Below are 52294 nucleotides of genomic sequence, written 5' to 3'. Positions count from 1 at the left end.
CAAAAGATTTTACAGTCTCTTCGTTTACAAACAGAAAGCAATTAAGAAATCTGTCTAGTTTGGTGTTGACAGTCCATCTTGAGCCTTAAAATCGATGCCTACCTTAGACATGACTTCCTTCACATCAGTTCCTGTTATCTCGATCACATCTACATTGCCACTGACCTGTATGAATAGCTGCTGTCCATTTTGCATCATGAAGAAAGAAACACTATCCTCATCCTTTGTCGGCTGAAAGCCTTTGACATGATAGTACGTGATGACGTGATCTTGCTCGTTATACTTCACTACCAGGAACTCTCTGCTTGTTCCGCATCCTGATAAAAGTATCAATAGAATAAAAAGCAACAGGAATTTCTTTATCATGTGATTATATCCTCTACCTTTAAATCCTGTATGATTATTGGTCTGTTCAACATTGTATTTGCCTCTATTTGTGCAAGAGCTAATAGCCCTGTGGACTTAGCTTGCATTAACTGACCGTATGACTCCCATGTCACATGATCTCTACCATTCCCCTTTCTCTTGATTGCTGCAATGCTGTTATCTAGTTCTTCAATATGATTCATGATCTGTTTGATCGGTTCTATCACTCTCAACCATTCCTTTCTCTCAAATAAAAAAATCACTCTATTACGAGTGACAGTGTCGCGAGTATATTTCTTTAATATTTTCTTTAAAGATTTTCTTTAGGCTTCGCGCTCTAATGAAGGAAAAACTTTGACTGTACTCTACGTGGAGTACGGTTCTGTACCCTACGTGGAGTACGGTCGTGACTGTCCTCTACGTGGAGTACGATCGCTGTATAAGCCTTATGTTTCAAGGGCTGGCGCTTCTGTCCGTACTCTACGTGGAGTACAGTCGTTTTAGGTAAAAGAAAAAGCACCTCGTGGGTGCTACTTCTCCAGTACTCCTATTAGTAAATGAAATTCTTGAATGGGCGCATCTGTTTCAGTTGCAGCAATGACATCATCATTGCCAGAGAATCCCCATTTGCCCTGATTTATATCGGGCCAGTGTTTATCAAGGTAACGCTTATATGATTCCCAAGCCTTGTGTAATTGAACAGCTTCATCATCAGAAAAATACGTTGCAATTTCCTCTAGCGAAAAGCCAGTCTCTTTTGGTGCACTCATTATCCACTCATAATTAACTTTTGGATTTTGGTTAACAAGTGAAATATAAACCTTTCGCGCATCCTGTAGCGCCTTATATCTGTATTGCTTTTTTACTGCGCGCTCTTTATTTACTGACTGTTCCAGTAGTAGCCTACTTAACTCATTGCTAGCCTTGGCTGCATTGGCACTCTCTATGGCTGCATTAGCGCTTGCACTTGCGGCATTGGCACTTTCTTTTGTAGCTCGCCAAACCTTGTAACTAAAAAAACCAGTAACTACCACCCCTATGACTGCAATCCACTCTGACGTTTCCATCTACTCATCCCCCTCTATATTCAAAATCAATTTTGAAAGAATAGGAAAGATTTGTCTACCCCACTTCCTTCGGCGTGAGGCAGCCGCCACGATCATATCCGTTGTGGTCACTGTTATCCAAGTAGTCTTGTAATAGCCAATTATGTTTGCGTACAGCATCCGAGAAAATGAGATCAAATTAAAAAGCACCGTGTAGGTGCCTCATACCTTATGCTCCATCTCTAATCTTCTCACGTTCTTCTTGTAATTCTTTTATTGAAGAGATTACGATATCAATGATCGATATATGGTTATCTAATATTTCTAAGTAATTTTTTGCATTTAATTCGTTCCAAATCAATTTTTTAGCTTGTTTGGCTTTTTCTATTTCTATCTCCAATTCTATTATTTGGGCATCATTAGGATGATTTATTTCTATATACAAATTAGTAACTTGTTCAGTCATTTTATTAATATCTGTATTTAAAGCTGCTTGGATATCTATATAAAGATTTTTTAATTCAATTAAGTCTGCATGGAAATCCGCATTAGTTACACTATACATATTTGCCCAGTTTTCATCTCTTAATTGATACAACTTAATAGTCGAATAATATAATAGTTCATGAACATCTTTCGAACTGTCCTCAGTTTCAAACAGTCTGTTTCTATATTTATACGCATAAGAAATTGAATTCTTCATTTTTACTAACTCATATTTAATACTAATCAAAGCAGGCATTTGATTAATGAATTTATTTTCTTCTTCATTTTTTATTTGTCTGTTAATCTGATCATTAACCTGCATCTTTGCTACTAAAACTGCTACTATTCCACCTATAATCCCTCCAGAGTAATTCCCAAAAAAACCAACCCATGAAGACTCATCTCCAATTGTCAGAAATCCTGTTGGTATGTTGAGGATAAGACCAAGTATTATTGGCGTAAATATAATTAATAAGCAAATTAAAAAAGTTCTTTTTTTCATATAATCCCCCTCTGTTACATTTTGAAGCAGTAGGAGATAGATGTCTATATTAAACCCACTTAATACGGCCACCACAATCCAATCCGTGGTTACGGTCGTTATTAGAGGTGGTGCAGAACAATCAGCCCCTACATATCGGCGGTTAAAAGAAAAAGCACCGCGTGGGTGCTACTTATGCAATCCTAATCTTGGCATACTCTTCGAAAATCTATTCGCTGAACTTCGTTGTAAAAATCAAACACTTTATCTATCAAAGCTTGAAGTTCCTCAGCCGAATAGTCAAAATCACTCATACCATAACACTGAATCACTTTCTTTACTGAAATCTCGAACCTACCTACTGCTCTTTCCAGATCTTCTATGTCTTCTCTTACCAGAGGATAAGTTTTATCGTACATCTTGATCTTAGTAGCGACAGTGTTTTCAGCAATTTCCACTTCCTTCTTGGAGTTTATTTTAGCAAAAATAGAATGATCTCCAAAAAAGTGTCTGTTCGAGTACTTCTTAATATCTTGATTATACTGGTGTTTATCAATGATCGCTTTAACTGCGTTAGACAAAATTCACACCCCCTCTCACCAACATAATTCGGCAAAAGGAAGTCATTCCCTGTTAAGAGTTCAAAAGACCAGTCCTCGGGAGTGTCAGACGATTAAAAGACTTATTAATCTCTGTCCATGTAATGACTCCAACAACCGTCACATAAATAATTATCGTATGCTACGCTTATACCTTCCCAGTCCGCGTCAAACGGGTAACTACAATTTCCGCAAAATGCTACATTATGCTCTGTCCCGCAAAAAGCGCACTTTCCTACTGAACATAGGTCATCGTCCAAAGAGATACCCTCTTCTCCACATTCATTACATGGCCATTCAGCGACAACCGGAGCTCCACACCCATCGGCTACACTGCAATGATTCATCACCCAAATTTTGTCTCTAATAATTTCTATTCGAGCAGCTTCTTTTCGTTCATACAAGACATCACCGTATTCTGTACCTTCAATGATCTCCAGAAATAACGCATACTCCTCTCCAGAGAACATACTTTCAAGTTCCTCATCTAGATCATCACTAATAAATCTTGCGATGTAATGAAGAAGGAATATGATATTTTCCTTACGTTCGTCACCAAATGAAAAGCGAGAATGGTTAGCTGAGTTCCGAAGTATTTTTAAGATCTGGTACGCATCCCACTCAGGCCCTTCAATTGGTTTGTTTAGATGTTTTCTAATCATCTTGTATGCTTGATCCACATGTATAGTAGCTCTATAGCCAATTCCGAAGGTGTCCTCACCAATGATGTAAATAGCATCTTTATCAATTCGTTGCAACATTTCAAGCACCAGTAGATCAATAGCATTAACCAGATTCATGACTGATTGTTTGGCATCGCTTAGGGTTAACTCATTTTTAAAATCAGCAAGGTGAGTTATACCGTGCTGAAGCGAATCTACTGCATTTTCAAACAGGTCAAGACTACCTTTATCCATTGAATCCCCCTAATAACAAAACGCCGCTTCACCGTTCGTCAAGCGACGTTAACTACTGATATTAGCTCTGGCGTTCAAGTACCTTCTCTATAATTTGACGTTCTAAGATTAAGTTGAACAACTTTCTCTTCCGCATTTTCAAGTTCAATTAATTTACCTTTTGGTAGATTTAGGAGTGTTTCAGCTTTACTTTGTGTAAGCCTAAGCTTCGCTAATATATCCTTGGCTTTCAAGACATTATTTATTAGAAGCATGTCTACGGCTCTCCTGAGTAAAGTAGGCTCTGGAACTGTTATTACATCATCAAGAGGTTCCTTTGTTCTCCATCCTTTTGTACTTATCTGCCTCATTAAGTATTGATATTGGTTATAACTAATTACTTCAAGGTGGAATGCCCGAACAATCATGGCTCCAATGGACACCTTCCATTTTTTCTTTAACTCGACATAAAAATCAAGTTTACTTGGGTATACCAAGTCTTTAATAAAGGCTGTCCTTGGTAATAGAAAAGAAGCTGCAAATGAATCTGCTTGTCTTTCCATTTCTTTGTATTCATCTTTTGATATCTCATCTAAGCTGATTGAACCATTATGCATCACTAAATGAGCCAACTCGTGAGCCGCATCGAATTGTCTTCGAACAGCAGACTTTTTGTCATTGCCCAAAATGATGAAGCATCTCTCTTGGCCGTTTACTGTTTGTGAATGACTGAATGCATCAACCTTGTTAGAAGCTGTTTCTAATGCTGAAATAATGATGCCATTCTTCTCCAGTAATGAGACTACATTGTTAATTGGCTCTTGTCCTAAGCCCCAATATTCCCTTGTCTCTTCGGCATATCTTTCTATGTCAATTCGCTCTAACCCAGAAATATTTATTTGGGGCAAGTTTAGTTTAGGAAAATCTATATACGCCTCAAGCATCGAGTATCCTTCAGATAATCCTTTTAGTTTTTCGATCTGCGAATCCTTGATCAATTTATTCGCAGTTACAGATGATCGAAAAAATGTAGGTCCGATAAAAACTGAGTCGTTGTCTGGGAGATAAAAATACTCCCTCGGAAATCCCAATACCCCCATAATCCTCATTAATGTCTCTAAGCCTGGGACCGACTTGCCATTTTCATACTGGGAAATCATCTGTTTAGAAACACCCGTTTGAGTGGCTAATTCCACAAGAGTCAGCCCCTCATAAAGACGAGCTGACCTTAATCTGTTTGGATTGAATCGATTAATACGATCCACTTTTATTCCTCCTCATGGGGAAGAAAGTTGTTAATTATCTTCCTCTTTTTCATCTTGTTGTTTAAAACCTAATTGTTCGTTATTATTCAACATATCCTTAACAGACTGGTTGAATTCTAGAGGAATTTCGTCCGAATCACTTGGAGCGCTTTCGGCTTCTTGATCAAAGAAGCTGCTGTAGTCAACAACTATCCACTTACTCCAGTCCTCTTCACAGAGAAATGGTCTTTCCAAATCAATGTCTGGTACACGTGCGAACACTTCCTTAACCTTTTGATTGCGATCCAAGGAAAAGGTAATTATTGTACACATATTGATTTTTTTATCGCCGATCATTTTTCGAGATAGCTCAACCAAATCCAGATATTTTGCATTAACCTGATGATTTTCGGGCATTTCTAGGTCGTACCCTAATTGTCCAGGGCGTTCATCCCAACTTACAGACTTAGAAAGATGACCGTTGTCAATTGCATATGCCTCAATGTAATGCAAAGACTCCAAACTAACACTGTCTCTAACAGCTTGAAAACGCGTCTCTGCCATCACTACATAAAGATTTCCACTTTGTTTTTCATAAATCTGAATATGCTCAAATCTTCCGCGTTTTACCTTCTCAATAGCAAAGTCATCAACGGGTAGATGCTCGATTAGCTTAGTATTTATGTAATCCATCCTACAAAATACATTCCCATTGTTAGTTTCCGTTTTTTTATTTTCAACGAATTCCCGATAATCGTCATCGTTACCCCTGACGATACCTTCAACAATCATTGCCTTGATCTTGTCAAACAATGGAATGTTCAGTTGCATGATCGAATCACACTCACTTTCTGCAATCTGATGAATTTCGTAATATGATTTTTACATTTTCATTCAATTTCGTCAAGTGGTTTTCGCTCTTTATCTAAATTCAATCAACTGGATTGACATCAAATTACTTCCGTACACCTCCAATACAACACAATTATGCAGCGATCGAAATCCGACCTTCTTCTTATAAATACAGCCGCCAAAGGCGGCTGTATTTCTTAATTGCTGTTGATTAAATTCTTCCTGCGCGGTTTATTAATGCTTTTATCTTGATTCTTATGTGGCACTCTCCAACCGCCTCGCTTGCACATGTTCTTAGCTTTCCACTGTGTGAAACACATACGTTCAAGGGACTTTTGCTCTAATGTTCTTGCCATTACTTTCACCCCGTTCTGTATTTTTAGACGAAATGGCAATACAATGCTCAGAGTATTTATTTTCCTTTTGCTTTACAATCTTCTCCCACGGCTCTTCATTAACTTTTCTATCTCCGCGACAATAGCATCCCCTTCACTAAGGTGGTACTCACATCTAACACGATCTACGTCAATATATTCAGCATTCCTTAATTCTTTAATCGCAGCTTTGACAATGTGGTTCAGTGGAACTCCAAGCCTTTCTAACTCTTTGACTCTCTTTTGATTTTCTACCCATCTATTCATATTTTTTCACTCCCATAGCTCATTGTCGATTCGGTGTTGTTCACTGTTATGTTAGGCCCTGTGTATTGCTTTTCCTGTGATTTTCTGAAGTACTTTTCAATTGACTCTCCATCGATCCAAGTACGTAACAAAGACTCCTTTTCTGAATGAGACAACGTGCGTGCTCTCCCGTCAATGTAAGATGCAAGGTTAATCAAACTCATTTCAACATTCGTGTAATAAGCAACTTGCCAATCCAAAGTGGCTTGATCTCTTTTTTTATTCAGTTCTTCCATTTGCTGTTCCAATTCCTTTTTTTGTTTCTCAAGACTGGTCATTTTCTCAGACCGTGCCTTTTTAGCTTGAATTGCAGCAGCTTTCACTTTATCCAAGCTCTTTTCATATTGTTGGGTTTTTCCAAACTGGGCCTGATATTCTTGAATACGATACTTGATTTCTTCAATTTGTAATTGCATCTGCCGATTACTTTTTAGAATCTTTGCAGCACCCGTATCATCACCCGCAATTTCCAATTCAACCATGGCTGAAGTCTGCTCGTTAACTTTAGCCATGAGAGACTCCAGTTGCGATTCCAGTTCCTCGATTTTTGATTGGATCTTTCCTTCCCTCTCACTCACTTTTTCCAAAAACTCATCAACATGTTGCTGTAACGTTTTGTTTCCAAACATCTGTATCTCTCCTTTGTTTTGATTTGATTGACACATGATTGAAAATTTATATAGCACTCATAGTCTGTAGTGTTATAAAATTTGTTCCGTGAGACATAGCCTAGATTCATGCTATGTTAATGTTTTTGATAACCTCACTATTCGCGGTAGTGGGGTTATTATTTCTTCCCGCCTTTATTTCTTCTATTAGCGCCTCAACCTTACTTGCATCTATGCCCCGATCTTTTATGACGGTGATCAGTTTCCCTAAGTCAACTGTTTTTCTGTTGTCCACCCTCGTCCTCACCCTCCTGAAACTGTTTCAGTATGCTTTCGCGCTCCCGGCGTAGCTGTTCGATACGTGCCTTGTAAATCTCCACCTCCTCCTCCGACAATCGATAGCGATCTATGATTAACTCTCGGGCAAGTCTGGTATGTTCTTGTGTGATTTCTACTAGGTGATCGCCATGTCCAGAATTAACAGCTAACCATATTGCACGCTTGCTGTGGTTCATGAGCCCATACCTCCTTTTCCTTCTTGCTAATCACAACACGGGTATTTCCAGCAGCGCAAAAGACTGTTTCTTTAATCTCCCACCCCTCGTTTAAGTTGTGAAACAAATTTTCCACAACGTGTGCCAAATCTGGTGTTTCCTCGTTGAAGATAAACTCCCGATCTGCCTCCTTTAGCGCATTCTGTTTCGCCTTCAGCCGGTTCCAAGCAAATCTGATCGACTCTGCTAACCCAATAAATATAGCTTTGTCATCCTCTTGAATGGCTTCTAGTAGGACTTCCCTTACAATCGGCACAAAATAATCGCAGACCTCGTGCCACTCAACATCCCCAGTAGTTGCAACACTTATTAGTTCGCCAATGTACCCTTCATAAATTTCGCCGCTGCCTGACATTTGAATCAAGAAATCATCAAACGAGATGTTTTCACCTTCGCAAGTGATCCCTGTAACCATATCTATCAGATTAGCTTTTTCCATGTTCAATCATCCTTTTCATAGTTTTATTGGTTATTGGTACTCTGTAATTCCTAGTAGGACTGACAAACTGTACATAGCTCTCCACCTGATCTTGGTATAAGTACCCTCGCTGATCGGTGGATCGAAACTATCGCGATACACTCGATAGTCGGTGATATAATCGGTATTGATACCTAGATACCTTTCTTTGATCAAAAATTGTTCACGATCCGGTAGCTGGCTGACAGCCTGTTCAATCTTTCTACAGAATGTACGATGCTTTTCCAGTGATTCGATATCATGATTTGATCTAATGGATTGGCCGTCTTCTGGAATTAGGTATTTGAAAAGCCTGTACTTCTCAAGAAGGGATTCAACAGATTGAAGTATTGCTTTTCGTTCCCCCTTATGTAAAGTATCAGCCCCTTTCACTGATAACACCTCGATTGCAAAGTGGGCACCAATGAGAATCTGGAACTTCCGAGCTAATGCCTAGAATCTCAGCCAGCTTTTCCATTGCTCTACTTTTATATTTGTAGTACGTGAACTCGCTGATCTGCATAGCCTCATACACTTCATAATCTTTGACATAATTCCCGTCCTGAGATAGGTAACGCTCGGTTATCAACCGAATTTCTTTCGGAGCAAGTAGTGCAACTGCTTTTTCAATCCGTGCAACAAATTGTTTTCGCTGTTTGACGATTTCATTATCTAGTTGCTTGTCCTCTGTAACGCCAACTAGATTGATGAATTTTAAAAACTGTGCTTGCTTGAGCATTCCGTCAACGGTTTTGATGGTGACTTTATCTACTCGTGCCCTCACATCACATCCTCCGTTCTAAGAATCTCCCCAGTTGAATTCTTCTGGGCTTCTCCCTTGCTGCAACCATTGCTGGAACTGGATCTCTTTGTCCCTTGGGTCTGCCTTCTTTGCTTTATAATTCGAGAGCTTGTCTAACAACAAATGATCTTTCCAACGGTCGTTTTTGAGAAAAGTAGCTGCATGCTTGATGAATTGCACCTCCTTACCATGGCATTCATCTGTATAGTTCCTTGTTGCTGTCATGATTTCGTCTATGCTTGCTCCTGACTTGATTAGTGCATTCCATGCTTTTGCTGCATCAGCTTTTGATAACTTTCTTGGATACACACTCCAAAATTCATCGAATTGAGGAGTATATATTTCTTTCTTAGTTTCTTTATCATTCTTGTTTGTGGACTTTCGTGTCTCTTCCGTGTCCTCTACGTGTCCTTCTTCTGTCTTTTCGCTGTCCTCACCAGCTTGATAAAACCCATATTTACCAATGGTTATGACTGTCTTTTTTGTGTCACTAAAATAGACAATCATTTCGTCAGACTCGAGCATTTTTAAAAATTGCGTTACTTTTGTCTTTGACCATCCCCACTTCTCGCATAATTTTCTGATTGAAGTAATGAATTGACCACGTTGAACATCCAAGAATTCGTTCCCCAGTACGACTCTATTATCTTTGTGATTAGCCATCATTAGCATGTCTAACCACGCCTCGTATCGACTGAATACTCTCCTTTCCTGATAAAGCCAGTGAGTTTGTATCGACCGATGAAGCTTTATCCACCCTTTCATATCACCACCTCTCTTTCATGATTGAAGCAGATTACACACATACCCTCTGATAGCTATACTCCTGAGTCTGCTTTATTTTCTTGATCTGCTGCACGTTGAGTTGCGAGTCCATTACTTGAAGCAAAGCTTGTAAATCTGTCAAAATTGGTCTTTTATCTCCTCTCACCTTAGTGTTTCGGGCAATATACGCTGTCATTTCTCTTTCATCAGTGATGCCAAGTTGTGAAAATCTAGCTGCAATTTCAAAACGTACTTTCCTTATGTCATTACCTGACCTAACCGTCTGAATCATGAGCCAGCTCCCTGCTCCTGCTGCCGCATCCATCCCTCTAACGTATCCCGGCGTAGAAGGTACTTGGCCCCAATTTTCACATGCGGTATCGTCCCAGCTCGTAGCATTGCGTACAGCTTGTACTCCGAAATGGAGTTTTCGAAGACTTCCTCAAGGGCTTCTTTCACCGTGAGCGTGTTTCGTCTATTTTGGTCGGGCTGTATTTGCTGCTGTTGGATTAACGCTTGTGCCATTTGCTGGGCCAATTGCTGAATGAGTTGGTTTGGATCTGAACTTTGTTGAACAGGCTGTGCGGTATGAACAATAACCGCTGGGCTAATGGAGCGATTTGTTTTCCTGCGTGTTGAAGTACGCATTGGTTATCCCCCTTGTATTTGTTGTTTTCTCACGCTTTAGAGGTCATAAATCAAGTTTTAGGTGTAAACATACTCACCACCGAAAAACCGACTCCGTAAACCCGCGCTACTAAAGGCTTTTTTAGTGCCTAAATCGTGAGGATTTTGCCCTTGTCTTCCCAGTATTTTTTGCGTTGTCGTTCGCGGTTAACTTTTCGGGTTCGTTGTTCACGGCAATTCAAGCAAAACTCTTGCCTGTTCGACCGTTTAGTAAATGAATTTCCGCAGTACACACACCTTCCGATTGCCTGACCTTGTTCACCATCAGGATGTTTTCCCCAATACGCTATTTCCATTGCTGGATCAACAGGCAGTACATGCGTTTCAAAATACTGGCATCGAACCTTCCCTGCCTTAAGCTGTTCTGGATATTGTCCATCGTCTCGATAGAATACACACTGGGGAATCATGTTAGAGCTTAAATAGCAGCAGTTGGAATGTCCGTTACTATCAGGACTGAATGATGCACATGTAGAGCGAACCAGCTTTCGGATCGGGCGGAGAATATCTTTTCTCGTCTTCAAGAGAATGACCACCTCCTTTCTGTCGCGAATTTCAAGACGGTTGACACATGTTTAATGAGTAGATGAATTACGACAAGGTATTTACCTTCCTAGCATCACCCTCGCATATAACCCTGCGTATAAAGCCAATCCCTCAACCGTCTTAGCTTTCAATGCTTCCCTAGTTGTAACAGGATGGTATTCGTCACCGTTTCGAACCTCGATGTGATCTCTTTCGCCCAGGTAAATTTCTTCCCCGTTGGAACACTGGATACCAACAGTTCCGTTTTCAACGAACAAACTGCCAGTTAAATAGTCGGTCCTGATGTCAGGCGTTTCTTTCGTGTGTTCTGACAGGAAGATCATTGCTTACCGACCTCCAATTCCTCAAACAGCTTTTCGATGTCAGCTAAGAACCCAAGAGGTAGTAAATTGCCTTTTGGTGTCCGCATGTAGAGCTTCCCCCATACCTTCACGCCGTAATATCGCATGATGCCCCTCCTTTATGTGTTTTCTATTCAGTTTTCAAAGAACAGATAGTTAGAGTGGCTGATTTACCTCGCTATAGTTTGTGGCTTGATTCCTGGCTGTGTGGATTTTACAATCTCAAAAATTTCATCCCATTCACATTCCAGTGTTTCAACAATTCTCCGGGCCGTCTTCGGGCTGGGAGACCGGTCGCCATTTGTAATCTGAATCGTCATTGGTTGGGACAGCTGAATCTCTTTTGCAAAGTCTGTTTTGTTAAAACCCTTCATGATGATTAATTCATTCAGACGATCCGTGTTCTTCACCTTAATTTTCAATCCCTCTCACCCCTCTTTTGCGAAACTATAGAAACATGTTTCTGTTGTCATTTACGATACTCTAGTTTCGTATATCTTGCAAGCATTATTTATTACAAGTTGTAACTACAGCAACACATATATATAATTAATTTAATTCTGTTAAGGGGTGGTAACATGACTAAGCAAGAAGTTGGAGCGGAATTAAAACGGTTAAGGAAAGAGAGAGGTCTTAGCATATACAAGTTAGCTATTGAGTCTGGAATATCTCACTCGTACATCTCACAATTGGAAAGAGGAATTAAAGAGAAACCTTCTCCAGAGATATTAGAAAAATTAGCAACACCCCTAAACGTCCCATACATGCAGCTAATGAGAATAGCTGGCTATAGTAATCAAGGAGATTTAGATTTCCAAGCAATGCTTGATGGGCTTTTAAAGGGGATATTAGAGGTTACGGATATGGGAGATAGTTTTCCTGATTCTCTATTAGACAAGTTAAATAAATTAATTCCAAAGTATGATTCGGCTTTCGAAGATGATTTCGAATTTTCCCCTGAAAGCCTCAGAAAATTAATTTCGAATAGTACCTGGCAGCAAGAATGGAAGTATGATTTATTAATTGACGTGGCTGTTCAAACTAAAATATGGAGAAATGAGCAAATCCAAAGAGAAGCTGACATAGCACTTGATTTAGTGAAGGTTCTGGAACAGAAAAACATCACCTACTGTGGCCATCAGCTCACCGATCAGGACAAGCAACTCATCACAGCTTACTTGGACGCTCTTTTCAGCGGTCGTATTTCTGAGAAATAAAAAAATGCCACTCTTGATACGAGTGACATGTCGCGAGTTTTAATTGATTAGGCATGATTGATATAAATGCTTATTAAAGTCATTAATCCAGGAGGAACCAGATGAAATTGTCTGCTGCTAAACAATTACTTGCGGAACTACAGCACTATATCCAGCTAGTAGAGAACTACCAAGCTAATACTTTTGAATCCAAAGTAATCTATGAGTACGCTCTCCACGAAAATGTCAGCGAAGTGGCGAAAATAATGAACGAGTTGGAATTTCGTGTAGATGACCGCAAAGTTACCAGTTCGGATGTTTCTGCGGTGTTAAAACAAAAACCAATTGATGAGCTGCATCAAATTGTTTCTAAGAACTTTAAAAGAAACAAAAAGCTAGTGCAGAAATTCACCTAAAGAAAGTCCCGAACTTAGTGCCCTCTTACCAACATCGACAATCAAGGCATCTTGGACATGCTTGCCGTGCTGTTCCTAGAACGAAAGTAATCGCCTTAACATTGGTTTGTTAGGCAGCAACATAGATGACCTCTCGGAACACTAGGGCACCCTCTCTAAATTTGGTGACTCCGAAGCTTTCAGGTGTCCCCAAGTCGGTGATTACCTTCTCGGGCATGAGTGGACAAACCGTCCAGTCATTTGTCCGTGGATGACTCCGCCGACTACGGAGTCACTCTGGATAAACGCTCAAATTATAATCACTCTCCTCAAAGTTAAGGACAGTAAAGGAGCGGGTTCAATGCCAGGAAAGTCTAAAAGAAAACAAGAAACTGTCTTCACCTATTCAGAGAAAAACGGTGATTTACCAATCGAAGAATGGCTAATCCCAGAACTAAAGGAATTTGCAAAACAGAAATATGGTATAAGCTTAAATGTCTGGATTAAAGAAGGAGGAATGAAAGATGGCAGTAACTAAGGACAAAAATGTTCAAAAGAATCCCTGGTACTTCACTATTGAAATTGATGAGAATGGAAAACGGAAAAGGATCAAGCGCAGAGGATTCAAAACGAAGAAAGACGCTGAAGCGGCCCAACGTGACCTTTTGAATGAATTGGGACAAGGGTTGAACCTCAATGCCTCCAAAACGATTTATCGTGACTTTATGACTGACTGGCTTCGAGACAAAAAAACAAAAGTGAAGTCGCGCACCCTTGAAACTTACGCAGGATTAGTGAACAACCACATACTGCCGACATTGGGAGACTTAGCCCTTGCCGACATCACTCCTCGGCACATCCAAAATCTATATAATGAGCTGCACGAGTCTGAGAGGCTTTCTGGGGAGAACATCCAAAAAGTCCACACCATCATCAACGAATCACTGAATAAAGCTGCGAGTTGGGACATGATTATTAAAAATCCTGCTGCTGTTGTCGATCGTCCCAAAGCCGAAACTAAAGAAATGATGTATTGGACAGATGAAGAGGCACACCGCCTTCTTGGAGTTGCCAAAGATGATCGCTATTACTGCGCTCTGTTGATGGCAGTAACAACCGGAATGAGGCAAGGGGAAATACTAGGTCTACGGTGGCAGGATCTTGATTTGAAGAACCGGACATTATCCGTTAGACAGATTCTTAACCATGACGGAAAGACTCTTGAGCCTGGAGCAAAAACAGCATCAGGTATTCGCGCCATTGGCATCGATAAAGTAACAGCAATTGAACTGGAAAAACTGCGGCACCGTACCAAGGAAGAAAAGATGGCAAATCGTGATATTTACGAGGACAACGACCTTGTGATATGTACTCAGCTAGGTACACCTGTTTCACCACGAAACATCAATCGCACATTCTATCGCCTAACTGAAAAAGCGGGATTGAAAAGAATTCGTTTCCACGATTTACGTCATACTCATGTTGTTATGCTTTTAAAAATGAGAGAGAACAACAAGCGAATTGCTGAGCGTATGGGATGGTCGAGCGTGAAGATGCTGGATCGCTACTCGCACATTACACCACACATGCAAAAGGAAACAGCGGATGCTTTCGGGGAAATGTTCTTTTCGGCACCAAATGGCACCAAGAAATCTTTAGTTGAATAAAGGGCACCATTTCGGCACCAATTTGCTCTTGTTCGCACAAAAGGGGAACAAGCGGGGTTGCTACAAAAATAAGAAAAACCCTTGATTACCAAGGGTTTCAACATTCATCATATGGTGATCCGGACTGGGTTCGAACCAGCGACCCCCACCCTGTCAAGATGGTGCTCTCCCAACTGAGCTACCGGATCATGGGATATGTGTGTGATCGTTTAATGGTGGGCCCTGTAGGACTCGAACCTACGACCAATCGGTTATGAGCCGACCGCTCTGACCAACTGAGCTAAGGGCCCGAATCGTATCGGACGTCGATCACATTTATTACTATACAGTATCGTAAAATGGATTTCAAGAGGAAATGAATAATTTCTTGTAAAAATTTTCACTCGTACCAAAAGAACACTAAGAAACCCAGCGAAATCAGGCTTGCTTTTACCTTTAAAAAGGCCTAGACCATCTCAATTCACCTATGTGTAGTTACCCTTTCCCCCAACAAAAAAGCCATTCCCCACCGTTGCTGCCCACATCCCCCTTACAAAGCATGGGGATTACCCACATGATGGCCTCACAATCATACATGACGCATCAAGCACATGAGCTACACCGGTGAAGAATTGGCTCCTAACAGACTTAAGGCGATCCAATAAAGCTTACAACATCAAACAAGATAATTAGGTAACGATCGAAACAAACTCCCTCATCGCACCCCTAACCTACCCCGCCTGCTCCGTCCCTTTCCCTTTCTCCTCGACACGCAGCTCGGCTTCCTGTTGCTTCAACGCCTCACTTCGTGTCAATTCCGCCTCCTGCTCATCTCTCATCCGATGGGCCATCCGGCTAGATGCATTGGCTGCCACGCTCGCCACGAGGTCGTCCAAAAATGTGTGAACACGTCCCTCTCCCGACTTGGTATCCAGCCTTTTAATCACCCCGACCTTGTGCTTATCCAAATGGCCAAAGGTGGTCACCGCGATACTTCCATATCCAAATACGGAGCCTAGCGCCAATGTTTCGTCGCATCCGAACAGTCCTTCATCTGACGCGATGATAGATTGGAGCGGCTCGGACAAGAGGCCCTTCTCTGCTAACGTATCCAACTCAACGCCAACCAGGATGGCGTGCTGCATTTCCCTTTTTTCCAAAACCGCTTTCACGCTCTCGATGCACTGCGCCATCGTGAGATCTGGATGGTAAGGCGATTGCATGAGATAGACGATCTCTGCGATATCATCCATCGTCACTCCGCGTTCTGCCAAACGTGCGAGAGCAGCGTTTCTGACTTCGATGCTGTGTACTTGCTTCTTCATATAAGAGACAACCCCTTCCACAAATCGAGTGAAGTCGTTTCCTACCATAGTATCACACGCTGACCAAATTGCGACAATCTTTCGCCCACAGCCTGACTGACCCTGCACTCAAACTGTTGGGCATGCCCTCTCACTCCTGTATAATAATGAACAGAAGATCCCAATAAGGAGGACACCGCAGTGGCCCTTGAGGAAATCATCTTGGAAAGCCGGCATTTGGGGACGCCGGAAAAGCTGATTATCTACACACCCCAACGCTACTCGCCGCTCTACTCGTATCCAGTCCTTTATGTGCAGGACGGAGAAGATTACTTGGCAATGGGCAGGATGGCTTCTTTGTTAGATCAATTGAATCGGGACAAAGAATTGCCTGATATCATCGCTGTCTTTCTCCCAGTCGAGAAAAGCAAACGGAACGACCGCTATCATCCGGATGGCAAGGAGCATATGGCCTACCGTCGCTTCCTCGCCGATGAAGTCGTGAGCTATGTCGATACGCATTACTCCACACATCCTTTGGGGAACGCACGAACACTTCTTGGCGAATCTTTGGGCGGGGTTGTCTCTCTGTTCACTGCTCTTCACTATCCACATACGTTTGGACAAGTTGCCTGCCAGTCGATTGCCATGGACGCAAAGTTAAATCGTCTGATAGCTGACGCTGAATTTTCCGTGCCGCAGACCATTTATTTGGAGATCGGGACGGAGGAAACGGCAGTAAGCACAGGCCGCGGTACATTGAATCTTCTAGCGGCCAATGAAGAGTTGCGCGAGATTTTGGGCACGAAAAAAGCCACCCTCGTTTATGAAACGTTTGAGGGTGACCATACGTGGGGCCACTGGCAGCGCAATCTGCCGCGTATGCTTAAGACGCTTTACGGGTAAACTTACCGTGGCTGTTCTTCTTGTGGACCTTCATCCTTGATAGTCGATACGAGTGCTTCTTCGAATTCTCCTTTTCGTATCGCAGTCAAGATCGTGAAGGTCAGCACAGACAGTAGAAGCAGAACCAGAAAAATGAATGTGATCATCATAGCCGTATACATGCAGTGCGGCACCTCCTTGCACTACACAGTCTTTCCTTTGACACAAGGAATATACAGACCCACGCTTAACATTACACAAATGAAGAATTTTCTGTTAAAATAATATCTTGTAGAGCATGATAGATAGTAAGGAGGAGTGGTTCTGATGATGTACAGTATCGTAATATTCCCATCTAGCAAGGTGCAAGAAGTAGCCAATTCTTACCGGAAACGTTATGACCCGGGCTATGCTTTGGTTCCTCCGTATATCCGTTTGAAGGAAGCCTTTGAGCTGGACGAAGCCAAGCTTCCTGAGCTGGTGAGCCATCTGGAGCAGGTTGCCTCCTCTACCGACAGCTTTTCGGCTCATTTCCATCGGGTATCTTCTTTCCACCCTACGAACAACGTGATCTATTTGGCTGTGCAAAACAAAGAACCATTTAACGAGCTGCATCAAAAGATTGCCAATCAGTGTGTGAATGAAAAAGAAACTTACGCATACGTACCGCATCTGACTATCGGGCGCGACCTGTCCGACGATGAGCTGCGGGATGTAACCGGCCAACTGAGCATGGCAAAAATTGACCTGAACAGCGAGATTGATCGCTTCCACTTGGTTTATCAACTCGAGGATGGCATCTGGAGCGTTTACCAGACTTTCCTTCTCAAAAAATAAACACCCTTTCCTCAATCATCACCCCTCCCTGCGTATCCGTCGTAGGGAGGGATATTTTCTAACAAAGGACGAATACCGATGAACCTGCAAACCTACCAGATCCAAAGAGTCACCAATGAACAAGAATTGGCGGATGCCCTGTCCGTACGCCGAGTCGTTTTCATCGAGGAACAGGAAGTACCAGAAGACTTGGAGATAGATGAGCACGACACACTGGATGGCGGGACGATTCATTTTGTGGCCTACCGCGATGGAAAGCCAGTGGGTGCAAGCCGTATCCGTACCTACGCACCTGGGGTAGGAAAAATTGAACGGGTAGCGGTTGCCAAAACAGAACGCGGTACCGGACTGGGCCGCCAAATCATGCTCGCGATAGAAGAGCTGGCCAAACAACACGGGTATGACAGCCTGAAGCTGAACGCGCAGACGCAAGCCCAACGGTTTTATGAAAAGCTCGGCTATGAACCTTTCGGCGACTTGTTTGATGATGCGGGTATCGAGCATATTGCGATGGTCAAATCCATTCGCGAATAACAGAAGCTACGTGCAGCCCCATCCCTCAGATAGAAAAACAACCTCGTTTTCGCTTCAATACAAAAGCCAATGCTTCTTGACACTTCACACCCGGTGGAATAACATGGAACCATAAACATACGATACCGTATCTTTCGAGGTGAACCATGCAATACGTACGTGAAGATTGGATTCGGGCAGGGCTCGATATGTTGGCTGAAGCAGGCATTGACGCTGTTCGTGTGGAACCTCTCGCCAGAAAACTGAAGATCAGCAAGGGGAGCTTTTATCATCACTTTCCAGATCGTCAAGCGCTACTGGACTCCATGATCGATTATTGGGAGGAGCATGCGACGGAGCGGATCATTCGAGCGCCACATGCGGACAGCATGTCGTTGGAGCAGCTGTTGTCGAGTGTTTTTAACAGCGAGCGAAAAATCGAAGCCGCTATGTACAACTGGGCGAAACAAAATCCTGCCCTTTGCAAACGTCTCGTGGAAATCGAGAAGCGTAGGATCGACTTCGTCGCTTTTTTGTATGAGAAAAAAGGGCTGACTCCAGCTGATGCAATAGCACGCGCTCAACTCGCATACCTCCTCTATATCGGTTGGCTCGTGCGCAGAGAGCTAGAAGCGCCTTTTGATATGTCCGAGCCCTTGCATCATTTTATGACTTGGATTTGATTCCCCTCTCTGCCTGATAAACTAAACTGTGCAGGGATTTTTTTACCCAAAACATACGGATGCGTATCTTTCACAAAAATCATTACGAATCAGTAGGAGGCATTCCCATGACGCATGTTTTTTCTATCTCATCTGCTTTCTTCTTAGTCTCCGTATCCTTGCTCCATTTTTATTGGGCCTTCGGAGGAAAATGGGGGACCGATTCCGTCATTCCCACAACAGCCGATCATTCTCGTCGGACCTTTTCCCCTCGGAAAGGCGGAACGATCGTCGTTGCCTGCTTGTTGACTTGTGCCGCTTACCTTTTGCTTGCCCAGAGCGGTTATCTCCCGCCCGTAATAGCCGCTTCTTTCATTCAATGGGGATGCATTGTCTGTGCCGCTGTATTTGTCCTACGGGCTGTGGGAGACTTCAACTACATTGGCTTTTTTAAAAAAGTAAAAAATACGAAGTTTGCCCGTCAAGATACGGCATTGTTCACCCCTCTATGCTTGTGGTTAGGGATATCATTTCTGCTCGCATTGTTTTAAGTTCACAAAAAACCCTCTTCCCTTGTTCTGAGTAATTAAAGTTGTGGACTGAAAAATAAAGTGTTAGACGGGCAGCGCGTTGAGCTAACGGGCAGTTTTGCTTAATCTCTAAAGTCCCAATAGTGGAATAAACATTTTGGGACTTTCCGAAGAAATCACTTTAGGGTGACTTATTGTTGGCTAAAACCCAGAAGGTACTTGTTCTATAACGAAGAATAATAATTATTATCGAATGCACCCTCCCACAAAAATAATGATGAAGGAGAGGATCGGATGGAAAAGTTGATCGAGGAGTATAGCCAAGACTATGCGCTGCTGCGAGAAGCCGTCGAAGGATTGTCTGAGGAAGAGCTGCGTTTCCAACCTGCACAGGACAAATGGAGCATCCATCAGATTGTGATCCATGTGACCGATAGCGAAGTCCTGTCGACACATCGGCTGAGAAAAGTCTTGGCGGAGGAAGCACCGCTACTACTATCATTTGATCAGGAAGCCTGGGCGGATAACCTAGGATATGAACGGTTGGACTGCGAGCAGCATCTGCTCCTGTTCCAAATGCTGCGGGCCAGCATGCTGCCGCTTCTGGCAAATCTGACTCCCGAGCAGCTTGTGCGCGTCGGGCAATATCCCGATGGAGCGCGGTTCACGTTCAAAGAGCTGCTGGAATTTCGCGTCCGGCATGTCCGTGACCACCTCGCCCAGATTGAGCGGGTAAGGCAGGCATATCGGGAGGATAGGGTATAACACTAAATGCTAGTTGTGATTAAGCTAACGGGTTCGATACTTCAACAACACCGCAGGGCTGCCCACATAAATGGATTTTGCGGCCTTTGCTGCGCTAATGTGGGGAATAACAGAATAAAGTTGTTTGTTGTACGGTCGAAGGCAATGATTAGCCAACCTTAGTGTTAGCGCAAAATAAGAAGCCTCAGACTAAGACTTTATTTTTCAAGTCATAGTCTGAGGCTTTTTAAATTTACGCCTTCCGCTTCGCCGCAATCGCACGTATCTGTTCAACAGCATCCATCGCTGCGGTATGAGAGCCGAGCATCGCATGAAACGGCTCCTCTCCACGCCAGCCATGAAAATCAGAACCGCCTGTTACAACAAGTCCGTATTGTGCTGCCCACTTGCTGTAGCGCATTTTTTGTACCTCATCGTTGTCCGGGTGATTGACTTCAATTCCGTCCAAGCCGAATACAATCAACTCCTGGACCAGCTCATCATCGTCATACAGCCCTGGATGAGCCAGCACCGCCACTCCGCCAGCCTCTTTGATCAGCGTGATTGCTTCCTGCGGGGTAATTCGTGGAGGATTGACATAAGCCGCTCCCCCTTTGCCCAAGTACTTATCAAAGGCCTCCGCGATCGTTGAAACGACCCCCAGCTCAATCAGTTCTTCTGCAATATGCGGTCGCCCGATGTTTTTGTCCGTGCCCTGCTTGCGGCGGTATACCTTTTCCAATGAAATGTCGATACCGAGCTCCTGCAGCCGTGCTATCAGCAGTTGGTTACGCTCATGTCTTGTCTCTCGCAAACGGAAGAGACGCTCTTCAAAAGCTGGGTCTTCATACGGGACAAAATAGCCGAGAACGTGAATATCCTGCCCCTTCCCTACGGAGCTCACTTCGACTCCCGGAATGATTTCCACGTCGAGTGCGCGGGCAGCCTCCATTGCTTCTGGAATCCCTGCTACCGTGTCGTGATCCGTGATCGCCAGTGCAGCAAGTCCAGCCTCCTTCGCCAAACGTACGTTTTCCGCAGGCTCGCAGGTACCGTCTGAAGCCTTTGTATGTGTATGCAAATCTGCTATAAGTTCCATCCTCGTCCACTCCTTCTTTTCTTTTTCTACAAGTCTGAATTGATATTGCCGTACATAGTATGAGAATAAGTTCGATTTCTCAATGGTTGAACCGAGGAGGATGTCCATGCGGTTAAAAAACAAGACCCTTACCGGTGTCGTTCAGCCACTCTCTTATGTTGACAAAATGCTGCGGCAACAAGGCTTTCATCGATCAGGCGGCGACAGTATGCCAACGTACGATGTCGTCATGTACGACTCCGCCAGCAGCAGCGCGTATTTTTTGCGCATCCCGACGAATTACACTAGCACAACGACCGGAAAAGGGGAACTGAATGTCAAACTGGGTCATCCGTATTTGGAAGCAAAGTTTTATATGAACACCGCATCCGAAGAAGTTTTTTTCATTCCCAAGGCCGTCCGCGAAGCTGCAGAGCATAAGCTAGCAGAAATCGCCGATTACCTTTCTGCTCCCTCCGCTCCATCCTGAACAGTTCTCCACAACCACCGATTATGTTCAAACCGGTATGCCACCCTCTTTGTTTTTTGAAGCCCGACCAAGTAACCCATAAACGCCGTCCGAAACAGGACGTAGCTCGAAGCATTTTCTATGGAAATGTGTAAACGCTCACACAGGAGAGTTAATGCTTCTTCTGGTGTTCTCTCCTCTACTAAAATGTCGCAGATCACCGAGAAAATCCGCTCATGCCAAGCAATATTTTTGTTCACGGCATCATGAGAGGTGGTGGTATATGCTCCGTGCCCAGGCAAGTATCCCCTGTAGTTGGTTGCAAGCAGTTTATGAAGACTGAGTAGAGTCTCATGCGCATCCACAAGAAACGGCAGCTTGTGCTTTTCCAAAACCTCTTCGCCTAAATAACTGTCGGCAGCGAAGCAAATCTCGTCACAGACGACGCCAACCTGTTGCCAGCTATGCCCCGGCAGAGAAAGGATAAAGAAAGGTACGCCATCTATCTCGATCCCTTCATCCAGTGGAAGGAGGTGGTCCACCCGAGAAGGTTGCGCCAGCAAAAACTTGTTTTTGAGATCCTCAAGTGGTGCTGCACCCACGTTCAAGTAAATGGGCTCAAGTATCGGATTCCGAATGATCGCCTCTTCCAGCGGTGGCGCATAGACCCTTGCTTCAGGCCAGCATCCGAGCAAGTAGGCGTTTCCACCGAAATGGTCGGCATGAGAGTGTGTCTGAATGATTGCACACAAGGGCTGGGCGATAGCGTCCAGTCCTTTTTTGATTTTTTTTGCGCTTTGGGTATCCAGACCAGAATCAATCAGGATTGCTCCATGCTCACCAATGACGAGGCCTATGTTAACATGACCGGGAAAATAGCCGACACGCTCCGTTATCATTTGAAATGCTTGTCCAGACACAACACTCCCTCATTTCATCCTTTTCCTATTTATTTTCTCCAAAATATCGCCTTCCCCTTCCCCGTTCCTATTTCTCTTGTTCGTGTTTACATAGAGTCGCGACGAGCGACCATCCATTTTGCGCGAAAGAAGCGGGCCAATGATCGTATACGGTGGTAAAGGTCGTCCGAGTCCACTGAACATATGCGTAGTCGCTGCCACTGCGACGATCGTCAGCAAAGAGAAAATCATTCTCTCCATCCCGATCGTCTGAATCGAGCCGAGTACGATCAGCCCATCGATTAGAAAAATCAGCAAGGCAATGCGCAGTTTGTATCGTCTGGCAAGAAATTGCGCGAGCAGGTCTGTCCCGCCCGTATTCGTCTCGTAGGCAAGCATCAAACCGATCCCCATGCCAATTAACACGCCGCCAGTAATTGCGGAAAAGGATGTTGACCATAGATTCCAACCACGCATATCCGAGAGAATATCTATAAAGAAAGCAGAAATCAGCATGCCGTGAAAGCTGTGAAAAAACAATCTGCGATCATAAAAAAAGACGATGACATACACAGGAATACTTACCAAAATCATCACGAGACCCGGAGGCATCTGCATGTAATACGTCGCCAACAAACCGATCCCAATCATGCCCCCGTCCATCAGGCGGTGCGGAACCAAAAACAGATTGACTCCTATGCCTAGAAGCACGCTTCCTGTGAGAATCGCTACACTTTTTTGCAGCCAGTACACGTTGCTCCCCTCCTTGGACCGTGCTCGTTTATATTTATGATCAGAAAGAAGCAGGTATGTCCAAGCATTGCCTAAGAATGGGCTCATTCAAATCGGAACGTTTTGACTGTTCGGTTGACCTATTGGTATACTTACGAGTAACAAGAAAACCTGAGGCATGGCTCATGAAAAGCATATCCATTGCAGGTTTTAGATCGAATATTTATCCGTTTTTGGTCGTACATGTAAAATACCATTATCGTATCGGAGGTGAATTCTCCACCTTTCGCACTGCGGGAGGCGGAGGTGTGCTTGGAGAGTCCGATAGGAGAGATTACGCTGAATCTGCTGCTCGTGGTATTTTTGGTTCTTCTGAACGGCTTCTTCGTCGCAGCAGAATTCTCGTTGGTAAAAGTTCGCCAAACACGTCTGACCCAGCTCGTCAGTGAAGGCAATAACAAAAGTGCCCGCTACGCGCAAAAAGTCACGCGAGAGCTCGACGCCTATCTGTCCGCCTGCCAGCTCGGAATAACGCTGGCTTCATTGGGGTTAGGCTGGGTAGGTGAACCTGCCGTCGCCCATTACGTCGCGCCCGTCATGGCATTATTTCATTTCCCAACTTATTTGGTCGGTCCGACCTCACTTGCAATCTCCTTTGCTATTATCACATTTTTACATATCGTCTTCGGAGAGCTTGCGCCCAAGTCTTTGGCGATCCAAAAAGCGGAGGCCACTTCCCTATGGACTGCTGCACCACTCATGTTTTTCTACAAGCTGAGCTATCCGCTCATCTGGTTTTTAAACGGAGCAGCCAATTTACTGATCAGACGCCTTGGAATCGAGCCTGCCACCGAAAACGAATCTGCTCATACAGAAGAAGAAATCCGCCTTCTCATGAATCAGAGTCATAAAAGTGGTCACATTGACCAGACCGAGATGGCGTTGGTCGACAATGTCTTCGTGTTTTCCGAACGTCTTGCCCGGGAAATTATGATCCCACGGATTGATATGATTTGCCTTTACGACGACAACACGTTTGACGAAAACCTCGAAATCATGAGAGAGTCTCGCCATTCACGCTTTCCCGTCGCCCATGAGGATAAGGACAGGCTGATTGGCTTTGTGCACACCTCAGATTTTTACCTCTCTGCGTTGACGACAGGAAAGGCTGAGCTAAATGATTTTCTCCGCCCTCTATTGACGGTTCCGGAGTCTATGGAAATTAGCCATGTCTTGCGCTTAATGCAAAAACGCCGCTCCCAGCTCGCCATCGTGATTGACGAATACGGAGGTACAGCAGGGCTGTTAACGATGGAGGACATTTTGGAGGAAATCGTCGGTGATATTCAGGATGAGTTCGATGAAAATGAGCGCCCTGAAATTGAAGAAAGCTCCAGCAATACGCTCTCGGTTTCCGGCAAAACTCTCTTGACAGAACTGAATGATTACATATCGATTGAAGTCGTTTCCGACGAAGTCGATACCATTGCCGGATGGCTCTACAGCCAGTTAAATGAAGAGGTCGCGAAAGGCAAAACCGTCACATTCCAAGGCTATCTTTTTGCGATCAGTGAACTGGAAAACCATCGCATCACACGGGTGAGCATCACGTATTTGGGAGCAGAAGATTCGTCCGCTGTCCCGGAGGACATCGTGTCGCTGCACTCCTAATCGAAAAGAACAACCATAATGGCAAGTGTCCCCTGCCGACAGGGGGCACTTCTTGTTTCCGAGGTGTCATGATGAACTACGCTTTACTAGACAACAAACCCATCCTGTTGCTACCAGAGAACTACAACCGCATACCGTTTTGGCGCATGGCTGCCCGGCAGGACAAGGTACGCTGTCCAGCCTGTGCATCAGCGCTTCGTCTTCATGCTGGCATCAGCTTTGAGCCGCATTTCTTCCATCCTGAAGGAGCAGAGTGCCCGCTTCTGACGGAAAATGGTCCTGCTCCTCTCGATTCGCTACAAGCGATTAACGAGACGGCTGCCACTGCCTTTCAGGCTGTCTTGACTGCTACGGCCGAAAAGGATCACAGCGACAGCGACGACAACACGAAAGAACCACTCGCTTTCTCAACCAAGGAACACAGCGCATCCATAGACGAAGTAGATACAACGACCATCGGCTCCTTTCGCCTTCCGAAAAAGAGAACGATTGGCACGAGCACGACGCCTCCCCCGCCAGCTCCGAAGCCACCGGTTTTCCGCAAACGCTTGATGCCGAAGAAGACGATCTCTCACATGGCTGAGCAAATGCGTGATCAACCGCTGCATCCGGGACAACAGCAAGCGGTGCACGCTACCGAGGGACCTTTTCTCATCCTCGCCGGAGCCGGAAGTGGCAAGACGCGCGTTATGACGGCTCGCACGACTCACTTGATCTGTGAGTTGGGCGTAAAGCCGAATCAAATCATGGTCGTGACCTTTACGACCAAAGCCGCCGATGAAATCCGTCAGCGCATTGCCCGGCAGCTACCCGCTGGACAAGCACGTGAGCTGATTGCCGGTACGTTCCACAGCATCTTTTACCGAATGCTCCTGCATCACCAGCCAGAACGCTGGGATCAGCAGCGCCTCTTGAAAAAGGATTGGCAAAAATGGCGATTGATGCGCGAGACTGGCGCACTGCTCGGTCATGATGACCTTGCCACGTTAAAAGAAACAGAGATCACCGAAGCACTCGGCATTATCAGCCGTTGGAAAAACGAATACATCCTCCCCCATGAGGTCGCGTATCGGGAAGCAACGAACGATGCAGAAAAACGGGCGATCCAGCTATATCCTCTGTACGAGGCCACGAAGAAAAAGCATCATTGGTTTGACTTTGACGACATGCTCATTGGCTGCTACGAAATGCTGCGCGATGATCCAGGACTCCTGCGCCGTTATCAGGAACGTATCACCTATGTGATGGTCGATGAGTTTCAGGATATCAATCGCATTCAGTATGAGACAGTCAAGCTGCTAGCCGCTCCACAAAACAATTTGTGTGTCATCGGGGATGACGATCAGTCCATTTACGGCTTTCGCGGCAGTGACCCCCAGTACATCTTGGGCTTCACCAAAGACTTCCCGAAGGCATCGACATTTACACTCGAGGTCAACTACCGTTCCCATTCCTCGATTGTCAGTCTTGGCTATTCGCTGATCGGTCACAACCGGGAGCGTTGGGCAAAGGAATGTCAGTCCTTTCATCGCGAGGAAGGCGACACGTATTTATTCGAGCCGGAAGACGAAGAAGAACAAGCTTCCCGGATCGTCGATGAAATTATCCATCGTCGTGAGCAAGGAGCCATTTTGGGTGAATGCGCGATCTTGTACCGCACCAATGAATCTGCACGCCCCATTTTAGAGCGTCTGAGCGAAGCAGGGATTCCTTTTCATTACACCCAAGAGGAGGATTCCTTTTACCAACGCCAGACGGTTCGCTGGACGCTGAATTACTTACGGCTCGCGTTAAACCCGGATGACACCGATGCGCTTAAAGAAATATTGTCGACTCTCTATATCTCAGCCGAAATGTGGAATGCCTTGCGCAGCCAAGCAATCATCGAGGACAAGCCGATTCTGCACGTTCTTCCGCATTTGACACAGCTCAAACCGTATCAGCGTAAGCACATGCAGCAAATCAATGAGATTCTCACCGCGTGCAAGGACGTTCCACCCGCTCAGGCATTGGAGCTCATCTTTGAGGATGGCAAGCTGCGCGACTATCTAAAAAAACGGGCGAAAGACCGGGAAGATGGCCGGGAACGTTGGAGCGATGAGCTGCAGCAAATACTGGCAGCCTCCAAGCGTCATGCGACAATCAGCGATTTTTTGGCTTATATCGATCAAATGGCCCGACAAGAAAAAGAGTGGCGCACGATGCGACCACTCCCGGACGAAGCTGTTCATGTTTTAAGTATCCATCGGGCAAAAGGTCTCGAATACGACCACGTTTTCTTGCCCGATCTGGTAGAAGGTGCCCTTCCTCATGAGTACACATTGGATGAGCTGCGAAAAGGCGGCTCCGGTGCTCTTGAAGAAGAACGTCGTCTCCTATACGTCGCGATTACCCGTGCCCGTCACAGCTTGTGTATCGGTATCCCCCGGGAGCGATTCGGACGAAAGACCCGCACCTCCCGCTTCATCGCCGAGATGGGCAGGTAAGTACTGAAAACCGCCACCCATATAAATCAAGAATTCTTCCATGTTCGTAATTAATGGAAACATAAAAAACAGGCCCCCTTTCACGCATTTTGGGTATAGTATGCGAGAAACAGGGGCCTGTTATTCTTTTTCGGGAAATTTGCTTCTGGTTAGCCGCCCATAATGCTGTAGCCAGCATCGACGTGCAGAATTTCACCCGTGATTCCTCTGGAGAGATTGCTGAACAAGAAGAGAGCGGTGTCGCCTACTTCCGATTGGTCAATCGTGCGGCGCAATGGCGCTTTTTCCTCAATTTCCTTCAGCACGGCGTTGAAATTGCGGATGCCTTTTGCAGCAAGCGTACGGATTGGACCAGCAGAGATCGCATTGATACGAATGTTCTCTTTGCCCAAGTCGTTTGCCAAGTAACGAACAGATGCATCAAGCGCAGCTTTGGCTACACCCATTACGTTGTAGTTTTGAATCACGCGCTCACCGCCAAGGTACGTCAAAGTCACGATGCTTCCGCCCTCGGTCATCAAAGGACGAGCAGCACGAGCAACTGCTACCAGGGAGAATGCGCTAATGTCTTGTGCCAGTGCGTATCCTTCACGGGATGTGTTGACATATTCACCTTCGAGCTCTTCGGTTTTCGCAAACGCGATGCAGTGCGCTAGACCGTGAATAACGCCCACTTTTTCTTTGATCACAGCAAAAGCCGCTTCGACATCCTCATCCTTCGTGACATCGCAATTTACCAACAGCGACTCTACTCCCAATTTTTCCGTGAGTGCCGCCACGTTTTCACGCAGACGCTCCCCTTGGTACGTAAAAATCAGATTCGCTCCAGCATTATGTAAGGATTGCGCAATTCCCCAGGCAATGCTGCGGTGGTTTGCTACGCCCATGATGACGATGTTCTTTCCTTGCAACAATGTATTCATTATGTATCTGCCCCTTTCCCAACTTATTCCCCTGCATTATAACCGATCTTGTCCATGGATACGAGGGGATAAACGAGAGGGGCCGTACAAAAACATTTAATCGGTACTTCCGGCCTGATCGGTTAGCGCAGTTAGAGCTTCAGAGGAAGCCCACGATTCCTGCAATGGATTCAACGATGTCCCCATGACCGGGAATTCAGTCAGTGACTGCAAGAGATCGTCTGTTTGCAATTGCTCTTGATGGTTCATACTGTCAGTCCACACTCCCTTCCTCCAGACTAGACTGGCTAGGAATGGGACCTTTTATGCATGCAAGTGGTTCGCGTGTAAAAAGGCAGACAAAATCAAATACACGGCCATGGCACCAACAAAATAAACTCCGTACTGTGCCTTTTTGGTTTGTCCGATATAAGGGACGAGATGGCTAGCGGATACATACAAAAAGATACCAGTCGTCATGGCCAACATAATGCCAGACCAATTCGAAGGAAACATTTGCTCGGCAAAGCCAAAACTGAGAGCTCCTGCGATCGTCGCGATTCCAAGGGATGTCGCCCCCCAAAATGCTTTCTTTCTCGAGTTGGTCGCTGCCAGCAAAAGAGAGGCAATGGTCACCCCATCCGGAATTTTGTGCAGCAGCATCGCCACCAACACCGATACCCCTACTTCTGAATCCATTTGCAAGCTAGCGACTAATGAGACCCCTTCGACAAATGCATGCAATAAAAAACCTGTCATGACCCCAATGATTCCCGTGGAGCCAAATTCTCCGCTAGACTTGCTGATTAGTTCCAGAGCAAAAAGCATCACAAAGCCAACGAGCACAAATGGCATCAACCACAAGCTCTTGTCAGAAAAGACATGTGGCATCAAATCTAGCAGCGTAATTGCCAGCAGTAGCCCAGCCCCCGCACTGATCATCGCAAACAATGCCTCGGATGACCAGGCACGCAAACACAACAGCAGTCCCCCGATACTGCTCGCCAAGGCAGCAGTCAAAAGGACAATCCAGAAAACAGATTGCATCATCCGGTCCTCTCCTCACCCAACGAGCAAAAACATGGTTTCTCCTTCCATATGTACGCGCCTGTCCCGGTCATTATGAGCAGTCAACCAAATTTGACAAAATACGACGATCTGTCCGAATCGGACGAAAGATCACTAGTTTTTAGAACCTTTGTCGATTCTCTCTTACCCGGAAAATTTTGGTGCTATAATGAGTCCACCGGGAATACCGAGAGGAAAAAAAGGAGTGATTCTGGATGGATGTACAAGTTTGGATGGCTTCAAAAGAGGTAGCTGATCGCCTTGATGTGCATGTTCGTACACTGCGTAACTGGCTGGACTTGTTCGTACCTGCACAGGAACGTCTGAAAAATCCGCAGGGTCACTATTTGATCAGCGAAGCAGGCTTTGAACTGCTCAAGGAAGTAAAGGAAAGAAAAGACAGCGGCAACAGCTCGTTAAAAGATATTCAGCGCCAACTGATAGAAGAAGGACGTCTGTCCGAGGAAATGCTCCTGGAAGAAGAACTCACAGGTGCAGAAGAAACCGCCGTTACGATTAGCGCCACAAACAAGCTGGGAACAGGCATGCGAGAAGTGGAAGTGACTGTCCACGAGACACTCGTCCAATTTCAGCAGGAGCTCACACAGCTCTCCTCTATGAATCATATGCAATCGACCATTCTGCAAAAAATTGCGGATATAGAAGAAATGCAAGAGTCCCTTCGCTTGGAAATGCGTCGTGTTACTTTTGAACTGGATCTCATGCAGCAGCGCTTGACTCGTCGCAAGGAGCGCTATGCCCGCTACGAACCTCGCTGGTCACTCAACCCTTTCCGCTGGTTTACACGTTCAGATCGCGCAGCCGAGCAATAATCGTGTTTTTTATACGGAAAAAAATGACAATTAAGAGAATAACCTCAACAGCGGTAGTCTCCCCATGTTCTACTGTGATAAAATGGTACTATATGAACTGACTGAAAATCAGGACTATTTACATTCCACCATAAAAGGACTGGGGCTTTCGTTGTGAGAAAATTGCATATTACTTCGGTAAAGCCTGGCGATGTCATCGCCAAGAGCGTGTTCCAGGAAAATGGGAACGTTTTGTTGGGGATCGGGGTACAACTAACCCCTCGATATATTGAACGGCTTGTTCAATTGGGAATTGATACCCTTTACATTCAAGACAAGCACACAGAAGATATCATGCCGGAAGATGTAATCCGCGATGAGACGCGTAAAGAAGCCGTGGATGCCGTGTACAAAACGATGACCACCCTCATGGATCAGCCGCAGATCAAGCGCCGTACGTCCGTACCTGATTTCGGGAGCAGTTTTCAAAAGGTTTTTCGGGAAATCTTTCAAGATTTGAGCAGTCGTAAAGATATCTTGGTCAACCTATCCAGTCTTCACGTATTGGATGGTTACCTTTTTCACCACGCAGTCAATGTCGCCGTTCTGTCTGGTGTGGTAGGGATGGCCAAAGGCTACAACCAACAACAGATGATGGAGTTGGGCATTGGTGCGCTTTTGTTCGACATCGGCATGACACAGGTTCCTAAGGAGCTCTGGACCATGCGTACAGAGTTAAGCGCAGAAGAACGACAACGTGTCCAATACCATACCGAAGAAGGCTTCAATATTTTGCGGAATCAACATAATATCTCGGTCGTCTCCGCACACTGTGCGTTGCAGCACCACGAGAGATACAACGGAACAGGATATCCCCGTCAGCTCTGTGAGAAAAACATTCACGAGTATGCACGAATCGTGGCAATCGCTGATGTTTACGATGCCTTGGTTTCCCCGCGCCCATTTCGGAAAAGCTACTCGCCGAGTGATGCTACCGAGTATTTGTTCGCTACAGGAAACACCTATTTTGACCTCGACCTGCTCAAGCTATTCCTGCAGCACGTCGCTATTTATCCAATTGCTTCAACTGTAATGCTGAGTACAGGGCATACCGGGGTCGTTTCCAAAGTGAATCCATTGGCAGTGAATCGACCGACGATCCGTATTCTTACCAATGAAGATGGATCTGAAGTAGCCTCCACCTATGAAGTCGATCTCTACGATAAAGAATGGATGAGCGTGACGATCGTCAAAACCTTATAGGCCCGCGACAAAGCTGAGATTTATTATTCATCTCAGTTTTTTCATGCGTGGGTACGTGGTGTTTTCGTACGTTGCAAATATCCCGCAACTAACACGAGAGCGACCAATCCAATTTTGATCGCATATTCGAGCCAAGCCCTCCCCGCGATCCACTCATGCATCGTATCATCCATTAGAATCATATTCACCGCTGTTACAGCCAGGACACCTGAACCAATATAAACAAGCCATACAAGGCGCTCCATTGCTTTTAGAATGAGCTGGCTGCCAAAAATCATGAGAGGCACACTGATCAAAAGGCCCAGCACGATGAGGACGATATCTCCTTTCGCTGCCCCTGCAATGGCGAGTACGTTATCCAGTCCCATCATCACATCTGCCACCACAATCGTCTTGACCGCTTGAACCAAGTCTTCACTCGAGCTGATTGCTTCCTCTCGCTCGTCCTCGCGTAACAGGTTGTAGCTGATCCATAGCAGGATAATTCCGCCGATCATGTACAGATACGGGATTTTCAGCAAATAAACAGCAAGAATCGTAGCGATCACGCGTACGATGATAGCAAGAAACGTCCCCCACAATATGGCTCGTTTTCGTTGTTCGATAGGAAGCTTCCGACAAGCGATGGCAATGACCACGGCATTATCTCCACTTAATACGAGGTTGATGGTAATGATGAGTAGCAGCGACGAAAAAAAGGCAGATTCAAACAAAGGATGCACCCTCCCAGAACTTTTTGAGCCCTACTCGCCACCCTTGTACGGTGCCCCTGATTTTTTGTATGATGGTAACGAGGAGGGTTGTCGAAATGTCGAAACAATTCGTTATAGAAGCGATCATGTTGGCTATCTACGGGGAGTTGATGGTCCCATCGCAACCAGTAGAATATCTGATACCCGCGTCGACAATCTATGAATTGGACGAATTTATCCAGAGTCCTGAACCTATCATGCCCTACTCTGCTGATGATCAGTATGTCCGGCGGATTATGAAAGAAATGAGCCAATTTTTTGCCGATCCATTCAATCGCAAGCGAATGGAAAAAGGACTGATAGCCCCATGGTCCAAGGTTCCCTTTTCTTTTCCGAACGGTGTGAAACTGACGGTCGTAAAAGTGGAGGACAACGCCATGTGGGGGGAGATATTTGATCCCGTAGAGACACAGCTATTATTGACGGCCATGAAGTTTGAGGTCCCACTTCTCACAGACCAGCCTGATTATCAGGATCGGATATTGGAATATATCGTGCCTGTTCAATTTTACGATGTGGATGATTTTGATTTCGCGCTTGAGCAAGGAATCTCATTGAACGACCTTCGTGAACCATAATCAAGAAAACAGACCGACGAGCCTGACGCTTGTCGGTCTGTTTTTTTTGTTACTTTGGAGTCAGCATGACCATTGTTGTTCTCGCATCCTTGCAGATCATCCCCTGAAACTAGTTCATAAGTCTTTGCCTGTCACAAAAAAACGTCCTGAATAGGTTTGTCCATGGTACAATATGGGTAAAGACATGGAAAGCGGTTCGGGGAGGAATAGTGCACATGGAATTGACGAAAAGAAGCAATGATTTGGAGGCAGAAGTAGCTGTTGACCAACAGATTTTGTTTAAAATGGGGAATGAATATTACGGACTGTCGATTTCACTCGTACGTGAGATTATCAAACCACTTCCCATTACACGTTTTCCAAAATCTCCACCTTATGTCGAAGGAGTCATTGATCTGCGTGGGCGGATCTTACCGATAATCAACTTGCGGAAAATGTTTGATTTGGAACCTTTGGAGCAAACGGATGATACTCGCTTTGTCGATTTGCAGATGGATGGGTTGAACATCGGGATTATCGTAGATGCGGTCTCGGAGGTCATGAATATTCCGCAGAACTTGATCGAGCCTGCACCACCGATTATCGCTGGTGTAGAGGGCAAGTATTTGCACGGCATTGCCCGTTTGAACGACAAGCTGATCATGCTGCTCGATGTGGATGAAATTTTTGGACAGTGGAAAAAGAAGTAAGCGGCAGTGTAAAGCCCAGTGCGATGATGCACTGGGCTTTTGTTCTCTTTATTCGTTACTCCCTACTCTCTGCCTCCGCTTGCTAAATACGCATAGTTCACCCATACCATCTCTTCGATTCCCAAAATTTCTTTGAACAGGTCAACCGAGTCGTACAACAGTGAAGCTCCTGTGTCGTCATCGACGTTCGTCAACAACTGCAGATCAAAAAGGGAACGTAACTGCTGAATCTGCTTCGGACCCACGATCCGACCAAATGACTGCGGCTTGATACGTGTGATCCCTTTACCTACCTCGCGCCGATACAACTCCGAACGCACTACCCTCTCCAGTATGTCTTCATACTTCTGCCGAACGTCCTCGCTTTCTACGATTCCTTCCTGCAGGTCAATCTCTGGATAAAGCCTGCCAAACTCGGCTTCCGCCATTTCTACATCGAGCGAGTAGCTGATTGTCGCTGACGCAACCTCGTAGCCTGCATCGAACAAACGAAAGCCCCAGCCGTTGTCCTCAGCGTCATGAAACCAGAGGAGGGGTACGAATTGCTTGGACAGTCTCAGCAAAAAATCAAGCGTCGTGGAGGTTTCCAGCCACTCATCCTGCAGGAAAAATGCATTCCAGTCGATGTTGACGTTTCTGTGGAAGTATGGCTGCTCTGTCTTGGATAAGGCAATCAGTACTTTCGGTTCGTATTTGCGTGGATAAAGAATGCCGGTCGTGAACTCACCCATCCGTTTTCCACCGCTTTCTGGAAGGCTTCCCTGATCCTTTCTTCTTAGTCTATTCAGGCAACGCTTGTTTTTTGCTGTGATCTTTATCAAACGTGCTCGTGTGGATCATCGTATGTACCGCACCCTCCGGCAACAGCTCGGAACGATATAAATGGAAATGCCGTGCCTTCCATTGTGGCGGCTCCTGCGCTAAATAACGTTCATTCCAATCCAAGAGGGCAAGCTCATCCCCACTGCGATGCGGACCGCGCGCCATCGTAATATGCGGCCGATACCGCTTCCGATCGTAGGACAAGCCTTCGTGCAATTCGAACCGTCTACCCAACAATAAATGCAGCTGGTTGAGTGGAGAAAGTTGGCCGCGTAGTCCCAGCCAGAGCACACGAGGATGCAGGGCATTCGGAAAAACCCCGAAGTTACCAACACGCAGGGTAAATGGCTGGATAATCGCGCCGACGATATCCATATCCTCACAGATAGCGGGTACGAGTGACTCATCCACCTCTCCAAGAAAATGCAGAGTCAAATGCAAATTAGCGAGAGACTGCCACCTGTCCGCAGTCACATCTTGCTTCAACCGTTTTTGAACATCGGCAATATAAGCAGCAGCCTCAGCTGGAATATCCAACGCTATGAATAAGCGCATTTCTGTCCTCCTTCGAAAAAAATAGCCCTCCTGTGACGGAGAGCCATTTATCTTTCCTGCCGCGTTAGGCAGCCATCATCTTTCCGGTTACGATTCCCAAAACACTCCTGACATATTCCGCAAGACGGTTCGAACCAGGCTGGTAGGTAAAACGCAAGGTCAGCTCACTATGACCGACATGACCAGCGGGAGGGATATTCCAGAAGTACTCTGCTTCCCCGTATAAAAACTCTTCAATGCGCTGCTTCTTTCCTTCGATATCGATACTCGGATCATGCGTCAAGGAAAACTTCATCATGACTGAAAACGAATCTGTCCAAACTTGATCGCGCTTATGTAATTTCCCATGAATAACGACTAAACCGGCTTCTCCCCACAAATTGTACTCGAGCAAAGCCTGAAACTGCGGATGTACCTGCAGCTCCAAGGCAGGAAGCCCTCCTTCGATCGTAAGTGCATGACGTTGTGCCAGTTGCTCAATCTCCCCTTGAAAACGGTGGGCGCATTCAGAAACAGCCTGGAACAAATTGGGTTCAACAGCGTACATCGTCGTCACCTCTCCCCAATGGATTGTCTGTCTTACTTAATTCGAATTCACGCTTGTCATATCCTTTGTTGAAAAATGACTTATTTACCCATATTTCATCGAAGAACAAAAGATTCCAGGGAGAGTCTTTTTTCACAATCTCTCAACAATTACAGGTAAGGGACAGGCATTCCTGGAAACGCTTTCGCAAACGCCTGCGCGAGATGCTTCTGTACATCTTCATCCAGCTCCAAATGATAGAGGCGACCGCTCTCATAACGCAATAGTGGATAGGCGCCTACCTGCAAGGGAGAAACGTCCTGCGTTTGCACATACTCCGGCAAGGTCATCAAAAAGCGCGAGAACGGATTCGCTTCATCTCCTGACATATGAACGACCTCGAACAAATGCGAGAGACTTGGCGTCAGCACGATCATCGCGTAATCTCCCTCTTCCGCAGCCCATACGGTAAAAGACGTATCCCGGACCTCGCTGCGGGAGTGCCTGCGCATGACCCATACTGCTTGCTGCACAGTACTCATCAATAAATGCTGCGCTCCTTCTTCACCATGGACATCTCTCATGTGCTTGTAACGCAATACGAAGGCCATCCCCGATTCTGTAAAAACAGATCCAGGCAAGCTCATCGCTGAGATGCTTTCTGTCTCTTCCTCACGCACCTGCACCTCTTCTGGAAGAGCATCAGGTGTTCCTTCATAGAGCGCCTGAATCATCTCACGCGTACGAACCACTTCCGCTGGGGAAAAAGAAATCGACTCGGAATAGATGTGAGTAAGCTCACGATCCGCGTAAGCCAAGTAGTGCAAAGAAATATACTGCTGCTCGATCATTGTCAAAGCCATGCTTCGCTCATCAGCATGCGCTATGTCGAACGTCAAGGGAAAACCAAGTGGATTCAGCGGGTCCGACAGTGTCCAAATGACAGCGAGCAGTTTATTTTGATACGTTTTGAATTCGAGCGAAACGGCATCTCTCGTCTGCTCGCTGAAAGCATCCACCGATTCGAACACCAAATACAGCTCCACCTCGCCCGTTCCACTTAGACGGACAAAGTAAGGAAGCCCCTCCTCTTCTGCCAGCTTGTACAAATCGTGATAAACCACGGGATCGAGAACCTCTCCCTGTGTTGAATCGTCTGGAGAACACAGGGTATCATCGGGGGTTAACGGGGGGAAAAATTCTTCATTCATGCGTTATTCCTCCTGTTTTCCCCAAGCTTTTAGCAATGTCCAATTGTCCATTTGTTTTAAGAGAGTCCGATCTGTCGCGTCAATGTGGACAGGGGTAATCGCAATATAGCCATGCTTGAGCAAATCATAGTCCAGCGGCTCCGCCAGTGGCATGACTTGAGGGTACTCGCGTGCCAAATAATAGCCTTCTGCTTCTTCGCTATATTTGTCTTCATAGTGATTCATGGACAAGGTGGCCGGAACCATTCCTTTCACCTCAGCCAGCGGTACATGCGGGATATTAATATTCCAGAATACCTCTGACGCCAGTTCTCCTTTGACCGCACGATCGCTGAATTCTTTTACAATCGGACGAATCATCTCTACTACATCGCCGTAGTTGTCTTGATCGAACCAGTTATCATAGGAAAGGGCAACACCGGGAACCCCCAAGATTACCGCCTCCCTGGCACCGCTGCACGTACCGGAGTAATAAATATCACGTCCGAGATTCGTCCCGACGTTAATCCCCGAAAATACGATATCCGGCTTTTTCCCATGTTCAAACAGGAGATGGTAAGCAGCTTTTACACAGTCTGCAGGGTTGCCATTGACTGCCCACGCTTTCACCGGCATTCCGTAAAAATCACGCTGTTCAGGCGCGAGCGCACTGCGATAAGTAATTCCGTGTCCCACCCCACTTTTCTCTTCAACCGGTGCCACTATATAGACTTCCGCTCCCTCCAAAGTGAGCAAAGCTTCTACCAATCGCTTGATACCAAGAGCATCGATGCCGTCATCATTCGTAACCAAGATCCGCAATTTGGGTCTCCTCCTTCATAAATAGCGTCGCCACTCGCCAAGACATCATTTTTCTTATTGTACTGTAGAATTCGAGGCTGCGCCAAGCTTCCACCTAAAACGAAAGGACCCCAATCATATTGGGGCCCCGTCTATTCTCCTACAATATCTTTCCAGCGTTCGCGCCAAACAATCCCTTCGCGAATCCACTCTTCTACTTGACGCTGCTTTTCCTCCGAGATTCCGATCAGGCAAGCGATGCGGGCAATCTCTTTTGTCTCCGCTGGTGATAACTTCCGATCGATCAATGCCATGTGGTAGAGCTTGCGCATCATAACGAGCTTTTCAGCCTGCGTCATGGCTACCAGGTCTTCCACGATGACCTCCGGACGCTTCGGATAGTCCATGTCATCCATTAAAATTTGTCGTTCTTTCAATGTAAAATGCTCCGAATTCACGATTTCATGAATACGATCCATTTCTTTATTTCCTATATAACCGTCGGCGTGTCCGACGCAGATCATCAAGCGAATGGACGCAAACAAAATGTGTTTGTCCTTTTCGATTTTGGTATACACCGGCATAGTTCCTCCTCAAAAAGCTTTATGAGCATAATATATAACTACATATGATAATACGATGAAAAACGAAAGCGGTTTCACATAATTATGTGACAAATTTATGCTATTCCCTAACAAAAATTCGTCTGAAATCCATCCAGCCATAGGCATCCAGACTTACACCCGATAACCGCGGATGTGCAAGTATCTCTACCCGATTCGAATACAGCGGGACAAACGTACTGCAAGCCGCAAGCGTATGCATGATGCTGTCCACGCAAGCTTGTTGGTCTTGTGCTGTTTGGACGCACGACATGCGGTTCATCCAATACGCGATCTCTTCCTTTCCATGCGGATCTAAATGATGTGAAATACTCAACGCACCAGCGTATAGAAATTCTCGTAAAGACAGCTCCGCCCTTTCATCTACATTCGCACTATCCACAACCAAATCTGCCTCTTGTAACAACGGAGGCAAGGCAAGCTCCTCCGGAGATGCATACCTGATCTCAATGGCAATTCCGTATTCCTCGCACGTTTTCTGAATCCACTGGGCATCTTCTATATGATCGGAATCTGGATACGTGTAGAGCGACAGTACCTCTCCCTGATACCCGCTCTCTTTGAAAATACGCACCAACTCCTGTGATTCCGGCACCTCTCTTTTTTCTTGGAACGAATCACTTCCACCCCAGATGACTGCATGCTCCCTCGTTCCCTGTAGCTCTTGTCTCAAGGCTTGTCCACAAATGATAGCCACCATGAGACTCCGAAATTCGCTATGTGACAGCGGGCCATTTTTTGCTCCATTCAAGCTGACGTATTGAAAACAATCTTCCAATCTGCCGACGTCACTCCATGTCAGAGCGCTCGTATCCCGATGATCATCCATAGCCATTACAGATAACAAGCTCTCATCTGCCTGTGCTTCTGCTGCCATTCCAGGTACGCACCAGATTTCAATTCGGTCCAAGAACGGCCTACCACCAAAATAAGGCGTGAACGCTTCCAGCACGAGCATGGAATCGTCGTTGCGGACTACTCGAAACGGCCCCGTTCCTACTGGCATTTGCGCAAATTGCTCCCCCATCTCCAGAACGTAATCACAGGGGACAATCGCCATATATTCCTTGCTTAGTGCCTGTAAAAACAATTCATCCGGCATATGCAAGGAAATCGTCAATACGTAGTCATCTTTGACGGTAATCGATTCGATTGAAGCGGCTAGCCAGCGATGTTTATAGGAATGCTCCATCAAACGAAGCAAAGAAAAGCGCACATCATCCGCAACAAGTGGACGGCCATGATGGAATAAGACACCTTTCCGCAAGTAAAAAGTCCACTGCTTCCCTTCTTCACTAGCGTCCCAATAAAAAGCAATAGCGGGTTCAATCCGTTTCGTGACAGGATCAAACTGAACCAGAGAATCAAATAGCTGCTTTACCATATGTGACTCGGAGCGCAGGAGAATATGGATCGGATCAAGCCCTGCAAATGGCCGATTGTAAAACAAACGCAAGGTATCGACTCTGCCCTTATTTCCCTTTTCCCGTTTCACACGATGTCCAAACTGACTATTCATCCATCGTGAAAATTTTTCACCCAAAACAGGCAAATTTACCCCATATTCGTCGATCATATCCCGTGCAGCACGAATCTCCCCTTTTTGAACGAGCTCCTTGGCTACGCTCAGAATCAGGTCTTCGGGCGCAAGCAAGCATGTCAATACAGATCGATTTCCTCGCCCTCTCCCCGGCTGCCAGACTACCCATCCCTGACTTTGCATTTTTTTCAAGGTCAAGGTCGCATTCCGCAATGTACAAAATAAAAGCGAAGCAACTTCAGCTAACGATATGTCAAGCGGATGCCCTATCGCTTCATTAGGCCGCCCCGCACATAAACGCATGTATTGTTCAACCAGTTGCATCTTGCCACCACCAATTCCCTCAGAAAACATGAAAAAACTATTCGCCTAATCGTACGCTTTTTCTCCGGTCTTTGCCACCTTACAATTCTAAAAACACCAACTAACCGGAAAAAGCCGAAAGAAAGGACTTTCTTATGTCACACATCCCTCATGCACTCCGTCGATTCTTTGCTACGTATCCAACGCTTCTCTGGGTCCGTCTGTTCGGCGAAACGCTTACCTCTTTATCCAGCGCCATGATCGCTCCGTTTCTCGTATTGTACTTGAGCGAGAACATCGGCGGCTCTGTCACTATGACCATGCTCGTCATTGGATTGCAGCCCTTCTCCGAAATTTTGCTGACGATATTTGCTGGTGGTATCACGGACCGCTATCGCCGAAAAACGATCATGCTACTCGCCCTGTTCCTGCAAGGCTTCGCAATGTTGGGAATGGCTTGGGCAGACTCCATGCTGGGCTTTGCGATCCTGTACATCATCAACGGTGCTGGCCGCTCCCTGTTTATCCCTGCCAGCCGCGCGCATCTCGCTGATACGATTTCCTCTGCACAAATGGCAGGTGCCTTTGCCCTTCTCAATACTTCTAGCAGTATTGGGGCCGCATTGGGACCTTTAGTCGGCGTCATCATTTATAAGTACGATCCTGCTATGGCATTTTTGTTTACTGCGATCTCGCTATTGATCTATGCTCTTGCCGTCTGGTGGAAAATCCCGCAAACTCCGCTGCCAGAAGCTCCTGTCGAGGAAGCAGCAGATGTACGTTCACGAGGCTCCTGGCATGCTTATCGACCAGCCCTTGCCATTATGATGTTGTCTTTGCCGATCAGTCTGTTTTACGCGCAAACCGAGACGAATCTCCAGCTTCATCTGAAAAACACGCTGCCAGACTATTTGCAAACACTTGCCTTGCTCATTGCGGTAAAAGGGGTCCTGTTGCTCAATCTCGAGTATTTGCTCGTCAAATGGACACAGCACTTACCGGCTCGCCTATTGATTAGCGGCTCGTACATTTGTTTTCTCATCGTATCCTTGGGCTACGCCTTCATCGACAACGTACCTGTCCTTCTTTCTCTGCAAGTGCTGCTCGTCTTTGGGGAGAGTATTGGTCTGACTCAGTTGATGGCCTTCGTCACACGAATATCACCTGTCACGATGCGCGGGCGGTACTTCGCAATCACGGGAACACACTGGGATATCTCCCGCATGTGTGGACCATATTTGGGTAGCCTTGTCTTGCTGCATGATGGCGGCACGATGCTATTCACCATTGTAGCGGGCATCCTCTTGATCGGTGCCGGATTCATGTACGTGTATCTTTCCAAGCATGAAAAAGCCTCCCTGCTTGAACAGGAAGGCTGATTCGTTCCGATTAGGTTAACAAGAAGCGATCTTCACTGAAGCTTTCTCCACCGCGGGCTGTTTCGAATGCGCGAAGCAGATCCTGCGGTTTCATCGTCCGTTTTTTCTCATCCGGAATGTCGAGGATAATCCCCCCATCGTGGAGCATCAGCAGACGATTACCCATGTTCAACGCTTGTTCCATATTATGCGTGACCATGATTGTCGTCAGTTTATAGCGCTCCACGATTTTTTCCGTTAAATCTACAATCAACTGCGCCCGTTTTGGGTCAAGCGCTGCTGTATGCTCATCGAGGAGCAAAATCTTCGGTTCTGTGAAGGTAGCCATCAACAGGCTAAGCGCTTGACGCTGTCCCCCTGAGAGGAAACCTACCTTGGTCTTCAAACGGTTCTCCAGCCCTTGATCCAGCTGCTTGAGCTGCTCACGGAACAGCTCTCGCTTCTGGTTATTCACCCCAAATCCAAGTGTACGGCGTTTTCCCCGCCCCAAAGCGATTGCCAGATTTTCCTCAATCGTCATGTTCGGCGCTGTACCTGCCATTGGGTCCTGAAAGACTCGACCAATCAGACCTGCGCGTTGGTGCTCCGCCAAGCGTGTGACATCTTTGCCATCAATCGTAATGCTGCCCTCATCTGGCGTCAGTCCACCGGAGATCATGTTCATCATCGTCGATTTACCGGCACCATTACTACCGATAACGGTGATGAACTCTCCCTTCTTAACGTCCAGATTAACGTTTCGAAGCGCGATCTTTTCGTTCACAGTTCCTGCGTTGAATACTTTGTTGACGTTTTTAATTTTAAGCATCGCTGCTTCCTCCCCTTGCCGTGCGTACCGCTTGCTTTTTCCAGATGCCTTTTGCCACAGTTGGGACAGTCAGGGCAAAGATAACGATCAGGGCAGTAATCAGCTTCATGTCAGAAGGATTGAGTCCTGCATCCAGAGCCAGTGCAATGACTAAGCGGTACACAATCGAGCCGAGAATGACAGCAAGCGTCACTCGGAAAATCGAAGAGCTGCCAAACAAAACTTCCCCGACAATAACGGAAGCGAGACCGATGACGATCATCCCGATCCCCATTCCTACATCCGCAAAGCCTTGGTATTGGGCTACCCACGCACCAGCTAAAGCTACCAAGCCATTGGAGAGAGCCAAACCAATGATCGTTGTCGAATCCGTGTTTACCCCAAAGCTACGGATCATCTTCGAGTTGTCACCTGTCGCACGCAAATCCAGACCCATATCCGTATGCAGGAACCAGTCAATGATGAGCTTCAACACCATAACCCCTACGATAAAGACGATTGCTACACCAGACAGCAAGGTAACTCCACCTACGGCCAGGTTCGGAATGCCCATATCCTTCACATAAGTGAACAGGGTATCTTCCCGCAAAAGGGGCAGATTCGCTTTCCCCATGACACGCAAATTGATCGAGTACAAGGCGATCATCGTCAAGATCCCCGCCAAAAGTGCGTTAATCTTTCCTTTGGTATGCAAGACGCCCGTAAAAGCCCCTGCCAAACCACCTACGATGAAAGCCAGCAAAGTGGCCAAAAACGGATTGGTGCCATCGATAATGAACTTGGCTGCGATTGCGCCTCCCAAGGCAAAACTACCATCTACGGTCAAGTCAGGAACGTTTAGAACTCGGAAGGTCAGATATACACCGAGAGCCAAGATACCAAATAGTAAACCTTGCTCAATGGCTCCCATTATTGCCAGTTGATTCATAGAAGAAATCCTCCAATTACTGCTTTTATTACTCGATCACTTGTCCAGCACGGTCGAGCATGGCTTGCGGAATCGTCACACCCATTTTTTCCGCTGCTTTCTTATTCAATACGAGCTTCATGTCTGCTTGCACTTCAACAGCCATATCAGCTGGCTTCGCTTCACCCTTCAGGATTTTTGTTGCCATATCAGCTGTTTGCTCACCCAGCTTTGTGTAGTCGATCCCGTAAGTGGCAATCGCTCCGCTCTTCACAGAGTTTTCTTCACCAGCGATGACCGGAATTTTTTGTGCTTCCGCTACACCGATAACAGCTGCAATCGAAGATACGACCATGTTGTCAGTTGGTACGTAGAAAGCATCTACTTTGCCCACCATGGACTCAGCTGCTTGCTTCACTTCCGTTGCACTCGTAATCGCCGCTTCTTTAATTTCTAAACCAAGCTTGCCGGCTACAGCTTTTGCCGCATCCACCTGTACCTTGGAGTTGACTTCACCAGAACTATAAATGATTCCAACAGACTTCGCATCAGCTTTCATTTCTTTGATCAGCTTCAATTGCTCTTCGACAGGGTTCATATCCGATGTACCAGTTACGTTCGCACCTGGCTTGTCCATCGCAGCTACCAGACCAGCTTCTACTGGATCAGTTACCGCAGTAAACAGGATTGGAATCTGCTTGCTAGTTTGTGCGGCAGCCTGTGCCGTCGGGGTTGCAATAGCCAACACCAAATCTACTTTGTCAGCCTCGAATTTTTGGGCAATCTGAATGGCAGTATCCATGCTCGCTTGAGCGGATTGCACATCGATTTTTACTTGCTTGTCTTTTTCGTAGCCGTTTTTCGCCAATTGGCTGATAAAGCCCTCTCTTGCTGCATCCAAAGCAGGGTGTTCCACGAATTGGGCAATTCCAATCGTCAGCTGCTTGGTTTCAGTAGACGGAGCAGGCGCCGTCGTGGTTGCGGGGGCTGGTGTAGAATTGTTTGCAGGAGTAGCGCTTTGCTGTCCACATGCGGTAACAGACAAAAGCAATAAAGGAAATAAAAAACTCTGAAAAATTTTAACACTCTTCTTTTGTTTGAACATTTAGTGAATTCCCCCTCGTGAATTTTTTTCTACAATTTTAACATGGATAAAACGGTTTTAAAAGAATAAAAAGAGAGCATGACGCTCTCTTTTTACTTGATGATTTCTTTCGCCTGTTGTTTGAGTGCCTCAGAAATAGTGAGACCAAACTTTGCAGCAGCTGTTTCATTAATATACAAATCAGCTTGTTTCGAAATCTCTACAGGAGTATCAGCAACACTCTGCCCTTTTAAGATACGGGCAGCCATATCGCCTGTTTGTTTACCGATTTGGTAGTAATCAATCCCATACGTAGCAACCGCTCCACGTTTCACTGTATCGGTATCAGAAGCAAAGACAGGGATTTTGTTGCCCTCTGCTGCTCCGAGTACCGCTTCAAACGAAGATACGACCGTGTTGTCAATTGGGATAATAATGGCATCTGCTTTACTAGCAAGCGATTGCGCTGCTAGCTGCACTTCGGATAGCTGCGAAATGCCAGCCTTGATGATTTCTACGCCTTCTTTTTGCGCTGCGTCTTCCAATTCCTTGACCTGTACCTCTGAATTAATTTCGGAGGTCGTATAGATCACGCCCAGCTTTTTCAACTCAGGCAGGAATGCTTTCACCAGCTTCAATTGTTGTTCCATCGATACTTTATCGGACGTCCCGGTGACATTTTTGTCTGGCTTCTCCAGACTGCCAACCAGTTGAGCCGAGATCGGGTCTGTTACGGAACTGAAAATAACAGGTTTATCTGCAATCGCCTTGGCTGCAGCCTGAGCGGATGGCGTCGCAATCGCTACGACAAGATCCTTTTTATCTCCGGCATACTTCTGTGCGATCGAGACCGTATTGTTCATGTCGCCATGGGCGTTTTGGGAGTCTACCTCCAAGTTCTTGCCCTCTTCGTAGCCAGCATCCTTCAGTCCATCCAAAATTCCTTTATGAATAGCATCCAGCGCAGGGTGCTCCACGAATTGCGTCAGCCCCAGCTTCACTGTTTGCCCTTGGCCTGTCGTTGCTGCTGTCTCTGTTTTCCCACCTGTTTCGTTGCCACATGCTGCCAAAGAAAACGCCAGCAATGCGGTCAGTACCATACTGACTGCTCGTCTCATCTGTACTTCCTCCTCTAGTCTCTACTCTCAGCTGCTCTAATCGCCCTAAGCAATTAGGCTCATTGCCATCTAGGCAACTTGTGTCCCATTATAGCATATTATTGCGCATTGAGAAGCCCCTTTCCTTACTTAAGTAAAATTGACTTCTTCCTCTGCTTTGCCGATTTTCTTTACATATACCCTGGTGATTCTGTAATGGTCGACTTCTCCCACGACAAATTCGTACTTCCCCTCTTTTACTCGATCCCCCACGCGCGGCGGATGATCGATTTGCATGTAAATCCAGCCTGCTAGCGTATCTACATCGCTTGACTCCAATTCGATGTCCAGATAATCGCCCACTTCCTCCAGTAGCATACGCCCGTCCAATGACAGCATTCCGTCACTTCGCTCCACCTCTGGGCGCTCGTCGTCGAACTCGTCTTGAATATCTCCGACAATTTCCTCCATTATATCTTCAAGCGTCACCAGCCCGGCAGTGCCCCCATACTCATCAATGATAATCGCCATTTGTCCTCGTTGTTTTTGTAGCATAGTCAGCAACCGGCTGATCGAGATCGTCTCCGGCACAGTCAAAATAGGGCGCATGAAGCTCTGAAGGTCATTGCTCTCCCCTTCCAAAAGCCCTGTCAACATATCCTTGATGTGCAAACTCCCCACAACATGGTCCTTGTCACCATCCACTACCGGATAGCGGGTAAACCGTCCATTTTGGACATGCTTGACGTTTTCGTCAAAGGGATCGCGCAGATTCAAGACAACCATATCTGTACGTGGAACCATGATTTCTCTTGCCATCGTCTCCGAGAAATCAAAAATATTATCGACCAGCATCAGCTCGGTTTGATCAATCAAGCCACTTTTGTGACTTTCATTGACGAGAATGCGAATCTCTTCTTCTGTATGTGCTTCTTGATGCGGCTCCAAGGATATATGAAAGAGCGCAAGAAAACGACTCGCGGCCCAGTTCAGCATTTGAATAAAGGGATACATGATTTTGTAGAAGAGCTGGATCGGTTTGGCTACCGCAAGTACCACCTTTTCAGAGTATTGAATAGCCAGTGTCTTAGGAGCCAGCTCCCCCAGCACGATATGCAAAAACGTAATCAGCGAAAAAGCGATAATAAAGGAAATACTGCTAACAACCGTTTCATTTAAATGGAAGTAACGAAAAACTGGATGCAGGAGATGCGCGACAGCAGGCTCTCCCAGCCAACCGAGTCCTAATGAAGCCAGGGTAATCCCGAGTTGGCACGCGGAGAGATAAGCATCCAAATTGTGCAGGACCCTCTCAACGTCAACAGCGCGCTTGTTTCCTTCCGCTGCAAGCTGGACAATGCGCGATTCCCTAACTTTTACAATCGCGAATTCAGTCGCAACAAAGAACCCGTTCAGGAGTACGAGGATCATGACCAAGATCAAATTAAACAAGCTTCCCCAAATTGCCATGCTCCCCGCCGTCCTTTCCGTCCATGCTTTGGGATATTGTTTCCCATCCTCGCCAAAATGTTACCTGTTCGTTTTTCTTTCTTTTTGAGATTGTGATACCATAGTGCTGATTCCTATGCCTTTTGTAATGAGGTGAGTCTATTGTCGTACCGTCCAGACCTGCCCTTGATCGTTCAAAGCGATCGGACGATATTGTTGGAAACACAGCATCCTTTATTTGCCGAGGCCAGACAAGCTATCAGTGGTTTTACCGAGCTAATCAAGAACCCAGAATACATCCATACCTATCGGATCACCCCTTTATCGCTTTGGAATGCGGCTGCATCTGGTCTTACATCACAAGAAGTAACAGACGTGCTTGGCAGCTACAGCAAGTACGGTGTCCCGCCTACCATCATCAAAGAAATAGAAGATACGATGCGAAAATACGGCTTGTTTCGTTTGGAACGCATTGGCGATCATCTCGTATTAATGAGTGATGACCCCCTTCTTTTAGCAGAGGTGACCAGTTATAAATCAATCGCTGCTCTTTTTGAGAATGAATTCGTCATCAAAAGCTATGCGCGCGGTCTGATTAAACAAGAGCTGATCAAGCTCGGGTTTCCTGTTCAAGATTTGGCGGGCTATACAGAAGGAGAATCCTGTGCAGTCAGCTTGCGGGAAACGACATCCCAAGGCCGAGCATTCTCCTTGCGCTCTTATCAAAAAGAAGCTGTCGATGCCTTCTATTCTGGTGGAGCTGTGACCGGGGGAAGCGGCGTACTCGTCCTGCCCTGTGGTGCTGGAAAAACGGTCATTGGACTTGGTGCCATTTGCCAATTGCAAACAGCCACACTCATTTTGACCACGAATACGACATCGGTTCGTCAATGGATCGCAGAGCTCTTGGACAAAACAGGACTTGATCCAAATATGGTCGGCGAATACACTGGTGACAATAAAGAAGTCAAGCCAATAACTGTGGCGACTTATCAAATTCTTACATACCGCCCCACCGCCGAAGATGATTTTCCTCATCTGAAACTCTTTTCAGAGCGCGACTGGGGGCTTATTATTTACGATGAGGTGCATTTGTTGCCCGCACCCATCTTTCGTGTTACTTCTGGGATTCAAGCCACTCGCAGACTTGGGCTGACTGCTACTCTTGTTCGGGAAGACGGGCGGGAGGAAGATGTTTTCACGCTAATTGGTCCAAAAAAGTATGAGGTTCCGTGGAAAGTCATGGAAGAGCAAGGCTGGATCGCGGAGGCGCATTGCCGAGAAATTCGACTCCCCTTTGAGCCGAAGTGGCGTGAGGCTTATGCACATGCAACCGCTCGTCAAAAGTTTCGCATTGCGGCAGAAAATCCAAAAAAACTGGAGGTCGTCCGCGAGCTATTGGAGAGGCACGCCCACGATCGTGTTTTGATCATCGGGCAATATATCGATCAGCTTGAGCAGATGGCAACGGCCCTCCAACTGCCACTCATTACAGGAAAAGTACCGGACAAAGAACGTGAGCTTTTGTACACGCAGTTTAAAAAAGGGGAAATTACACGCCTGATCGTATCCAAGGTAGCCAACTTTGCGGTTGATTTGCCGGATGCCAACGTCGCGATCCAAATTTCCGGGACGTATGGTTCCAGACAAGAAGAGGCACAGCGCCTGGGACGCATCTTAAGGCCCAAAGCAGACGACAACACCGCCCATTTTTATACATTGGTAACAAGAGACACGAGAGAGCAGGAGTTTTCGCTCCATCGCCAGCTTTTTCTGGTCGAACAAGGCTATCCATACGATATTATAGAAATCGAAACGCTGGTCTGAAACGTTTATGAATAACCAGCGTCTCATAGAGGGAAGGGAGGCCAAAGATTCAATGCAATCCGACGCCGAAATCATTCAGCGGATTCTTCAAGGCGACATCGAAGCGTATCGCGACCTCATCCAGCGATATCAGCATATGATCTATGTTTTCATTTACAAAATGGTAAACAATCGCTCTGATGCAGAGGATCTCACTCAAGAAGTATTTGTAAAAGCGTATGAAAAATTGTCCACTTTCCGCGGGGACAGCCAGTTTTCTTCTTGGTTACATACGCTTGCCCGAAATAAGAGCATCGACTTCTTGCGTCGCCGAAAGTATCATGACTCGGATGAACAATTGGCCTATGTGCCATCAAATACACGGGACGAATCCCCTCAGGAATCGCTCATGACAAAGGAGCAACGTCGAGAAATTCAGGAGGCCTTTGCCTTACTGTCCGATTCTTATCGAGAAGTGATTGTCCTTCGCTGTACGCACGAATATCCGTTTGAAAAAATAGCTACACTCCTCGGCATCGCCGAGTCTACAGCTCGCGTCCGTTACTTGCGTGCTCGCCAGGAACTCGCAAAATTGTTATCCCGCAAGGAAGGGGGGCTCGTACATGAACTGCCAGGCATTTAGAAAAGCATGGCTAGATGACACAGATAGCGATTCACACTCACATATTGAAACCTGTGACGAATGCATCGCTTGGATAGAAACGCAAATGACAACAGAAGAGGAGGTGCAGTTCTTGAAGGAGGTTCCACTACCTCAAGCGAACCTGGAAGACAGAATCATGCAAGCAATCTACCAGACCGCCGAAAAAGGTGTACCCCCTCACGCCGCTACTGCTTCTTCAGAGCAACAAACGAGCACAGTGATCGTAAAGCCAAACAAGCGTTGGACCAAAGGCTTCCCTTCATACGCCTGGGTTAGCGCAGCGGCTGTCTTGCTCGCAGTTGGTTTCGTCGGCTACCAACAAATGACACCGGATAATCTTCAAATGGCTACCATTCAAGAAACCGGGATGAAAGACAACCAGAACACTTTTGCATTCAACGATACGGAATCAAAATCGGCACCGTCAGCCCCAGCACCTGCTATCGCTTCCATACCAGCAGCAGCTGATAGTCCGACGATGAAAAAAGCAGAAAGCAATCCAGGGTCCTCCGCTACACAATCGCAGGTCGCTCCGACTGCACCTGCAAAAGATACACCTCCTGCATCACCTCCCCAATCGAACAATGCGATTGCAATGGTGAAACCAGAGGAAAAAGTAGTAACACCCGAGCCACGTACGATCAATAAAGACGGGCAGAACAGCGTGGCATCTCGCGGATTACAAGGGAACTCAGCTGATCAAGCAGCAAAAGCGAAATCGGAAGTTCCAGCCGTGTCAGCAAATACTGGTAACCAAGTAGCCGCTAAGGAAGCCAATGGCGCCGCTGCTGAGAAGCCTACGACTTTTGGGATCGCTTCCCAAGTGGAACCAGACACTGCTGATGGCGGTAAGACTGAGAACGCATTAGTGGGTCCAACGTTGCCGGCGGTAGCGAAGCAGCCCATTACTCTTTCCTCCTTCTCGGATTTGAACACTGCTGTACAAGCATCAGATATGCCCGTGCCTGCCCTTTCGCAAGCACCGAATGGGTTCTCGATGAGTACGGTATCGGTCCAATATGAATCCGAAACCAGTCAGAAGGTGACTCGCTTAACTGCCGATTACAAGCGGAACAACGACTGGATTCGCCTAGATGTTGTGCGCAATACAGAAGGCAAGCGCAGCCTCTCTATCCCAGGCACTTTCTCCGCTACTCAGTTGTTCGCTGTCAACGGAGAGCAAGCCATCGCCGTTTCTTTTGATCAAACGGATTCAAAAGGATCAACAGCCCAGCATGCGGTTCATTTTAACGCTCAATCCGACAACCAATCGTTGTATGTGGTAGTGACCGCAAACGGAGTTACCTTAAATGAATTAATGGATGCTAGCAAACATATCACGTGGAATCCGTAAAAAGATCCCTACAATCGGAAAAGACACGATCTGATTTTCGGGATCGTGTCTTTTTAATCATGAGGAGCTAACGAATGAACAAATTTCACATCTGCTTCAGCCTATCTGCCTACGGTACACTTCGATCCGTCTTCCGCAATCAGAATCTACTACAAACAGAAAGCATCATCTGTATCGAGGATGATTTTTCAGTTGGACCGCTACATCAACTGGAGACCGCAACCGGGATGAATGAAAGGATTGAATGGATTCATTCTTTCTTCAAGCAAGTAGAACCGATCTCTAACGAAGACCTGACAACGATAAAAGCATACCTGCTGCGAAATCTAACCTTGCCATCACAGATCCCTGATGCCAGTAGCGTAATTCTGTGGCATGGTCAGAACGCATCTGACAGCATAGGGATTCGTTATGTTGTCTCCATGCTTCAGGATAAAAACCTCTCATTCGAAGCAATCGATATAACGGCATTTAGTGTGAATTGCGATTACAAAGTAAGAAACATAGACGGCAACGAGGTATCTTATGTATGGAAAAGCGCGGGTGCCCTCCCTCCCAAATTGGTGATGGACGCTTATCAGGTGAAAAAGAATATGTCTGCGTCTCTCGTACAAAGCCTCATCCTCGAATGGGAAAAGTGGTCGCAATCTGATAGTACGCTGCGCGTTTACAAACAGGGTGAGGTATTAGAAGTATCGGAGGATTATTATGATGCCTCGCTCTTGGAACATGCATCAAATAAGTTCCAAAAGGCTGCACGTGTGATCGGTACCGTCATGGGGGAAAGCGATCAATGTATTGGTGACACGTATTTGACATACCGGGTTCATGAGCTGATCAAGCAGGGGCTGTTACAGTACCAAGGAGAGTTGATGCCTCTACGCCGCTTAGAGATTCGATTGAAGTAAAAAAACGCTGTTCTCTTTCGCAAAGAGACAGCGTTTTTTCCTATTTTAATGCTTTTGATTTTTCTCCTGATTCCATTGCTTGATTTGCTCGATGATTTCCCGAATTTGATTCCGTGCTTCCATATGCTCAGGCTCGCTTCCCCAATGCTGAATCAGCGGAGGCATTGCTTTTGCCATTGTCGTGTACAGGCACCATACTTTTACCATTTCTACGCGCTCAGGAGTCGCTTCTCCTGTCAACAGCTCTGTAAATTTACGAACGAGATCCTCCAGTTCAGGGACCAATGCTTCTTTTTTCTCGTCCATGTCAGTTACCTCACTTTCGGGAACTTTTCTATTTGTATCCTTGTTTATTTTACGAAAAAACGCCCAAGCAGAAAAGGAAGATTTTTCAGGAACGATCGGTTACGCTTAAGCTATCAAGATGATCGAGGTGAAGACTTATCAAAGACACTGGTATTCGATTGGTTCCAACAACCAGAGATAACTGGCAAGATGCATTACGCTTGCAGGTACAAGATGAGCAGCAGCGCTTTGTCCCGTCTGTTGCCGTTTCATTAGCGAAGGTTCATATCCGCCCTGATGGTGACAACTGCGCATATGAACCATTCTGTTTGTATAACGCTGATGAAATGGTTGGGTTTGTCATGATTACCTATGACGCCTCAACAGATTGGTGTTACTGGTTCAACGGTTTTTTGATCGATCACCAGTACCAAGGCAAAGGATATGGCAGAGCGGCTCTCACAGCGATCGTGGATACGGTACGGAACCGTTTCCCGCAAAGCCGATTTGTCAACCTGACCGTATGCCCAGACAATGCAGGTGCAAGACATTTATACAGACAAACCGGCTTTGAAGAAACTGGCGACGTATACGATGGAGAGATTGTCTATAGAATCACGTTATGATGAGCATGAACAAAAACCGCCAGAAATGAAGTGACCCCATAAAGTT

The 52294-nt window shown here is 46.1% G+C and carries 64 protein-coding genes and 2 tRNA genes; 23 read left to right on the top strand and 43 right to left on the bottom strand.

The genetic code is table 11. The features are described 5' to 3' along the window. Nucleotides 1–54: 54 nt before the first annotated feature. The 19 genes from C7R92_RS23965 to C7R92_RS23865 all read right to left on the bottom strand — a co-directional run bounded on the left by C7R92_RS23965 (nucleotide 55) and on the right by C7R92_RS23865 (nucleotide 11832). Complete coding sequence (locus C7R92_RS23965; protein WP_106835898.1) at nucleotides 55–366, bottom strand: hypothetical protein; 312 nt, start codon at nucleotides 364–366, stop codon at nucleotides 55–57. A gap of 530 nt (nucleotides 367–896) precedes the next feature. After that, nucleotides 897–1433: a hypothetical protein gene (locus tag C7R92_RS23955; RefSeq protein WP_106835896.1), complete on the bottom strand. Its 537-nt coding sequence runs from the start codon at nucleotides 1431–1433 to the stop codon at nucleotides 897–899. Nucleotides 1434–1641: 208 nt separating this feature from the next. Then, complete coding sequence (locus tag C7R92_RS23945; protein WP_106835894.1) at nucleotides 1642–2400, bottom strand: hypothetical protein; 759 nt, start codon at nucleotides 2398–2400, stop codon at nucleotides 1642–1644. Nucleotides 2401–2582: 182 nt separating this feature from the next. Further along, nucleotides 2583–2960 (bottom strand): hypothetical protein, encoded by a 378-nt coding sequence (locus C7R92_RS23940; RefSeq protein WP_106835893.1) that lies wholly within the window; start codon nucleotides 2958–2960, stop codon nucleotides 2583–2585. Between the two features lie 104 nt (nucleotides 2961–3064). Next, nucleotides 3065–3895 carry a hypothetical protein gene (locus C7R92_RS23935; protein WP_106835892.1) on the bottom strand — a complete coding sequence of 277 codons (831 nt, stop codon included), beginning with the start codon at nucleotides 3893–3895 and terminating at the stop codon, nucleotides 3065–3067. Nucleotides 3896–3969: 74 nt separating this feature from the next. Beyond that, the gene (locus C7R92_RS23930) at nucleotides 3970–5139 is read right to left on the bottom strand and encodes a helix-turn-helix domain-containing protein (RefSeq protein WP_106835891.1); all 1170 of its coding nucleotides are present in this window, start codon (nucleotides 5137–5139) and stop codon (nucleotides 3970–3972) included. Between the two features lie 30 nt (nucleotides 5140–5169). After that, nucleotides 5170–5949, bottom strand: a complete 780-nt coding sequence (locus C7R92_RS23925; RefSeq protein WP_106835890.1) for a DUF5986 family protein — start codon at nucleotides 5947–5949, stop codon at nucleotides 5170–5172. 449 nt (nucleotides 5950–6398) lie between these two features. Then, complete coding sequence (locus C7R92_RS23920) at nucleotides 6399–6611, bottom strand: hypothetical protein (protein ID WP_106835889.1); 213 nt, start codon at nucleotides 6609–6611, stop codon at nucleotides 6399–6401. Further along, entirely contained in the window at nucleotides 6608–7279 is a 672-nt protein-coding gene (locus C7R92_RS23915) for a hypothetical protein (protein ID WP_106835888.1), read from the bottom strand. The genes C7R92_RS23920 and C7R92_RS23915 overlap by 4 nt, the downstream gene beginning before the upstream one ends. A gap of 251 nt (nucleotides 7280–7530) precedes the next feature. After that, nucleotides 7531–7773: a hypothetical protein gene (locus C7R92_RS23910; RefSeq protein ID WP_106835887.1), complete on the bottom strand. Its 243-nt coding sequence runs from the start codon at nucleotides 7771–7773 to the stop codon at nucleotides 7531–7533. Beyond that, complete coding sequence (locus tag C7R92_RS23905; RefSeq protein ID WP_106835886.1) at nucleotides 7736–8251, bottom strand: hypothetical protein; 516 nt, start codon at nucleotides 8249–8251, stop codon at nucleotides 7736–7738. The genes C7R92_RS23910 and C7R92_RS23905 overlap by 38 nt, the downstream gene beginning before the upstream one ends. A 397-nt stretch (nucleotides 8252–8648) precedes the next feature. Further along, a complete protein-coding gene (locus C7R92_RS23895; protein ID WP_106835884.1) occupies nucleotides 8649–9053 on the bottom strand; it encodes an ArpU family phage packaging/lysis transcriptional regulator in 405 nt (134 codons plus the stop codon). A 15-nt stretch (nucleotides 9054–9068) separates the two neighbouring features. Further along, nucleotides 9069–9689, bottom strand: coding sequence for a hypothetical protein (locus tag C7R92_RS23890; protein ID WP_146147627.1), 621 nt, complete (start codon nucleotides 9687–9689; stop codon nucleotides 9069–9071). A 178-nt stretch (nucleotides 9690–9867) separates the two neighbouring features. Next, on the bottom strand, nucleotides 9868–10128 hold the full coding sequence (locus C7R92_RS23885) for a hypothetical protein (protein WP_106835882.1): 261 nt from the start codon (nucleotides 10126–10128) through the stop codon (nucleotides 9868–9870). Then, nucleotides 10125–10484, bottom strand: coding sequence for an excisionase family DNA-binding protein (locus tag C7R92_RS23880; RefSeq protein WP_106835881.1), 360 nt, complete (start codon nucleotides 10482–10484; stop codon nucleotides 10125–10127). The genes C7R92_RS23885 and C7R92_RS23880 overlap by 4 nt, the downstream gene beginning before the upstream one ends. Before the next feature lie 128 nt (nucleotides 10485–10612). Then, entirely contained in the window at nucleotides 10613–11047 is a 435-nt protein-coding gene (locus C7R92_RS23875; RefSeq protein WP_106835880.1) for a hypothetical protein, read from the bottom strand. An 81-nt stretch (nucleotides 11048–11128) separates the two neighbouring features. Then, nucleotides 11129–11392, bottom strand: a complete 264-nt coding sequence (locus C7R92_RS23870; protein ID WP_106835879.1) for a hypothetical protein — start codon at nucleotides 11390–11392, stop codon at nucleotides 11129–11131. Further along, a complete protein-coding gene (locus C7R92_RS33180; RefSeq protein ID WP_279629828.1) occupies nucleotides 11389–11517 on the bottom strand; it encodes a hypothetical protein in 129 nt (42 codons plus the stop codon). Before C7R92_RS33180 ends, C7R92_RS23870 begins: the two co-directional genes overlap by 4 nt. 63 nt (nucleotides 11518–11580) lie before the next feature. Further along, nucleotides 11581–11832, bottom strand: a complete 252-nt coding sequence (locus tag C7R92_RS23865) for a helix-turn-helix transcriptional regulator (RefSeq protein ID WP_106835878.1) — start codon at nucleotides 11830–11832, stop codon at nucleotides 11581–11583. Between the two features lie 156 nt (nucleotides 11833–11988). Here C7R92_RS23865 and C7R92_RS23860 point away from each other — a divergent pair, with 156 nt between their 5' ends. The 4 genes from C7R92_RS23860 (at nucleotide 11989) to C7R92_RS23850 (ending at nucleotide 14668) form a co-directional block, all read left to right on the top strand. Continuing rightward, entirely contained in the window at nucleotides 11989–12627 is a 639-nt protein-coding gene (locus C7R92_RS23860; protein WP_106835877.1) for a helix-turn-helix domain-containing protein, read from the top strand. Nucleotides 12628–12728: 101 nt separating this feature from the next. After that, nucleotides 12729–13022, top strand: a complete 294-nt coding sequence (locus C7R92_RS23855; RefSeq protein WP_106835876.1) for a hypothetical protein — start codon at nucleotides 12729–12731, stop codon at nucleotides 13020–13022. Nucleotides 13023–13362: 340 nt separating this feature from the next. Next, nucleotides 13363–13539 (top strand): hypothetical protein, encoded by a 177-nt coding sequence (locus tag C7R92_RS32080; protein WP_158265765.1) that lies wholly within the window; start codon nucleotides 13363–13365, stop codon nucleotides 13537–13539. Further along, nucleotides 13526–14668 carry a site-specific integrase gene (locus C7R92_RS23850; RefSeq protein WP_106835875.1) on the top strand — a complete coding sequence of 381 codons (1143 nt, stop codon included), beginning with the start codon at nucleotides 13526–13528 and terminating at the stop codon, nucleotides 14666–14668. Before C7R92_RS32080 ends, C7R92_RS23850 begins: the two co-directional genes overlap by 14 nt. 112 nt (nucleotides 14669–14780) lie before the next feature. Here the strand turns inward: C7R92_RS23850 and C7R92_RS23845 are convergent. The 3 genes from C7R92_RS23845 to C7R92_RS23835 form a co-directional block, all read right to left on the bottom strand. After that, nucleotides 14781–14856: transfer RNA gene (locus C7R92_RS23845), tRNA-Val, on the bottom strand. A 25-nt stretch (nucleotides 14857–14881) separates the two neighbouring features. Continuing rightward, nucleotides 14882–14958: transfer RNA gene (locus tag C7R92_RS23840), tRNA-Ile, on the bottom strand. A gap of 420 nt (nucleotides 14959–15378) precedes the next feature. Continuing rightward, entirely contained in the window at nucleotides 15379–15972 is a 594-nt protein-coding gene (locus C7R92_RS23835) for a phosphatidylglycerophosphatase A family protein (protein ID WP_069851368.1), read from the bottom strand. 180 nt (nucleotides 15973–16152) lie between these two features. Here C7R92_RS23835 and C7R92_RS23830 point away from each other — a divergent pair, with 180 nt between their 5' ends. Next, a complete protein-coding gene (locus C7R92_RS23830) occupies nucleotides 16153–16857 on the top strand; it encodes an alpha/beta hydrolase (RefSeq protein ID WP_069851370.1) in 705 nt (234 codons plus the stop codon). 2 nt (nucleotides 16858–16859) lie between these two features. Here C7R92_RS23830 and C7R92_RS32420 read toward each other — a convergent pair whose 3' ends face one another. After that, a complete protein-coding gene (locus C7R92_RS32420; RefSeq protein ID WP_017250308.1) occupies nucleotides 16860–17018 on the bottom strand; it encodes a hypothetical protein in 159 nt (52 codons plus the stop codon). Nucleotides 17019–17163: 145 nt separating this feature from the next. Here C7R92_RS32420 and C7R92_RS23825 point away from each other — a divergent pair, with 145 nt between their 5' ends. The 5 genes from C7R92_RS23825 to C7R92_RS23805 all read left to right on the top strand — a co-directional run bounded on the left by C7R92_RS23825 (nucleotide 17164) and on the right by C7R92_RS23805 (nucleotide 20143). Beyond that, on the top strand, nucleotides 17164–17673 hold the full coding sequence (locus C7R92_RS23825; protein ID WP_017250309.1) for a YjcG family protein: 510 nt from the start codon (nucleotides 17164–17166) through the stop codon (nucleotides 17671–17673). A gap of 78 nt (nucleotides 17674–17751) precedes the next feature. Then, on the top strand, nucleotides 17752–18207 hold the full coding sequence (locus C7R92_RS23820) for a GNAT family N-acetyltransferase (RefSeq protein WP_069851372.1): 456 nt from the start codon (nucleotides 17752–17754) through the stop codon (nucleotides 18205–18207). A gap of 146 nt (nucleotides 18208–18353) precedes the next feature. After that, nucleotides 18354–18869 (top strand): TetR/AcrR family transcriptional regulator, encoded by a 516-nt coding sequence (locus tag C7R92_RS23815; RefSeq protein WP_106835874.1) that lies wholly within the window; start codon nucleotides 18354–18356, stop codon nucleotides 18867–18869. A 107-nt stretch (nucleotides 18870–18976) separates the two neighbouring features. Beyond that, nucleotides 18977–19399: a DUF3995 domain-containing protein gene (locus C7R92_RS23810; protein ID WP_106835873.1), complete on the top strand. Its 423-nt coding sequence runs from the start codon at nucleotides 18977–18979 to the stop codon at nucleotides 19397–19399. A gap of 273 nt (nucleotides 19400–19672) precedes the next feature. Next, nucleotides 19673–20143, top strand: a complete 471-nt coding sequence (locus C7R92_RS23805) for a DinB family protein (RefSeq protein WP_069851378.1) — start codon at nucleotides 19673–19675, stop codon at nucleotides 20141–20143. A gap of 232 nt (nucleotides 20144–20375) precedes the next feature. On the opposite strand, the gene C7R92_RS23800 is transcribed toward C7R92_RS23805, so the two are convergent. Further along, nucleotides 20376–21221 (bottom strand): PHP domain-containing protein, encoded by an 846-nt coding sequence (locus tag C7R92_RS23800; RefSeq protein ID WP_106835872.1) that lies wholly within the window; start codon nucleotides 21219–21221, stop codon nucleotides 20376–20378. A gap of 106 nt (nucleotides 21222–21327) precedes the next feature. On the opposite strand from C7R92_RS23800, the gene C7R92_RS23795 reads away from it, so the two are divergent. Beyond that, nucleotides 21328–21690 (top strand): hypothetical protein, encoded by a 363-nt coding sequence (locus C7R92_RS23795; protein ID WP_017250316.1) that lies wholly within the window; start codon nucleotides 21328–21330, stop codon nucleotides 21688–21690. Here the strand turns inward: C7R92_RS23795 and C7R92_RS23790 are convergent. Both C7R92_RS23790 and C7R92_RS23785 read right to left on the bottom strand, forming a co-directional pair. Then, entirely contained in the window at nucleotides 21660–22589 is a 930-nt protein-coding gene (locus C7R92_RS23790) for an MBL fold metallo-hydrolase (protein WP_106835871.1), read from the bottom strand. The genes C7R92_RS23795 and C7R92_RS23790 overlap by 31 nt on opposite strands. Nucleotides 22590–22598: 9 nt before the next feature. After that, entirely contained in the window at nucleotides 22599–23321 is a 723-nt protein-coding gene (locus tag C7R92_RS23785) for a YitT family protein (RefSeq protein WP_106835870.1), read from the bottom strand. Between the two features lie 285 nt (nucleotides 23322–23606). On the opposite strand from C7R92_RS23785, the gene C7R92_RS23780 reads away from it, so the two are divergent. Together C7R92_RS23780 and C7R92_RS23775 are read left to right on the top strand one after the other, a co-directional pair. Then, nucleotides 23607–24971: a hemolysin family protein gene (locus tag C7R92_RS23780; protein ID WP_100169700.1), complete on the top strand. Its 1365-nt coding sequence runs from the start codon at nucleotides 23607–23609 to the stop codon at nucleotides 24969–24971. Between the two features lie 71 nt (nucleotides 24972–25042). Then, on the top strand, nucleotides 25043–27457 hold the full coding sequence (locus C7R92_RS23775) for a UvrD-helicase domain-containing protein (protein ID WP_069851502.1): 2415 nt from the start codon (nucleotides 25043–25045) through the stop codon (nucleotides 27455–27457). A 149-nt stretch (nucleotides 27458–27606) separates the two neighbouring features. On the opposite strand, the gene fabI is transcribed toward C7R92_RS23775, so the two are convergent. The 3 genes from fabI to C7R92_RS23765 all read right to left on the bottom strand — a co-directional run bounded on the left by fabI (nucleotide 27607) and on the right by C7R92_RS23765 (nucleotide 29409). Then, complete coding sequence (gene fabI, locus C7R92_RS23770) at nucleotides 27607–28380, bottom strand: enoyl-ACP reductase FabI (RefSeq protein WP_106782677.1); 774 nt, start codon at nucleotides 28378–28380, stop codon at nucleotides 27607–27609. Nucleotides 28381–28476: 96 nt separating this feature from the next. Then, nucleotides 28477–28644 carry a hypothetical protein gene (locus C7R92_RS32075; protein ID WP_017250321.1) on the bottom strand — a complete coding sequence of 56 codons (168 nt, stop codon included), beginning with the start codon at nucleotides 28642–28644 and terminating at the stop codon, nucleotides 28477–28479. A 39-nt stretch (nucleotides 28645–28683) separates the two neighbouring features. After that, complete coding sequence (locus tag C7R92_RS23765) at nucleotides 28684–29409, bottom strand: ZIP family metal transporter (RefSeq protein WP_017250322.1); 726 nt, start codon at nucleotides 29407–29409, stop codon at nucleotides 28684–28686. 233 nt (nucleotides 29410–29642) lie between these two features. On the opposite strand from C7R92_RS23765, the gene C7R92_RS23760 reads away from it, so the two are divergent. Both C7R92_RS23760 and C7R92_RS23755 read left to right on the top strand, forming a co-directional pair. Next, nucleotides 29643–30260 carry a MerR family transcriptional regulator gene (locus tag C7R92_RS23760; RefSeq protein ID WP_017250323.1) on the top strand — a complete coding sequence of 206 codons (618 nt, stop codon included), beginning with the start codon at nucleotides 29643–29645 and terminating at the stop codon, nucleotides 30258–30260. A gap of 153 nt (nucleotides 30261–30413) precedes the next feature. Beyond that, nucleotides 30414–31502, top strand: a complete 1089-nt coding sequence (locus C7R92_RS23755; protein WP_069851387.1) for an HD-GYP domain-containing protein — start codon at nucleotides 30414–30416, stop codon at nucleotides 31500–31502. Between the two features lie 41 nt (nucleotides 31503–31543). Here the strand turns inward: C7R92_RS23755 and C7R92_RS23750 are convergent, their stop codons facing one another. Next, nucleotides 31544–32224 (bottom strand): TerC family protein, encoded by a 681-nt coding sequence (locus C7R92_RS23750; protein ID WP_106835869.1) that lies wholly within the window; start codon nucleotides 32222–32224, stop codon nucleotides 31544–31546. An 86-nt stretch (nucleotides 32225–32310) separates the two neighbouring features. Between C7R92_RS23750 and C7R92_RS23745 the strand changes: the two genes are divergently transcribed. Continuing rightward, nucleotides 32311–32832 (top strand): ADP-heptose synthase, encoded by a 522-nt coding sequence (locus tag C7R92_RS23745; protein ID WP_106835868.1) that lies wholly within the window; start codon nucleotides 32311–32313, stop codon nucleotides 32830–32832. A gap of 215 nt (nucleotides 32833–33047) precedes the next feature. After that, complete coding sequence (locus C7R92_RS23740) at nucleotides 33048–33521, top strand: chemotaxis protein CheW (RefSeq protein ID WP_069851389.1); 474 nt, start codon at nucleotides 33048–33050, stop codon at nucleotides 33519–33521. Between the two features lie 62 nt (nucleotides 33522–33583). Here the strand turns inward: C7R92_RS23740 and C7R92_RS23735 are convergent, their stop codons facing one another. The 7 genes from C7R92_RS23735 to C7R92_RS23705 form a co-directional block, all read right to left on the bottom strand. Next, nucleotides 33584–34252 (bottom strand): hypothetical protein, encoded by a 669-nt coding sequence (locus tag C7R92_RS23735; RefSeq protein WP_106835867.1) that lies wholly within the window; start codon nucleotides 34250–34252, stop codon nucleotides 33584–33586. A 49-nt stretch (nucleotides 34253–34301) separates the two neighbouring features. Continuing rightward, nucleotides 34302–34898 carry an RNA 2',3'-cyclic phosphodiesterase gene (gene thpR, locus C7R92_RS23730; protein WP_106835866.1) on the bottom strand — a complete coding sequence of 199 codons (597 nt, stop codon included), beginning with the start codon at nucleotides 34896–34898 and terminating at the stop codon, nucleotides 34302–34304. 64 nt (nucleotides 34899–34962) lie between these two features. After that, entirely contained in the window at nucleotides 34963–35445 is a 483-nt protein-coding gene (locus C7R92_RS23725; RefSeq protein ID WP_017250332.1) for a hypothetical protein, read from the bottom strand. A 149-nt stretch (nucleotides 35446–35594) separates the two neighbouring features. Next, complete coding sequence (locus C7R92_RS23720; RefSeq protein ID WP_106835865.1) at nucleotides 35595–36635, bottom strand: hypothetical protein; 1041 nt, start codon at nucleotides 36633–36635, stop codon at nucleotides 35595–35597. A gap of 3 nt (nucleotides 36636–36638) precedes the next feature. Then, complete coding sequence (surE, locus tag C7R92_RS23715; RefSeq protein ID WP_069851397.1) at nucleotides 36639–37436, bottom strand: 5'/3'-nucleotidase SurE; 798 nt, start codon at nucleotides 37434–37436, stop codon at nucleotides 36639–36641. A gap of 131 nt (nucleotides 37437–37567) precedes the next feature. Beyond that, nucleotides 37568–37999, bottom strand: a complete 432-nt coding sequence (locus tag C7R92_RS23710; protein ID WP_017250335.1) for a tellurite resistance TerB family protein — start codon at nucleotides 37997–37999, stop codon at nucleotides 37568–37570. Between the two features lie 100 nt (nucleotides 38000–38099). Beyond that, nucleotides 38100–39902 (bottom strand): SgrR family transcriptional regulator, encoded by a 1803-nt coding sequence (locus C7R92_RS23705; RefSeq protein WP_106835899.1) that lies wholly within the window; start codon nucleotides 39900–39902, stop codon nucleotides 38100–38102. Nucleotides 39903–40036: 134 nt separating this feature from the next. Between C7R92_RS23705 and C7R92_RS23700 the strand changes: the two genes are divergently transcribed. Beyond that, on the top strand, nucleotides 40037–41260 hold the full coding sequence (locus tag C7R92_RS23700; RefSeq protein WP_106835864.1) for an MDR family MFS transporter: 1224 nt from the start codon (nucleotides 40037–40039) through the stop codon (nucleotides 41258–41260). Nucleotides 41261–41270: 10 nt separating this feature from the next. Here the strand turns inward: C7R92_RS23700 and C7R92_RS23695 are convergent, their stop codons facing one another. The 5 genes from C7R92_RS23695 to C7R92_RS23675 form a co-directional block, all read right to left on the bottom strand. Continuing rightward, nucleotides 41271–42068: an ABC transporter ATP-binding protein gene (locus C7R92_RS23695; protein WP_017250338.1), complete on the bottom strand. Its 798-nt coding sequence runs from the start codon at nucleotides 42066–42068 to the stop codon at nucleotides 41271–41273. Next, nucleotides 42061–42996 (bottom strand): ABC transporter permease, encoded by a 936-nt coding sequence (locus tag C7R92_RS23690; RefSeq protein WP_017250339.1) that lies wholly within the window; start codon nucleotides 42994–42996, stop codon nucleotides 42061–42063. Before C7R92_RS23690 ends, C7R92_RS23695 begins: the two co-directional genes overlap by 8 nt. Nucleotides 42997–43024: 28 nt before the next feature. After that, entirely contained in the window at nucleotides 43025–44080 is a 1056-nt protein-coding gene (locus C7R92_RS23685; protein WP_017250340.1) for an ABC transporter substrate-binding protein, read from the bottom strand. A 92-nt stretch (nucleotides 44081–44172) separates the two neighbouring features. Next, on the bottom strand, nucleotides 44173–45177 hold the full coding sequence (locus C7R92_RS23680) for an ABC transporter substrate-binding protein (RefSeq protein WP_069851401.1): 1005 nt from the start codon (nucleotides 45175–45177) through the stop codon (nucleotides 44173–44175). A gap of 129 nt (nucleotides 45178–45306) precedes the next feature. Next, a complete protein-coding gene (locus tag C7R92_RS23675; RefSeq protein WP_017250342.1) occupies nucleotides 45307–46626 on the bottom strand; it encodes a hemolysin family protein in 1320 nt (439 codons plus the stop codon). 141 nt (nucleotides 46627–46767) lie between these two features. Here C7R92_RS23675 and C7R92_RS23670 point away from each other — a divergent pair, with 141 nt between their 5' ends. The 4 genes from C7R92_RS23670 to C7R92_RS23655 all read left to right on the top strand — a co-directional run bounded on the left by C7R92_RS23670 (nucleotide 46768) and on the right by C7R92_RS23655 (nucleotide 51337). Further along, nucleotides 46768–48432 (top strand): DNA repair helicase XPB, encoded by a 1665-nt coding sequence (locus tag C7R92_RS23670; RefSeq protein WP_328141101.1) that lies wholly within the window; start codon nucleotides 46768–46770, stop codon nucleotides 48430–48432. A gap of 52 nt (nucleotides 48433–48484) precedes the next feature. Further along, nucleotides 48485–49054 (top strand): RNA polymerase sigma factor, encoded by a 570-nt coding sequence (locus C7R92_RS23665; protein WP_007716978.1) that lies wholly within the window; start codon nucleotides 48485–48487, stop codon nucleotides 49052–49054. Further along, the gene (locus tag C7R92_RS23660; protein WP_106835862.1) at nucleotides 49035–50429 is read left to right on the top strand and encodes a hypothetical protein; all 1395 of its coding nucleotides are present in this window, start codon (nucleotides 49035–49037) and stop codon (nucleotides 50427–50429) included. Before C7R92_RS23665 ends, C7R92_RS23660 begins: the two co-directional genes overlap by 20 nt. A 74-nt stretch (nucleotides 50430–50503) precedes the next feature. Continuing rightward, nucleotides 50504–51337 (top strand): DUF1835 domain-containing protein, encoded by an 834-nt coding sequence (locus C7R92_RS23655; RefSeq protein ID WP_106835861.1) that lies wholly within the window; start codon nucleotides 50504–50506, stop codon nucleotides 51335–51337. Between the two features lie 45 nt (nucleotides 51338–51382). Here C7R92_RS23655 and C7R92_RS23650 read toward each other — a convergent pair whose 3' ends face one another. Then, complete coding sequence (locus C7R92_RS23650) at nucleotides 51383–51643, bottom strand: YusU family protein (protein WP_015892299.1); 261 nt, start codon at nucleotides 51641–51643, stop codon at nucleotides 51383–51385. Between the two features lie 158 nt (nucleotides 51644–51801). Between C7R92_RS23650 and C7R92_RS23645 the strand changes: the two genes are divergently transcribed. After that, nucleotides 51802–52248, top strand: coding sequence for a GNAT family N-acetyltransferase (locus C7R92_RS23645; protein ID WP_083261718.1), 447 nt, complete (start codon nucleotides 51802–51804; stop codon nucleotides 52246–52248). Nucleotides 52249–52294: the final 46 nt, after the last annotated feature.

The organism is Brevibacillus porteri (assembly GCF_003013475.1).
Taxonomy (GTDB): domain Bacteria; phylum Bacillota; class Bacilli; order Brevibacillales; family Brevibacillaceae; genus Brevibacillus; species Brevibacillus porteri.
The sequence above is the reverse complement of the archived record's forward strand: the minus strand, read 5'-3'. Positions and strand labels throughout refer to the sequence as shown.

Coding starts and splice junctions, on each gene's coding strand:
- C7R92_RS23880 (WP_106835881.1), bottom strand. CDS start 10,484: ATGCGTACTTCAACACGCAGGAAAACAAATCGCTCCATTAGCCCAGCG.
- C7R92_RS23795 (WP_017250316.1), top strand. CDS start 21,328: ATGCGGTTAAAAAACAAGACCCTTACCGGTGTCGTTCAGCCACTCTCT.
- C7R92_RS23720 (WP_106835865.1), bottom strand. CDS start 36,635: ATGAATGAAGAATTTTTCCCCCCGTTAACCCCCGATGATACCCTGTGT.
- C7R92_RS23660 (WP_106835862.1), top strand. CDS start 49,035: ATGAACTGCCAGGCATTTAGAAAAGCATGGCTAGATGACACAGATAGC.
- C7R92_RS23955 (WP_106835896.1), bottom strand. CDS start 1,433: ATGGAAACGTCAGAGTGGATTGCAGTCATAGGGGTGGTAGTTACTGGT.
- C7R92_RS32420 (WP_017250308.1), bottom strand. CDS start 17,018: ATGTATACGGCTATGATGATCACATTCATTTTTCTGGTTCTGCTTCTA.
- C7R92_RS23760 (WP_017250323.1), top strand. CDS start 29,643: ATGGATGTACAAGTTTGGATGGCTTCAAAAGAGGTAGCTGATCGCCTT.
- C7R92_RS23740 (WP_069851389.1), top strand. CDS start 33,048: ATGGAATTGACGAAAAGAAGCAATGATTTGGAGGCAGAAGTAGCTGTT.
- C7R92_RS23885 (WP_106835882.1), bottom strand. CDS start 10,128: ATGATTCAGACGGTTAGGTCAGGTAATGACATAAGGAAAGTACGTTTT.
- C7R92_RS23690 (WP_017250339.1), bottom strand. CDS start 42,996: ATGAATCAACTGGCAATAATGGGAGCCATTGAGCAAGGTTTACTATTT.
- C7R92_RS23800 (WP_106835872.1), bottom strand. CDS start 21,221: ATGGAACTTATAGCAGATTTGCATACACATACAAAGGCTTCAGACGGT.
- C7R92_RS23685 (WP_017250340.1), bottom strand. CDS start 44,080: ATGTTCAAACAAAAGAAGAGTGTTAAAATTTTTCAGAGTTTTTTATTT.
- C7R92_RS23820 (WP_069851372.1), top strand. CDS start 17,752: ATGAACCTGCAAACCTACCAGATCCAAAGAGTCACCAATGAACAAGAA.
- C7R92_RS23700 (WP_106835864.1), top strand. CDS start 40,037: ATGTCACACATCCCTCATGCACTCCGTCGATTCTTTGCTACGTATCCA.
- C7R92_RS23745 (WP_106835868.1), top strand. CDS start 32,311: ATGTCGAAACAATTCGTTATAGAAGCGATCATGTTGGCTATCTACGGG.
- C7R92_RS23705 (WP_106835899.1), bottom strand. CDS start 39,902: ATGCAACTGGTTGAACAATACATGCGTTTATGTGCGGGGCGGCCTAAT.
- C7R92_RS23710 (WP_017250335.1), bottom strand. CDS start 37,999: ATGCCGGTGTATACCAAAATCGAAAAGGACAAACACATTTTGTTTGCG.
- C7R92_RS23915 (WP_106835888.1), bottom strand. CDS start 7,279: ATGTTTGGAAACAAAACGTTACAGCAACATGTTGATGAGTTTTTGGAA.
- C7R92_RS23835 (WP_069851368.1), bottom strand. CDS start 15,972: ATGAAGAAGCAAGTACACAGCATCGAAGTCAGAAACGCTGCTCTCGCA.
- fabI (WP_106782677.1), bottom strand. CDS start 28,380: ATGAATACATTGTTGCAAGGAAAGAACATCGTCATCATGGGCGTAGCA.
- C7R92_RS33180 (WP_279629828.1), bottom strand. CDS start 11,517: ATGCGATATTACGGCGTGAAGGTATGGGGGAAGCTCTACATGCGGACA.
- C7R92_RS23850 (WP_106835875.1), top strand. CDS start 13,526: ATGGCAGTAACTAAGGACAAAAATGTTCAAAAGAATCCCTGGTACTTC.
- C7R92_RS23775 (WP_069851502.1), top strand. CDS start 25,043: ATGAACTACGCTTTACTAGACAACAAACCCATCCTGTTGCTACCAGAG.
- C7R92_RS23965 (WP_106835898.1), bottom strand. CDS start 366: ATGATAAAGAAATTCCTGTTGCTTTTTATTCTATTGATACTTTTATCA.
- C7R92_RS23945 (WP_106835894.1), bottom strand. CDS start 2,400: ATGAAAAAAAGAACTTTTTTAATTTGCTTATTAATTATATTTACGCCA.
- thpR (WP_106835866.1), bottom strand. CDS start 34,898: ATGCGCTTATTCATAGCGTTGGATATTCCAGCTGAGGCTGCTGCTTAT.
- C7R92_RS23655 (WP_106835861.1), top strand. CDS start 50,504: ATGAACAAATTTCACATCTGCTTCAGCCTATCTGCCTACGGTACACTT.
- C7R92_RS23815 (WP_106835874.1), top strand. CDS start 18,354: ATGCAATACGTACGTGAAGATTGGATTCGGGCAGGGCTCGATATGTTG.
- C7R92_RS23825 (WP_017250309.1), top strand. CDS start 17,164: ATGATGTACAGTATCGTAATATTCCCATCTAGCAAGGTGCAAGAAGTA.
- C7R92_RS23735 (WP_106835867.1), bottom strand. CDS start 34,252: ATGGGTGAGTTCACGACCGGCATTCTTTATCCACGCAAATACGAACCG.
- C7R92_RS23925 (WP_106835890.1), bottom strand. CDS start 5,949: ATGCAACTGAACATTCCATTGTTTGACAAGATCAAGGCAATGATTGTT.
- C7R92_RS23725 (WP_017250332.1), bottom strand. CDS start 35,445: ATGTACGCTGTTGAACCCAATTTGTTCCAGGCTGTTTCTGAATGCGCC.
- C7R92_RS23675 (WP_017250342.1), bottom strand. CDS start 46,626: ATGGCAATTTGGGGAAGCTTGTTTAATTTGATCTTGGTCATGATCCTC.
- C7R92_RS23910 (WP_106835887.1), bottom strand. CDS start 7,773: ATGAACCACAGCAAGCGTGCAATATGGTTAGCTGTTAATTCTGGACAT.
- C7R92_RS23765 (WP_017250322.1), bottom strand. CDS start 29,409: ATGATGCAATCTGTTTTCTGGATTGTCCTTTTGACTGCTGCCTTGGCG.
- C7R92_RS23870 (WP_106835879.1), bottom strand. CDS start 11,392: ATGATCTTCCTGTCAGAACACACGAAAGAAACGCCTGACATCAGGACC.
- C7R92_RS32080 (WP_158265765.1), top strand. CDS start 13,363: ATGCCAGGAAAGTCTAAAAGAAAACAAGAAACTGTCTTCACCTATTCA.
- C7R92_RS23805 (WP_069851378.1), top strand. CDS start 19,673: ATGGAAAAGTTGATCGAGGAGTATAGCCAAGACTATGCGCTGCTGCGA.
- C7R92_RS23810 (WP_106835873.1), top strand. CDS start 18,977: ATGACGCATGTTTTTTCTATCTCATCTGCTTTCTTCTTAGTCTCCGTA.
- C7R92_RS23650 (WP_015892299.1), bottom strand. CDS start 51,643: ATGGACGAGAAAAAAGAAGCATTGGTCCCTGAACTGGAGGATCTCGTT.
- C7R92_RS23905 (WP_106835886.1), bottom strand. CDS start 8,251: ATGGAAAAAGCTAATCTGATAGATATGGTTACAGGGATCACTTGCGAA.
- C7R92_RS23665 (WP_007716978.1), top strand. CDS start 48,485: ATGCAATCCGACGCCGAAATCATTCAGCGGATTCTTCAAGGCGACATC.
- C7R92_RS23860 (WP_106835877.1), top strand. CDS start 11,989: ATGACTAAGCAAGAAGTTGGAGCGGAATTAAAACGGTTAAGGAAAGAG.
- C7R92_RS23855 (WP_106835876.1), top strand. CDS start 12,729: ATGAAATTGTCTGCTGCTAAACAATTACTTGCGGAACTACAGCACTAT.
- C7R92_RS23680 (WP_069851401.1), bottom strand. CDS start 45,177: ATGAGACGAGCAGTCAGTATGGTACTGACCGCATTGCTGGCGTTTTCT.
- C7R92_RS23935 (WP_106835892.1), bottom strand. CDS start 3,895: ATGGATAAAGGTAGTCTTGACCTGTTTGAAAATGCAGTAGATTCGCTT.
- C7R92_RS23695 (WP_017250338.1), bottom strand. CDS start 42,068: ATGCTTAAAATTAAAAACGTCAACAAAGTATTCAACGCAGGAACTGTG.
- C7R92_RS23920 (WP_106835889.1), bottom strand. CDS start 6,611: ATGAATAGATGGGTAGAAAATCAAAAGAGAGTCAAAGAGTTAGAAAGG.